Origin of the sequence: Candidatus Pelagibacter sp., from assembly GCF_052049835.1 — a bacterium.
Classification (GTDB): Bacteria; Pseudomonadota; Alphaproteobacteria; order Pelagibacterales; family Pelagibacteraceae; genus Pelagibacter.
In genome coordinates, this window is sequence record NZ_JBNGZF010000002.1 from 57,672 (window position 1) to 115,342 (window position 57,671).

At 30.3% G+C, this 57,671-nt stretch carries 56 protein-coding genes (2 of these 56 cut by a window edge); 19 read left to right on the forward strand and 37 right to left on the reverse strand.

Annotated elements, in window-relative coordinates:
- The 3 genes in view from ACTT9R_RS01830 to polA are tightly spaced (at most 50 nt apart) and all read right to left on the reverse strand, a layout consistent with a single transcriptional unit that may run on beyond the window.
- On the reverse strand, positions 1 to 422 hold the 5' end (the start) of the coding sequence (locus ACTT9R_RS01830; protein ID WP_440926370.1) for a sensor histidine kinase. It extends 1,120 nt beyond the left edge of the window; only the first 422 of its 1,542 coding nucleotides appear in the window; it begins with the start codon at positions 420 to 422; the stop codon falls past the left edge of the window.
- A complete protein-coding gene (locus tag ACTT9R_RS01835; RefSeq protein ID WP_440926371.1) occupies positions 422 to 1,129 on the reverse strand; it encodes a response regulator transcription factor in 708 nt (235 codons plus the stop codon). Before ACTT9R_RS01835 ends, ACTT9R_RS01830 begins: the two co-directional genes overlap by 1 nt.
- Positions 1,130 to 1,179: 50 nt before the next feature.
- Complete coding sequence (gene polA, locus ACTT9R_RS01840) at positions 1,180 to 3,954, reverse strand: DNA polymerase I (protein WP_440926372.1); 2,775 nt, start codon at positions 3,952 to 3,954, stop codon at positions 1,180 to 1,182.
- A gap of 114 nt (positions 3,955 to 4,068) precedes the next feature.
- On the opposite strand from polA, the gene ACTT9R_RS01845 reads away from it, so the two are divergent.
- On the forward strand, positions 4,069 to 4,620 hold the full coding sequence (locus ACTT9R_RS01845; RefSeq protein WP_440926373.1) for a biotin transporter BioY: 552 nt from the start codon (positions 4,069 to 4,071) through the stop codon (positions 4,618 to 4,620).
- On the opposite strand, the gene ACTT9R_RS01850 is transcribed toward ACTT9R_RS01845, so the two are convergent.
- Positions 4,613 to 5,176: an ActR/PrrA/RegA family redox response regulator transcription factor gene (locus ACTT9R_RS01850; RefSeq protein WP_075536579.1), complete on the reverse strand. Its 564-nt coding sequence runs from the start codon at positions 5,174 to 5,176 to the stop codon at positions 4,613 to 4,615. The two genes, ACTT9R_RS01845 and ACTT9R_RS01850, sit on opposite strands and share 8 nt — an antisense overlap.
- A gap of 167 nt (positions 5,177 to 5,343) precedes the next feature.
- Here ACTT9R_RS01850 and ACTT9R_RS01855 point away from each other — a divergent pair, with 167 nt between their 5' ends.
- Genes ACTT9R_RS01855 through speB form a run of 3 tightly spaced genes read left to right on the forward strand, consistent with a single transcriptional unit; the run spans position 5,344 to position 8,449 of the window.
- Positions 5,344 to 6,528: a type III PLP-dependent enzyme gene (locus ACTT9R_RS01855; RefSeq protein WP_440926374.1), complete on the forward strand. Its 1,185-nt coding sequence runs from the start codon at positions 5,344 to 5,346 to the stop codon at positions 6,526 to 6,528.
- A complete protein-coding gene (locus ACTT9R_RS01860) occupies positions 6,528 to 7,571 on the forward strand; it encodes a 1,9-bis(guanidino)-5-aza-nonane synthase (protein ID WP_440926375.1) in 1,044 nt (347 codons plus the stop codon). The genes ACTT9R_RS01855 and ACTT9R_RS01860 overlap by 1 nt, the downstream gene beginning before the upstream one ends.
- A 2-nt stretch (positions 7,572 to 7,573) precedes the next feature.
- Complete coding sequence (speB, locus tag ACTT9R_RS01865) at positions 7,574 to 8,449, forward strand: agmatinase (protein WP_440926376.1); 876 nt, start codon at positions 7,574 to 7,576, stop codon at positions 8,447 to 8,449.
- Here the strand turns inward: speB and ACTT9R_RS01870 are convergent.
- From ACTT9R_RS01870 to ACTT9R_RS01885, 4 genes are read right to left on the reverse strand one after another with little or no spacing between them, the layout of a single operon-like run.
- On the reverse strand, positions 8,446 to 9,000 hold the full coding sequence (locus ACTT9R_RS01870; RefSeq protein WP_440926377.1) for a queuosine precursor transporter: 555 nt from the start codon (positions 8,998 to 9,000) through the stop codon (positions 8,446 to 8,448). The two genes, speB and ACTT9R_RS01870, sit on opposite strands and share 4 nt — an antisense overlap.
- Positions 9,000 to 9,311, reverse strand: a complete 312-nt coding sequence (gene rpmB, locus ACTT9R_RS01875) for a 50S ribosomal protein L28 (RefSeq protein ID WP_440926378.1) — start codon at positions 9,309 to 9,311, stop codon at positions 9,000 to 9,002. The genes ACTT9R_RS01870 and rpmB overlap by 1 nt, the downstream gene beginning before the upstream one ends.
- 52 nt (positions 9,312 to 9,363) lie before the next feature.
- Positions 9,364 to 10,416, reverse strand: coding sequence for a quinone-dependent dihydroorotate dehydrogenase (locus ACTT9R_RS01880; RefSeq protein ID WP_440926379.1), 1,053 nt, complete (start codon positions 10,414 to 10,416; stop codon positions 9,364 to 9,366).
- Positions 10,416 to 11,978, reverse strand: a complete 1,563-nt coding sequence (locus tag ACTT9R_RS01885) for a lysine--tRNA ligase (RefSeq protein ID WP_440926380.1) — start codon at positions 11,976 to 11,978, stop codon at positions 10,416 to 10,418. The genes ACTT9R_RS01880 and ACTT9R_RS01885 overlap by 1 nt, the downstream gene beginning before the upstream one ends.
- 91 nt (positions 11,979 to 12,069) lie before the next feature.
- Here ACTT9R_RS01885 and ACTT9R_RS01890 point away from each other — a divergent pair, with 91 nt between their 5' ends.
- The 3 genes from ACTT9R_RS01890 to ACTT9R_RS01900 are packed head-to-tail and all read left to right on the forward strand — an operon-like array spanning position 12,070 to position 15,624.
- Positions 12,070 to 13,509, forward strand: coding sequence for a TrkH family potassium uptake protein (locus tag ACTT9R_RS01890; protein WP_440926381.1), 1,440 nt, complete (start codon positions 12,070 to 12,072; stop codon positions 13,507 to 13,509).
- Between the two features lie 2 nt (positions 13,510 to 13,511).
- The gene (locus tag ACTT9R_RS01895; protein ID WP_440926382.1) at positions 13,512 to 14,888 is read left to right on the forward strand and encodes an AmpG family muropeptide MFS transporter; all 1,377 of its coding nucleotides are present in this window, start codon (positions 13,512 to 13,514) and stop codon (positions 14,886 to 14,888) included.
- Positions 14,878 to 15,624, forward strand: a complete 747-nt coding sequence (locus ACTT9R_RS01900) for a C40 family peptidase (protein ID WP_440926383.1) — start codon at positions 14,878 to 14,880, stop codon at positions 15,622 to 15,624. The genes ACTT9R_RS01895 and ACTT9R_RS01900 overlap by 11 nt, the downstream gene beginning before the upstream one ends.
- Here ACTT9R_RS01900 and ACTT9R_RS01905 read toward each other — a convergent pair.
- Together ACTT9R_RS01905 and hisC are read right to left on the reverse strand one after the other, a co-directional pair.
- The gene (locus ACTT9R_RS01905) at positions 15,621 to 16,517 is read right to left on the reverse strand and encodes a prephenate dehydrogenase (protein ID WP_440926384.1); all 897 of its coding nucleotides are present in this window, start codon (positions 16,515 to 16,517) and stop codon (positions 15,621 to 15,623) included. The two genes, ACTT9R_RS01900 and ACTT9R_RS01905, sit on opposite strands and share 4 nt — an antisense overlap.
- Complete coding sequence (gene hisC / locus ACTT9R_RS01910; RefSeq protein ID WP_440926385.1) at positions 16,514 to 17,599, reverse strand: histidinol-phosphate transaminase; 1,086 nt, start codon at positions 17,597 to 17,599, stop codon at positions 16,514 to 16,516. The genes ACTT9R_RS01905 and hisC overlap by 4 nt, the downstream gene beginning before the upstream one ends.
- A gap of 191 nt (positions 17,600 to 17,790) precedes the next feature.
- Between hisC and metX the strand changes: the two genes are divergently transcribed.
- The 12 genes from metX (at position 17,791) to ACTT9R_RS01970 (ending at position 26,822) form a co-directional block, all read left to right on the forward strand.
- Positions 17,791 to 18,906 (forward strand): homoserine O-acetyltransferase MetX, encoded by a 1,116-nt coding sequence (gene metX, locus ACTT9R_RS01915; protein WP_440926386.1) that lies wholly within the window; start codon positions 17,791 to 17,793, stop codon positions 18,904 to 18,906.
- Positions 18,907 to 18,908: 2 nt separating this feature from the next.
- Positions 18,909 to 19,505, forward strand: coding sequence for a methionine biosynthesis protein MetW (gene metW / locus ACTT9R_RS01920; protein ID WP_440926387.1), 597 nt, complete (start codon positions 18,909 to 18,911; stop codon positions 19,503 to 19,505).
- A gap of 1 nt (position 19,506) precedes the next feature.
- Positions 19,507 to 20,226: a hydroxyacylglutathione hydrolase gene (gene gloB / locus ACTT9R_RS01925; protein ID WP_440926388.1), complete on the forward strand. Its 720-nt coding sequence runs from the start codon at positions 19,507 to 19,509 to the stop codon at positions 20,224 to 20,226.
- A gap of 64 nt (positions 20,227 to 20,290) precedes the next feature.
- A complete protein-coding gene (gene rplU / locus ACTT9R_RS01930) occupies positions 20,291 to 20,689 on the forward strand; it encodes a 50S ribosomal protein L21 (RefSeq protein ID WP_440926389.1) in 399 nt (132 codons plus the stop codon).
- 14 nt (positions 20,690 to 20,703) lie between these two features.
- The gene (gene rpmA / locus ACTT9R_RS01935) at positions 20,704 to 20,958 is read left to right on the forward strand and encodes a 50S ribosomal protein L27 (protein ID WP_023854670.1); all 255 of its coding nucleotides are present in this window, start codon (positions 20,704 to 20,706) and stop codon (positions 20,956 to 20,958) included.
- A 31-nt stretch (positions 20,959 to 20,989) separates the two neighbouring features.
- Entirely contained in the window at positions 20,990 to 21,973 is a 984-nt protein-coding gene (gene cgtA / locus ACTT9R_RS01940) for an Obg family GTPase CgtA (RefSeq protein WP_440926390.1), read from the forward strand.
- Positions 21,963 to 23,069, forward strand: a complete 1,107-nt coding sequence (gene proB / locus ACTT9R_RS01945; protein ID WP_440926391.1) for a glutamate 5-kinase — start codon at positions 21,963 to 21,965, stop codon at positions 23,067 to 23,069. Before cgtA ends, proB begins: the two co-directional genes overlap by 11 nt.
- Positions 23,070 to 24,320 carry a glutamate-5-semialdehyde dehydrogenase gene (locus ACTT9R_RS01950; protein WP_440926392.1) on the forward strand — a complete coding sequence of 417 codons (1,251 nt, stop codon included), beginning with the start codon at positions 23,070 to 23,072 and terminating at the stop codon, positions 24,318 to 24,320.
- Entirely contained in the window at positions 24,316 to 24,843 is a 528-nt protein-coding gene (nadD, locus tag ACTT9R_RS01955; RefSeq protein WP_440926610.1) for a nicotinate (nicotinamide) nucleotide adenylyltransferase, read from the forward strand. Before ACTT9R_RS01950 ends, nadD begins: the two co-directional genes overlap by 5 nt.
- Positions 24,844 to 24,860: 17 nt before the next feature.
- The gene (gene rsfS, locus ACTT9R_RS01960; protein ID WP_075484663.1) at positions 24,861 to 25,211 is read left to right on the forward strand and encodes a ribosome silencing factor; all 351 of its coding nucleotides are present in this window, start codon (positions 24,861 to 24,863) and stop codon (positions 25,209 to 25,211) included.
- Positions 25,208 to 26,347: a S41 family peptidase gene (locus ACTT9R_RS01965; RefSeq protein ID WP_440926393.1), complete on the forward strand. Its 1,140-nt coding sequence runs from the start codon at positions 25,208 to 25,210 to the stop codon at positions 26,345 to 26,347. The genes rsfS and ACTT9R_RS01965 overlap by 4 nt, the downstream gene beginning before the upstream one ends.
- Before the next feature lies 1 nt (position 26,348).
- Entirely contained in the window at positions 26,349 to 26,822 is a 474-nt protein-coding gene (locus ACTT9R_RS01970) for an RNA pyrophosphohydrolase (RefSeq protein ID WP_440926394.1), read from the forward strand.
- Here the strand turns inward: ACTT9R_RS01970 and atpC are convergent.
- The 27 genes from atpC to trmD form a co-directional block, all read right to left on the reverse strand.
- On the reverse strand, positions 26,814 to 27,206 hold the full coding sequence (gene atpC, locus ACTT9R_RS01975; RefSeq protein ID WP_440926395.1) for an ATP synthase F1 subunit epsilon: 393 nt from the start codon (positions 27,204 to 27,206) through the stop codon (positions 26,814 to 26,816). The genes ACTT9R_RS01970 and atpC overlap by 9 nt on opposite strands.
- Positions 27,206 to 28,624 carry a F0F1 ATP synthase subunit beta gene (gene atpD / locus ACTT9R_RS01980; RefSeq protein ID WP_440926396.1) on the reverse strand — a complete coding sequence of 473 codons (1,419 nt, stop codon included), beginning with the start codon at positions 28,622 to 28,624 and terminating at the stop codon, positions 27,206 to 27,208. The genes atpC and atpD overlap by 1 nt, the downstream gene beginning before the upstream one ends.
- Positions 28,625 to 28,626: 2 nt before the next feature.
- On the reverse strand, positions 28,627 to 29,499 hold the full coding sequence (locus ACTT9R_RS01985; protein WP_440926397.1) for a F0F1 ATP synthase subunit gamma: 873 nt from the start codon (positions 29,497 to 29,499) through the stop codon (positions 28,627 to 28,629).
- Positions 29,500 to 29,505: 6 nt separating this feature from the next.
- A complete protein-coding gene (atpA, locus tag ACTT9R_RS01990) occupies positions 29,506 to 31,041 on the reverse strand; it encodes a F0F1 ATP synthase subunit alpha (protein WP_440926398.1) in 1,536 nt (511 codons plus the stop codon).
- Positions 31,042 to 31,599 carry an ATP synthase F1 subunit delta gene (atpH, locus tag ACTT9R_RS01995; protein WP_075505232.1) on the reverse strand — a complete coding sequence of 186 codons (558 nt, stop codon included), beginning with the start codon at positions 31,597 to 31,599 and terminating at the stop codon, positions 31,042 to 31,044.
- A gap of 108 nt (positions 31,600 to 31,707) precedes the next feature.
- The gene (priA, locus tag ACTT9R_RS02000) at positions 31,708 to 33,663 is read right to left on the reverse strand and encodes a replication restart helicase PriA (protein WP_440926399.1); all 1,956 of its coding nucleotides are present in this window, start codon (positions 33,661 to 33,663) and stop codon (positions 31,708 to 31,710) included.
- A gap of 22 nt (positions 33,664 to 33,685) precedes the next feature.
- Positions 33,686 to 35,086 carry a dihydrolipoyl dehydrogenase gene (lpdA, locus tag ACTT9R_RS02005; RefSeq protein ID WP_440926400.1) on the reverse strand — a complete coding sequence of 467 codons (1,401 nt, stop codon included), beginning with the start codon at positions 35,084 to 35,086 and terminating at the stop codon, positions 33,686 to 33,688.
- Positions 35,087 to 36,385, reverse strand: coding sequence for a 2-oxoglutarate dehydrogenase complex dihydrolipoyllysine-residue succinyltransferase (gene odhB, locus ACTT9R_RS02010; protein WP_440926401.1), 1,299 nt, complete (start codon positions 36,383 to 36,385; stop codon positions 35,087 to 35,089).
- A 5-nt stretch (positions 36,386 to 36,390) separates the two neighbouring features.
- Complete coding sequence (locus tag ACTT9R_RS02015) at positions 36,391 to 39,309, reverse strand: 2-oxoglutarate dehydrogenase E1 component (protein WP_440926402.1); 2,919 nt, start codon at positions 39,307 to 39,309, stop codon at positions 36,391 to 36,393.
- Positions 39,310 to 39,344: 35 nt separating this feature from the next.
- Entirely contained in the window at positions 39,345 to 40,220 is an 876-nt protein-coding gene (sucD, locus tag ACTT9R_RS02020; protein WP_440926403.1) for a succinate--CoA ligase subunit alpha, read from the reverse strand.
- Position 40,221: 1 nt separating this feature from the next.
- Positions 40,222 to 41,382, reverse strand: a complete 1,161-nt coding sequence (sucC, locus tag ACTT9R_RS02025; protein ID WP_440926404.1) for an ADP-forming succinate--CoA ligase subunit beta — start codon at positions 41,380 to 41,382, stop codon at positions 40,222 to 40,224.
- Between the two features lie 2 nt (positions 41,383 to 41,384).
- Complete coding sequence (mdh, locus tag ACTT9R_RS02030; RefSeq protein ID WP_440926405.1) at positions 41,385 to 42,347, reverse strand: malate dehydrogenase; 963 nt, start codon at positions 42,345 to 42,347, stop codon at positions 41,385 to 41,387.
- 9 nt (positions 42,348 to 42,356) lie between these two features.
- A complete protein-coding gene (locus ACTT9R_RS02035; protein ID WP_440926406.1) occupies positions 42,357 to 43,850 on the reverse strand; it encodes a CoA-acylating methylmalonate-semialdehyde dehydrogenase in 1,494 nt (497 codons plus the stop codon).
- Between the two features lie 39 nt (positions 43,851 to 43,889).
- Positions 43,890 to 44,669: a succinate dehydrogenase iron-sulfur subunit gene (locus ACTT9R_RS02040; RefSeq protein WP_440926407.1), complete on the reverse strand. Its 780-nt coding sequence runs from the start codon at positions 44,667 to 44,669 to the stop codon at positions 43,890 to 43,892.
- Positions 44,669 to 46,444, reverse strand: a complete 1,776-nt coding sequence (sdhA, locus tag ACTT9R_RS02045; protein WP_440926408.1) for a succinate dehydrogenase flavoprotein subunit — start codon at positions 46,442 to 46,444, stop codon at positions 44,669 to 44,671. The genes ACTT9R_RS02040 and sdhA overlap by 1 nt, the downstream gene beginning before the upstream one ends.
- Positions 46,441 to 46,770, reverse strand: a complete 330-nt coding sequence (gene sdhD / locus ACTT9R_RS02050) for a succinate dehydrogenase, hydrophobic membrane anchor protein (RefSeq protein WP_440926409.1) — start codon at positions 46,768 to 46,770, stop codon at positions 46,441 to 46,443. Before sdhD ends, sdhA begins: the two co-directional genes overlap by 4 nt.
- Positions 46,770 to 47,150, reverse strand: coding sequence for a succinate dehydrogenase, cytochrome b556 subunit (sdhC, locus tag ACTT9R_RS02055; protein ID WP_440926410.1), 381 nt, complete (start codon positions 47,148 to 47,150; stop codon positions 46,770 to 46,772). The genes sdhD and sdhC overlap by 1 nt, the downstream gene beginning before the upstream one ends.
- Before the next feature lie 3 nt (positions 47,151 to 47,153).
- Positions 47,154 to 48,149 (reverse strand): aspartate-semialdehyde dehydrogenase, encoded by a 996-nt coding sequence (locus tag ACTT9R_RS02060; protein WP_440926411.1) that lies wholly within the window; start codon positions 48,147 to 48,149, stop codon positions 47,154 to 47,156.
- Between the two features lie 15 nt (positions 48,150 to 48,164).
- Complete coding sequence (locus tag ACTT9R_RS02065; protein ID WP_440926412.1) at positions 48,165 to 49,274, reverse strand: dimethylsulfoniopropionate demethylase; 1,110 nt, start codon at positions 49,272 to 49,274, stop codon at positions 48,165 to 48,167.
- Complete coding sequence (locus ACTT9R_RS02070; protein WP_440926413.1) at positions 49,271 to 50,047, reverse strand: alpha/beta fold hydrolase; 777 nt, start codon at positions 50,045 to 50,047, stop codon at positions 49,271 to 49,273. Before ACTT9R_RS02070 ends, ACTT9R_RS02065 begins: the two co-directional genes overlap by 4 nt.
- Positions 50,048 to 50,054: 7 nt before the next feature.
- Complete coding sequence (locus ACTT9R_RS02075; RefSeq protein ID WP_440926414.1) at positions 50,055 to 51,671, reverse strand: long-chain-fatty-acid--CoA ligase; 1,617 nt, start codon at positions 51,669 to 51,671, stop codon at positions 50,055 to 50,057.
- A gap of 2 nt (positions 51,672 to 51,673) precedes the next feature.
- Entirely contained in the window at positions 51,674 to 53,437 is a 1,764-nt protein-coding gene (locus ACTT9R_RS02080; RefSeq protein ID WP_440926415.1) for an acyl-CoA dehydrogenase family protein, read from the reverse strand.
- Positions 53,438 to 53,463: 26 nt separating this feature from the next.
- Positions 53,464 to 54,570, reverse strand: a complete 1,107-nt coding sequence (gene leuB / locus ACTT9R_RS02085; protein WP_440926416.1) for a 3-isopropylmalate dehydrogenase — start codon at positions 54,568 to 54,570, stop codon at positions 53,464 to 53,466.
- Positions 54,563 to 55,168: a 3-isopropylmalate dehydratase small subunit gene (gene leuD / locus ACTT9R_RS02090; protein WP_440926417.1), complete on the reverse strand. Its 606-nt coding sequence runs from the start codon at positions 55,166 to 55,168 to the stop codon at positions 54,563 to 54,565. The genes leuB and leuD overlap by 8 nt, the downstream gene beginning before the upstream one ends.
- Entirely contained in the window at positions 55,169 to 56,572 is a 1,404-nt protein-coding gene (leuC, locus tag ACTT9R_RS02095) for a 3-isopropylmalate dehydratase large subunit (RefSeq protein ID WP_440926418.1), read from the reverse strand.
- Between the two features lie 11 nt (positions 56,573 to 56,583).
- Positions 56,584 to 57,159, reverse strand: a complete 576-nt coding sequence (gene rplS, locus ACTT9R_RS02100) for a 50S ribosomal protein L19 (protein WP_440926419.1) — start codon at positions 57,157 to 57,159, stop codon at positions 56,584 to 56,586.
- A 16-nt stretch (positions 57,160 to 57,175) separates the two neighbouring features.
- On the reverse strand, positions 57,176 to 57,671 hold the 3' portion of the coding sequence (gene trmD, locus ACTT9R_RS02105; protein WP_440926420.1) for a tRNA (guanosine(37)-N1)-methyltransferase TrmD. It continues 191 nt past the right edge of the window; only the last 496 of its 687 coding nucleotides appear in the window; its start codon lies off the right edge, out of view; the stop codon is at positions 57,176 to 57,178.

Consider the following 57,671-nt stretch of genomic DNA (forward strand, 5'->3'; position numbering starts at 1 on the left):
TCAATTTTTATATTTTTTTCCTCAATAGTTTTTTCTATTTCCTCATTGTCTAAACTTTCAAATTCAATTTTATCAAGTCTTGTAGAAAATGATCTTGGATCAAGATCTAAGGTATCAGTGTCTCCAATGAGGTTAAGTTGATCATCAAAAAATATTACTCTATCTAAATTTTGAAAAATAAACCTTGTAGAAAATAAAAATCTTCTAATATCTTTAGATTGGAATTTTACATCTAACCTTAAAATATTATCAATAGTGTTGTTAATAATGTTTGTGTGATTTTGAGATTTTTTTTTTATTAAACTTGGCTGAATATTATTTAGATATATGAATGTAAATAGTCCAATAATTGTAAAAATTACAAAATTTATAAATAAAAATTTCTTTAATATAGAAAGAGTTTTTAAGTATTTACTAAACATTAGCTAACATTCCATCTATATCCACTACCATACCTAGTTTCAATAGCTGAAAAATCAGGATCTACTTTTTTAAATTTTTTTCTAATTCGTTTTACGTGACTATCAATAGTTCTATCCTCAATATCTGTATCTTCTCTATAAGCTATATCCATAAGCTGAGCTCTTTCTTTAATTATACCAGGCCTCTTTGCTAATTCTTTAACAATTAAAAACTCAGTTGTTGTCAATTTATCAGGTAGCTGTTTTCCATTCCATTCACATTCGAGTTGTGATGGATCTAATTTTAATCTTCCATGAGATATCAGGCTTTTATTTTCTTCTAGAATATTATTTGTGTCTTTTTTTCTTAACTGCACTCTAATTCTTTCAATCAAAACTTTTATAGAAAAACCTCCTGATTTTTTTACAAAATCATCTGCGCCCAGCTTTAGACCTAACAACTCATCAATTTCATCATCTTTAGATGTTAAAAAAATTACTGGTAGGGAAGTTTTTTTTCGAAGTTTTTTTAATAATTCTTCTCCATCCATCTTGGGCATCTTTATATCTATGATTGCTAAGTCAGGTGGCATTCTGGTTAAACCAATTAATGCACTTTCACCATCAATGTAAGTTTGAACTTTAAAACCCTCTTTTTCTAATGCGATACTCAAACTTGTTAAAATATTTCTATCGTCATCAATTAAAGCTATTGTCTGTTTTTGCATAAAGTATTTTAAAAATACTAAATTGTCATAATTTGGGCAATGTTATAAATTTAATGTAACATGCCCCAATTATCTCCAACATTAATATCAACTGTTAAAGGAGTTGAAAAAGAATGATAATCACTCTGAGCCACACTGGTCATTTCTTTCTCAATTAATTTAATCATTACTTTTTCATCTTTTTTAGGAATTTCAAAAATTAATTCATCATGAATTTGCAAGAGCATTTTTGAATTCGAATTTTTTTCCTCTGTTAATTTCTTGTCTAATCTTATCATAGCTAATCTCATTACCTCAGAAGCAGAACCTTGAATAGGAGCATTTATCGCAGCACGTTCTTGAAAATTTCTGACATTAAAGTTTTTGTCATTTATTCCATTAAAGTGAGATCTTCGTCCAAAAATATTGTTGACATATCCACTTTTCCTACAAAATTTTATTGTATTATCCATATAAACTTTGATTTCTGGAAACTTGGCAAAATATGAATTCAAAAATTCCTCTGCTTCATAGTTGGAAACATTTATTTGCTTAGCTAATCCATATTGCGAAATTCCATAAATAATTCCAAAATTAATAGCCTTTGCCTTTCGTCTGTGATCTTGATTAATTTTTTTGATATCAATATTAAATATTTGGCTAGCTGTTAAAGAGTGAATATCTTCTTTATTTTTAAAAGCTTTTTTCAGTTCTTTTACATCTGCCAGGTCTGCTAAAATTCTCATCTCAATTTGATTGTAATCCGCAGAAATTAATAGGTGCCCTTTTTTTGCAGTGAAAGCTTTTCTTATATCTTTTCCATCTTCTGATTTAATTGGTATGTTTTGTAAGTTGGGATCACTAGATGCTAGTCTTCCAGTCGTTGTAGCAGCCAACAAAAACGAAGTGTGAACTCTTTTTGTATTTGGGTTTAAATGTTCAGGTAAAGCATCTGAATAAGTATTTTTTAATTTTGAAACTTGTCTCCAATCTAAAATTAATTTTGGAAACTCGTGACCTTTAAAAGCTAAATCCTCTAAAACACTTGCACTTGTCGCAAAACTTCCCTTTTTAGTTTTTTTTAATCCCGCTATTTTCAAGTCATTATAAATTATTTCACCTAATTGCTTTGGAGATGCGATATTGAACTCTTTTTTAGAAATTTTAAATACTTCTTTTTCAAGTTTTTGGATTTTTTTTTCAAATTTAGATGAAAGAGATTTTAAAAACTTGCTATCAATTTCAACTCCCTCTATTTCCATAAATGCAAGAATTTTAATTAATGGCTTTTCAAAAATTTCATAGATATTTATCATTTTTTCTGATTTTAAATTTTTGATAAATTTCTTGTATAATCTAAAAGTAACATCAGCATCTTCAGCGGCGTAATCTTTTGCTTTATCTAATTCTACTTCGCTAAAATTAATTTCTTTCTTACCTGTTCCTACCATGTCTTTAAAAGAAATAGTTTTATGTCCTAAATGAATTTCTGATAGAGTATCCATATTATGTCTATTTTTTCCTGCATCTAATACATAAGACATCAGCATTGTATCTTCCATTGATGAAAGCGTTATTCCACACTTATAAAGTACGATAAAATCAAATTTTATATTTTGACCTATTTTTTTTATACTAGGATCTTCCAATATTTTTTTTAATTTTTTAATTACTGCATCTTTTTTAAGACACTTGGGAGATTTATGACCAACCGGTATGTAACATGCTTTTCCAATCTTAGAACAGAGAGAAATACCCACTAAATCTGCTTGGTGAGGATCTAATGATGTGGTTTCCGTATCTACAGCAACTTCACCAACTTCTTCTGCCTCTTCTATCCATTTATCAATTTCATCTAAACTATCAATTAAGTAATAATTTTTATTATTTATCTTTTGTTGTTTTTCCAGATTTTGAGTTTCAATCTTGTTACTTTCTAGTTCAGGTTCTCCATAAGCAGAAATTGCAGAACTTAACAACCTGTTAAATTCCATTTCTCTTAAAAATTTATATAATTTATCTTTATCTATATTTTGCAATTTAAATTCACTTAACTCTCTATTAACAGGAGAGTTATGATCTAGTGTTACAAGTTTTTTACTTATTAATGCTTTATCCTTGTTCTCTATTAATGTTTCCCTTCTTTTATTTTGCTTAATCTCATGAGCAGATTTTAGTAAATTTTCTAAAGTACCATATTTGTTAATTAGTTCTGCAGCTGTCTTAACACCTATCCCTGGGACACCAGGAACATTATCACTACTATCTCCTGCTAAAGATTGCACATCAATAACTTTTGAAGCATCTACTCCAAATTTTTTTAAGACATCATCGTCAGTTATAAATTTGTTTTTCATGGGGTCAAAAATTCGAACCCCTTTTTTGTAAAGCTGCATTAAATCTTTATCTGATGAGACAATTGTAACTTTTGCACCTTTTTTAAGGATTTGATCAACATATGTGGCTATTAAATCATCTGCTTCATAATTAGGAAGATCCACAGATGGTAAATTGAATGCTAGTACTGATTTTCTAATATAATCAAATTGAGGGGCCAAATCATCAGGCGCCTCTGACCGATTAGCTTTGTAATCACTATAAATTTCATTTCTGAAAGTTTTTCTTGCTGAGTCAAATATTACTGCAAAATGTGTTGGTTTTTGCAAGTTTTGATCAGATTTTGAGTCCTCTAATAGTTTAAATAACATACTGCAAAAACCACTTACAGCACCTGTTGGAAGTCCATCACTTTTTCTAGTCAATGGAGGCAAAGCATAATAAGCTCTAAAAATATAACCAGAGCCATCAATCAAATAAAAATGATCTGTTTTTTGAATTTTATTCATGAAGTTATATTAAATATTATAATTATAAAATATTCTGTATATAAAAAAATTTACTTTCAATTATTATAACAATTATAAGTAGATTATTTTTTATATTTTGAGTATTATTTAACAATGGAATTAACAAAGAATCTCACACAAGCCAAACTATTTAAATCTCTGGTTGTTATTGTTCTTGGTTCAATAGCACTAACAATATCAGCAAAGATCAAAATTCCTTTCTATCCAGTTCCTATGACTATGCAAACATTTGTTGTATTGTTTTTAGGAATAAGTTTAGGACATAAAATTGCACTAGCTACAATTGGTCTGTATTTAATTGAAGGAATTGCAGGTCTTCCTGTATTTTCAAATTCACCTGAAAAAGGTGTTGGGTTAGTTTACTTTACAGGACCAACTATGGGTTACTTAATTGGTTTTTTAATCGCTTGTTACTTGGCTTCTAAAATAAAGATTGATGATAATTTTTTCATTGTTTTATTTAAGTTAATTATAGCAACTTCAACAATCTATATTTTGGGTCTAATTTGGCTTGGAACATTGATTGGATGGGATAAACCAATTTTTGCCTTAGGTGCAAAACCATTTCTATTAGCTGAGATTTTTAAAATTATGCTTTTAGCTCTTTTGACCAAGCAAATAATTAAAATTAAAAAATTTATCTAGGTGATCTTTTAGAGAGAATTCTTTGAAGAGTTCTTCTGTGCATTTTAAGCCTTCTGGCTGTTTCTGAAACATTCCTATTACATAACTCGAAAACTCTATGTATATGTTCCCACTTAACTCTATCAGCTGACATAGGGTTTTCTGGTGGGGCTGCTTTTTTTGAAGGATCTGCCAATAATGCTTTCTCTACATCTTCTGCATCAGCAGGTTTAGCTAAATAATCTATGGCACCTTCTTTGATTGCAGCTACTGCCGTTGGAATATTTCCATAACCAGTTAACATTATGATTCTGCTATCACTATTTGAAGACTGAATTTCTTTTACAACCTCAAGTCCATTACCATCTGCAAGCCTTAAGTCTACAACAGCAAAACCAGGTTTTTTAGTTTTTACAGATTCAACTCCCTTTTGTACACTCTCAGCTTGAAAAACCTCAAACCCTTTTTTTTCCATCGCTCTTGCTAAACGCTCACGGAATGGATTATCGTCATCCACGATTAATAATGACTTATTTTCAAAATCATTGAGATTCTGTAGTTTTGCTTCTTCTTTCATAACTCTTATATGGGGTCTCTGCAAGATATTACAATATATGAATTTTACGCATTTCTGGCTTGAATTATTTGCTTTACTTTGGTGCTGTTTACTTTATATGCCAAAAAATATTAAAGTTTTTTTTAAAAAGACTTTTTTTTATTAAATTTTTTTTGGAGGCATTTAAGATGCAAAAATTTAAATCAGTTGAGGAATTAGTAAATCAGCTGAAACCTGAAAAACCAGTTTACTGTATTAGAAAGAATTCTATTAAATCTGCTGTTAAATTTTTCCTTAACAAATTTCCAGGTAAAATTTTATATGCAGTTAAAACTAACCCGCACCCTGAAGTAATCAAAACAATAATAGAAAGTGGAGTTGAGCAATTTGATGTTGCTTCAATTGAGGAAATTAAAAATATTAGAACTTTTAGTAATACAGCAAAATGCTCTTATATGCATACTGTTAAAAGCAGAGAAAGTATAAAAGAAGCATATTTTAATTATGGTATAAAAACTTTTTCATTAGATACTAAAGATGAACTGATTAAAATAATTGAAAGTACAAATAACGCTAAAGATTTAGAGTTATTTGTAAGAGTTGCTGTTTCAAATGAACATGCAGAAATTGATTTATCAAAAAAATTTGGTGCTTTAACATCAGAAGCAATAGGTTTATTAAGACTTGTAAAACAACATGCTAGAAAGATTGGTTTAAGTTTTCATGTTGGTTCACAATGCATGCATCCAATTTCTTATTCAAAAGGAATTAGTGAAATTGGAAATATAATTAAAAAGACAAAAATTATCCCAGATTACATTAATGTAGGCGGAGGTTTTCCTACAATCTATCCTGACTTAATTCCACAATCTTTAGGTAGTTATTTTAATGAAATAAATAAGAGTTTAGAAAACTTAAAGTTTGAAAAACTTCCTGAAATTATTTGTGAGCCTGGCAGAGCTATAGTTGCTGAAAGTGGCTCGACAATTGTAAGAGTTAATTTAAGGAAAAAACAAAAGCTTTATATTAATGATGGAACCTATGGTACTCTTTTTGATGCAGGTACACCAAACATTGTATTCCCATCTAGAATGATTAAGGAAAATTCTAATAAAATAATTTCAAAAAAATTAACTGCTTTTGATTTCTTTGGACCTACATGTGATAGCATGGATTATATGAAGGGTCCTTTTTTGCTTCCAAATAATATTAAAGAAAATGATTATATTGAACTCGGTCAACTTGGAGCATACGGATTGACATTTAGAACTCAGTTTAATGGTTATTACTCAAATGAAATTTACGAAGTTGAAGATAATCCAATAATGACAATGTATGACAAAGACATTAACAAAGCTAACATGGTAGCTTAATGTCAGTTCAAAAAAATCCAGGTCATAACAGTAAAAGAGATTTATTAAAAAATCCTGTTGAACACATAGATATAACTTCTTTTGATAGTAGAAAAATTATTTCTTCAATGGAAAAAATGTCATTTGTTTCTAGAGAAACAGCAAATGCTGCTAATATTTATAACGAGATGCTTAAAGATAAAGATTGTACAATTTTCCTTACTTTAGCAGGCTCTACTTCGGCAGCTGGATGTATGAATATTTATAAAGATTTAGTTAAATATAATATGGTAGATGCAATTGTTGCAACTGGCGCCTCAATAGTAGATATGGATTTTTTTGAAGCTCTTGGTTTTAAACATTATCAAGGTTCACAATTTCAAGATGATACTGAGTTGAGGGACAACTATATAGATAGAATTTACGATACCTATATAGATGAAGAAGAGCTTCAAATGTGTGATAAAATTATATGCGAAATAGCAAATGACTTAAAAGCAAGAAGCTATACTTCAAGAGAGTTCATTTATGAAATGGGAAAATATTTAAAAAATAACTCAAAGAAAAAAGACTCTTTAATTGAAACTGCTTTTGACAACAATGTTCCTATTTTCTGCCCTGCTTTTACTGACTCAAGTGCAGGATTCGGGTTAGTTATGCATCAAGAACAAAATCCAAAAAAACATATGACAATAGACTCTGTTAGAGAATTTAGAGAATTAACAGAAATTAAAATCAAATCTAAAGGTTCTGGATTATTTATGATTGGTGGTGGTGTACCTAAAAACTTTATTCAAGATACTGTTATTTGCGCTGAACTATTAGGAAAAGATGTAGACATGCATAAATATGCTGTTCAAATTACTGTTGCTGATAGTAGAGACGGTGCTTGTAGCAGCTCTACATTAAAAGAGGCAAGTTCGTGGGGAAAAGTAGATATTACGAAAGAACAGATGGTATTTGCAGAGGCAACTAGTGTTTTACCATTAATTGCTAGTGATGCTTATCATAAAGGTGAGTGGAAAAATAGAACAAGAAAAAACTTTACAAAAATTTTTGAATAAAATTGAAATATCTCTCAAATAAAAACGGATTTTTAGGAATTGATAATAAATTTAGTTTTAAAGAAAAAGCTGTAATTATTCCATTTGGTTTAGAAAAAACAGTCAGTTATGGAGGAGGAACAAGAAATGGACCCAAAGAAATTATAAAAGCATCTCATCAAGTTGAGTTATATGATGAAGAGCTTAACTGCGAACCTTATAAAAAAATAGGTATTAAAACTTTAAAACCGTTTAAAATTGATAAAAATATTAAAAAAGCACTTAATAAAATTTCAAATATTAATAAAGAGATTTTAGATAAAAAGCTTTTCCCAATGACTTTAGGTGGAGAGCATTCAATAACTCCTGGATGTATCGTTCCTTTTACTAAAAAATATAAAAAAATTTGTCTGTTACATTTTGATGCTCATGCGGATTTACGTCAAAGTTATAATGGAGAAAAATTTTCACATGCTTCAGCAATTAGAAGGTGTCTAGATTATAAAAACATTTCATTAATTTCATTTGGCATAAGAAATATCTCGGAAAGTGAAATCCCATTTTTAAAAAAGAATTCCTCAAGAATAAATATTTTTTGGGCGAAAGATAAAAAAAAATGGAATTTGTCTAAATTTAAAAAACTAATTAAAAATAAAACTGTTTATCTTACATTTGATGTTGACGGACTAGATTCAAGTATTATGCCTGCAACTGGTACACCTGAACCAGGAGGACTTTTGTGGGACGAAACATTAGATATAATAAGAATTGCAGCTAAAAACTCAAAAATTGTTGGTGCAGATATTAATGAACTATCTCCAATTAAAGGATTTAATTCTTATAATTTTCTTGTTGCAAAGTTAGCTTATAAAATTTTGTCTTATAAATTTTTATATTAAACTTTAATTGGTTTAATAATTTTTAGTAACATTCTGAATGGTATCAACATTATTATAGCAACTAAAATTTTCACCGCTAAATCTCCAAGAGATAAAGTAATCCAAGGTACCCCTGTTGCATAAAATGATATTGAGAAAAATAAAAATGTGTCGACTGTTGATCCAATCAAAGATGAAGAAAGTGGTGCAACAAACCACTCTTTTTTTCTTAATCGATCAAAAATTTGAATATCTAACAATTGAGCGGTAATAAAAGCCACTCCTGATCCAATTGCAATTCTAACTGAGATTAAATCTGCAAAATCAGTTGAGAATAACAATGTAAATATAATTCCTATTAAAAAGCCCAAATATACAATTTGTCTTGCTAATAATTTTCCATACGACCTATTTGCTAAATCGGTTATTAAAAAAGCTATTGGGTAACTAAAAGCTCCATAAGTTAAAATCTCATTTAATCCAAAATAGTTTATTGGGAACTGAACTAAATAATTAGAAGATAATACAACAACCCCCATCATTATAGATAGGGTAATAAATAATTTGTTCATTAGGCTGATTTAGCTATGGGTTTCTTTTTAAAAGGGGATTTAATTAAAATTACTTTTTTTAACTTTTTTAATCTAGGAGATAAATTTTTATTTTTTACAGTTTTTAAAAATTCATCAAAACTACCTTTTTTGTCAATTGACCTTACGCCTGAGTTGCTTACAGTAAGTTTTAAACTTCTTCCAGTAAGCTCACTTGTAAATTTTACTTTTTTAAGATTGGGTAAAAATCTTCTTTTAGTCTTGTTGTTAGCATGACTAACATTATGACCTTTCATAGGAATTTTACCAGTAAGTTCGCATTTTTTTGACATAATATCAGTGCCTATATAAGGGCAGATATTGAAGGCGTCAAGTTTAATACATTCAAGAAACAGTTTTATTTCCAACAATTTCTGAGAAATTTTTGACACCATCTCTTATTAGTAATTCTTTTAAGTCTTTTTTAATCATGCCAGCAATATTGGGTCCTTGAAAAACCATGCCGGTATAAAGTTGAACATAATCTGCTCCCAATAAAAACTTATCATAAGCTGCTTTACCAGAGTCAACGCCGCCCACTCCAATTATTTTAATTTTACCTTTAATTAAATTATAGAATTTACTTATTAAAAGATTTGATTTTTTTTCAATAGGTTTTCCAGATAAACCACCTTTTTGATGTCTCTGTATATTTTGAAGTGTTTCCCGAGAAGCTTCGGACGTATTTGAAATTATTATTGCACTTATTTCATTTTCTAAAAGTATTTCTGAAATTAACTCAATTTGATTTTCATTTATATCTGGTGAAATCTTTACAGCTACAGGAATTTCAGTTTTTAATTGTTTTTTTTTCTCCGAGATAGATTTTAATAACTCTTTTAATTTATTCTCATCATGAAAGTTTCTTAGATTTTCAGTATTTGGTGAAGAAATATTGATTGTAATATAATCTGCAACTTCAGAAAATTTTTCTAATCCAATTAAATAATCATTCAATCTATCGTTAGAATCTTTGTTTGGACCTACATTTACACCTAGCACACCTAGTTTTTTATTAGATTTTATTCTGTTTAATATTGTATCTGATCCATGATTATTGAAACCTAACCTATTAATTAATGCTTGATCTTCTACCAATCTAAACACTCTTGGTTTTTCATTCCCATATTGTTTTAATGGTGTAACCGTACCTACTTCAACAAATCCAAAACCCAACTTAAATAAAGGATTGTATACCTCGGCATTCTTATCGAAGCCTGCTGCAATACCTATGGGATTATCAAGATGTTGATTAAATAGTTTTGTTTTTAAAATAGGATCAGTCTTGTTTTCATCAAATATATTTGAAACTAAATTAAGTTTGAGTGATTGAATTGCTAAAAAATGTGCTCTTTCAGGATCTATTTTAAATATTAATGATCTTAAATTTGAATACATTATTTCAATTTACTAATTATCAACTCTCTTGTTTCGTTAACACCGAAAAAACTTATAAAAAAACCCATTCTTGGTCCATTTTCATCTCCAAATATCACTTCATAAATTAATTTAAACCAATCTCTTAAGTTTTCTTCATACCCATTCTCTTTACCTGTTGAATATATTAATGTTTGTATATCCTCAGGAGACATCTGATCATTACATTGTTCTAAAGTTTTAACTAAAGCTTGTAGAGCTAATTTTTCATTTTCAGATGGATTTTTATATTTTTTTTGAGCCTTAATAACATCATTAAAATACTTGATTGCATAACCAACTAGTCCATCAAAAATTGGAAAGTTTTTTTCATGAATGTTAGATTTATATTTTTTAACAAACTTCCATAATAAATCTTTGTTAACAGCATTGCTTGTCTCAACCAAATTCAACAACATAGAAAAAGACATAATCATTTCTTCTTTTGGAATATTGCCATTATGAACATGCCAAACAGGATTCATTACCAATTGTTGTTCTGTTTGTTTTTTTGATTTTTCAATATTATCAAGGTACTCATCTACAGCTTTTGGCACTATTTCATTATAAAGTTTTTTAGCTCTTTTTGGATTTTGATACATGTATAAAGATAAACTTTCAGGTGAGGCATATTTTAACCACTGGTCGATGGTAATACCATTTCCTTTAGATTTTGAAATTTTTTCACCCTTTTCATCAAGAAATAATTCATAAGCAAATCCAGATGGATGTTTTTTACCAATCAAATTTATAATTTTAGTTGATAAAATTGCACTCTCAATAAGGTCTTTTCCATACATTTCAAAATCTATATCTAGAGCATACCATCTCATTGCCCAATCAACTTTCCATTGTAATTTACAATTTCCATCCAAAATACTAGATTCTAATTTTTTACCCTCATTATCAAAAATTATTTTAGAATTTTTTTTATCAATTTCTATAACTGGAATTTCGAGAACATGACCTGTATCTGGACAAATAGGTAAAAAAGGACAGTAAGTTTGTTGACGTTCTTTGCCTAAAGTTGGAAGTATAATATTCATTATACCATCATAATTTTCTAAAATAATTTTTAAAGTTGGGTTGAAAAAACCACCTTTGTATAAAGATGTTGAGCTTTTAAAACTGTATTTAAAATTAAAACTATTTAAAAAATCTTTTAACATTTCATTATTATGTTCTCCAAAACTTGCAAATTTTTCAAATGGATCTGGAACTTGTGTTAATGGTTTATGAAGATTTTTATTTAGCAATTCCTGATTAGGAACATTATCAGGAACTTTTCTTAAACCATCCATATCATCAGAGAAAGTAATTATTTCTGCTGGTAAATCTGTAAGTTGCTTTAAAGCATTAACCATCATTGAAGTCCTTGCAACTTCACCAAATGTTCCGATATGCGGAAGGCCACTTGGACCATATCCTGTTTGAAGAGTAATTTTCCCTTTTTTATCAATAAACGATTTTCTCTCACGAAGCATTTTTTTGGCTTCCACGAAAGGCCAAGCACTTGTTTTGTCTAAAATTTCTTTTTTAATCACGAATATATCTTTTATAAAAATCTTAAATTGGCGATTTTATTAATTCTTATAGAGTTGAAATTTATTTACCATAAAATAATGTTCTTTCAAAATGTCTAATTATAAAACTGTTTTTTTTACACTAGGAATTTTACAAATTATTTTAGGGGTCTCAATGTTCATCCCTATAATTGCTCAATTTATTTATTCTGAAATAGATTCATCATTTTTTGGCGCATCTATTGTTACTATAATTTTTGGATCATTATTTTTTCTTTCAAATCTTGACCACGACAAAAAGTTAAATTTACAACAAGCATTTTTATTAACTGCTTTGTCGTGGTTAAGTATTGCTCTTTTTGGATCTTTGCCATTTATATTTTCTACTATGGAGCTTTCAATTACTGATGCTTTTTTTGAGAGCATGTCTGGTATTACAACAACTGGATCTACAATTATTTCAAACTTAGAGAATACACCAAAAGGCATTCTATTATGGAGAGCAATACTTCAGTGGTTGGGTGGTATTGGTATAATTGTAATGGCAATCACCCTCATGCCTATAATGAATGTTGGTGGCATGCAATTATTTAAAATTTCTAGCAACGACTCATCTGAAAAAATTCTTCCTAAATCAAAAGAAATAGCTTTAAGACTTATATATATTTATTCAGGCCTAACTGCTCTTTGTGCATTATCATATTGGGTATTTGGAATGGGAAAATTTGATAGTTTAACTCATTCTATGACTACCATAGCTACAGGTGGATTTTCTAATTATAATCAATCTATCGGATATTTTGACAGTGTTCTTATAGAAATATCATCGATGATTTTTATAATTTTAGGAAGTATTCCATTTATTGCATATATTAAATTTATTAGTGGTAATAAAAAAATATTTTTAAACGATATTCAAATCAGAACATTTATTAAAATAATAATTATAAGCATTATTTTATTATCAATTTATTTGTTATTTAATAATAACGGAAACTTTAGTTTAAGATCTATTTTTTTTAATACGATTTCAATATTGACTGGAACAGGTTATGTAAATGCTGAATTCGACGGTTGGGGAAGTTTTCCTATAACAATATTTCTTGCATTAATGTTTATTGGGGGCTGTGCTGGATCAACTACTTGTGGAGTCAAAATTTTTAGAATTCAAATTCTATATTTATTTATATTGAATCAATTAAAAAAAATTATATATCCCAAGGGAATATTTGTAATTAAATATGATCAAGGATCTGTTGATGATAAATTTATTGCATCAATAATTTCATTTATTTATTTTTACTTTGTTATTTTTTTTATTTTAGCTGCATTATTATCATTAACTGGTCTTGATTTTATAACTGCCATCTCTGGAGCAGCAACATCGATATCAAATGTTGGTCCTGGTTTAGGTCCTATTATTGGGCCTAACGGAGATTTTTCATCTTTGCCCGATATTTCTAAATGGGTCTTAACTGTAGGTATGATTTTAGGTAGACTTGAGTTGTTTGCAATATTAGTATTATTCTTACCATCTTTTTGGAGAAATTAATTATGTCTGAAACAAAGAAACAAACATGGCTTGATTCTCTTGCAGTTTATAAAGATATTCGAATGGTAAGAATTCTTTTATTAGGTGCAATAAGTGGATTTCCATGGGTATTAATTGCAAGTAGCTTAAGTCTTTGGCTTAAAGAAGAAGGTCTTAGTAGATCAACAATTGGATGGGCAGGTTTAATTTTTGGAGTATACGCTTTCAATTATTTATGGGCTCCAATTATAGATAGAATTCAAATTCCAATACTAACAAAAAAATTAGGTCATAGAAGAGGATGGATAGTTTTGATGCAATTAATTATTTTGTTAAGTCTTGTTGTTTGGAGTGTGATTAATCCAACTGAAAATTTGGCTTTATTAATCACTGTAGGTTTAATTATTGCTATAGCATCAGCAACCCAAGATATAACTGTAGATGCATTAAGAATTGAACAGATAAATGAAAATGAAGGAAAATCAATGGCTGCTGGTGCAGCTATGGCTGTTGTTGGTTGGTGGACTGGGTATAAATTAGGTGGAGTAGTTGCTTTATTTACAGCAGAATTTTTTGAAAACCTAGGTGTAGCTGACTACTGGCAAGCTACTTTTTTAATTTTAGGTATTTTAATAATTTTAATGAATATTGGATTAATGTTTGTTCATGAACCAATAGAGACCAACAGACAAGCAAAACAGAGAGAAACAGACAAATTAATTGAGAGAAAACTTGGATCTAACAATATTATTACAAACTTTATCGCATATATTACAGGTACTATAGGCGGACCTATTATTAGTTTTTTTAGAAAAAATGGTTTTGCTATTGCAGCTGGAATTTTAGGATTTGTTTTCTTGTTTAAGATAGGTGAGGCATTTATGGGAAGAATGTCTATTGTTTTTTATAAAGAAATTGGTTTCTCCAAAGGTCAAATTGCAATTTATTCAAAAGGACTTGGCTGGATTACAACAGTTGTATTTACTTTGTTGGGTGGAGTAATGGCCATGAGAGCTGGAACAATTAAAACCATGTTCTTTGCTGGTGGGTTAATGGCTATAACCAATCTTTTATTTGCAGTTTTAGCATGGACTGGAAAATCAGAAATTTTATTTGCAATTGCGGTTATAGCTGATGATATCACAGCAGCTTTTGCAACTGTAGCATTTGTTGCATTTATATCATTACTAGTTGATAGAACTTATACAGCGACACAATATGCATTGCTTGCTTCAATTGGTACTGCTGGTCGTACTACTTTAGCTTCATCCTCAGGAGCTCTAGTTGATTGGTTAAACGGAGATTGGGGAACATTTTTTGTTTTAACGACTATTATGGTGATACCATCGTTAATTTGTTTGTGGTTAATTAAAAACAAAATTAAAATTGGTGCAAAATAATTTTTATTTCATTGGTAATTTTTCGAATATTTACAAAAATCCTTCGAGAAGATCTGAAGTAACTTCACAAATTGTGTATGGTGAAAAATTCAAAATTTTAGCAAAAAATAAAGATTGGATAAAAATTAAAACTTTATTTGATAATTATAAGGGGTTTATAAAAAATTCAAAATATATAGAAAAATTTAGCCCCAATTATAAGGTGAGTTCACTAAAAGCAAAGATTTATAAAAAACCTGGAATTGGAACTAGCAGTTGGCTTCCGCTTGCATCCAAATTATCTGTAATTGAACAAAATAGGAATTACGTTAAAATTGAAAAAAATAAATGGATTAAAAAAGCAGATATAAAAAAATTAACTCATAAAGAAAATAATTTTACAAAAATATTTAAAAAATTTTTAAATGTAAAATATTTTTGGGGTGGTAAAACATTTCGAGGTATTGATTGCTCAGCCTTATTGCAAATATTTTATTTTTATAATAATTCGTTTTATCCAAGAGATACAAAAGATCAGATCAAATATACAAAAAAGAATTCAAAGAAAAGACTATTTAAAAAAGGAGATATTATTTTTTGGAAAGGTCATGTTGCTATGTGTTTAAATTCTAAACAACTAATTCATGCTTATGGTCCAGAAAGAAAAGTAATTATTATGCCAATTATACAAACAATTAATAGGATTGAAAAAACTGCCAAGCTAAAGGTAAAAAAAGTATCTAGAATAAAATATTAATTTCTTCCAAAGTCAGGTTTATCAATATCTTGTTTCAATTTGATGATTTTTGACCTTACTTTTTTAGTCTGAATAAGTTTCTTTACGATAGACTTATTATTTTTTGAATTAATATCTTTTTTAAATTGATTTAAATTTTTAATAAATAAATCAATCGCTTTTGAAATATTATTTTTATTATTAAAAAAAATATCTCTCCACATGATTTCATTTGATGCTGCTATCCTAGAAAAATCCCGTAATCCACCAGCGCTATATTTGATAAGCCCATAATTTTGTTTTTTCTCAAAATCTTGTGCAGATTTTACCAGATTATATGCAATTAAGTGTGGTAAATGACTAGTAATAGAAAAAATTTTGTCATGTTTTTCAGCGCTCATAACAACTACTTTTGCTCCAATTTTTTTCCAAAACTTAGTTAGAATATTTATATTATTTTTTTTAATATTTTTTTCTTTAATTATTATACACCATCTATCAGTAAACATATTTTCTTTACCATGCTCTGGCCCACTGACCTCTGATCCAGCTATTGGGTGACTTTGAATCCACTGAATACCTTTCTTTAAAAATTTATTTATAATTTTAGAAGTTTCAATTTTTGAAGAACCAATATCTGTAATCAATGTTTTTGATTGTATAAATTTATTAATTTTCAAAATAATATTTTTGTATTCACTCATTGGTGTACAAAAGATGATTAAATCGGAATTACTTGCACCTTCTTTTAATGATTTAACAATTGTTCCAGGTAATTTTAATCTTTTTATCTTAGCAATATTTGATTTTGATTTTTCATAAATAAATATTTTTTTTGCTATTTTTTTTTTGCTAATACGCCTTAATAAAGATGAACCTAATAATCCACAGCCAATAATTAAAATATTTTTCATTTTTTCAATACTTGCTTAATAACACTCATAAATTTTAAGTTTTCTTTTTTAGATCCAATAGTTAACCTTAATTTATTCTTTATATGATAACCATCTTCTGTTGATCTTAAAATAATTCCCTTGTTTTTAAGTTTTTCATAAAGAAATTTTGCTGAATATCTGCATTTTTCAAAATTAAGTAACAAAAAATTTGCTGAAACCGAATTTGAAAAAATATTATATGTCTCAAGAAATTTCTTAATTTTTTCAGAATATAATAAATTATGTCTAATCGATTTAGTTATGAAAGCTTTATCCTTCAGTGACTCGGTGGCAGCTAATTGAGCAATACCATTTACATTAAATGGTGGTTTTATAACATTTAGCGCATCAACTATTTTTTTTGATCCATATCCCCAACCTACTCTCAGAGAAGCTAATCCAAACATTTTTGAAAAAGTTCTAAGGATGAAAACATTGTCTTTATTTTTAAACAAATCTAACCCAGATGAATAATCTTTGTTTTTCATATATTCTGCATAGGCATCATCTATAACTAGTAAAATTTTTTTATTTAATCTTTTTCTTAATTCTAAAACTTCTTTTTTCGTTAAGTAAGTTCCTGTAGGATTGTTTGGGTTAGCTATAAACACAATTTTAGTTTTTTTTGTTATTTTTTTTAAAATTTCATTTACTGAAACTTTAAAATTAATTTCTTTTGCAAATACAACTTTTGCACCCACAATTTTTGAGTAAATTCTGTACATTAAAAAACTGTACTCTGGTACCACAACCTCATTTTTTGGGTTTAGAAACAACTGACAGAGCATTTGAATAACTTCATCTGAACCAGCTCCACAAATAATTTTCTCAGAATTACATTTATAAGCTTTAGATATTGCTTTTCTTAAATTTTGAGATTTTCCATCTGGATATTTATCTAAATTCAGATTTTTATTTGATATTATTTTCTTTACTTTTGGACTCATACCTAAAGCAGACTCATTTGCAGAAAGCTTAATTACGTTATTAAGTTTCTTAACTTTAGATTTACCAGGCTTATAAGCCTCAATTTTAAATTTTTTAAAATTTGGAGTTATCATTTTTTTTAATTTATGTGCTCTTTATAGATAAAATTACAAAATTTTATAGAGAATAAGAGGGTTTTTTAAAAAATTGACATAATAAATAAGTTCTAGTAAAAAAATTATGCGCTGATTTAACTGAATTGCGAGCGCTTAAAAAAAACCGCTAAAATAGTTTTTTTTCTCACAATTCGAAACAGTCAAAAACTATGAATACTGAGAAAAACATAAAAACTTTAATTGTAAAGAAACCACTAAAATTAGACTGTGGAAAGACCATAAAAGATTTTCCCATAGCCTATGAAACTTACGGTTCACTTAATTCAAAAAAAGATAATGCAATATTAGTTTTTCATGCTCTAACAGGAGATCAATTTGTAACCGGAATAAACCCTGTAACCAACAAAGAGGGTTGGTGGAGTTATGCAGTAGGTCCTGATAAGGCTATCGATACGAATAAATATTTTGTTATTTGTTCTAACGTAATTGGTGGATGTATGGGATCATACGGACCAAGTCATAAAGATCCTAATCAAAAAATTTTTGGAACAAATTTTCCCGTTATTACAATTAATGATATGGTGAATGCTCAATATAATTTACTTGATCATTTTGGTATTGATAAACTATTTTCTATAACTGGTGGTTCAATGGGAGGTATGCAAGTCCTTCAGTTTATTAGCAACTTTCCGAATAAATCCAAAACAGTGATACCGATAGCAACCACATCTAGTCATTCAGCTCAAAATATTGCTTTTAACGAGCTAGGTAGACAAGCTATTACAGCTGATAGTAACTGGAAAGATGGGAATTATACATCAAACGATACTAATCCTGGAAAAGGATTGGCAGTAGCTAGAATGGCAGCTCATATTACTTATTTATCTAAAAAAGGTTTGCAGGAAAAATTTGGAAGAAAGTTACAAGAAAGAGAAGATCTTAAATTTGGATTTGACGCTGATTTTCAAATAGAAAGTTATTTAAGATATCAAGGCTCGGTTTTCGTAGATAGATTTGATGCAAATAGTTATCTTTATATTACTAGAGCTATGGATTATTTTGATTTAGCTAAGCAATTCAAAGGTAGTCTTTCAGAAGCATTTATAAATACAAACGCGAAATTTTTTATAATTTCTTTTACTTCAGATTGGCTTTATCCAACCTTAGAAAACAAAGATATTGTGATTGCTTTAAACTCAATAGGAGCTGATGTTGGATTTGTAGAAATTGAGTCAGATAAAGGTCACGACTCCTTTTTACTAGACGTTCCAGATTTCTTAAGTGCACTTAAAAACTTTTTAGATAAATCTTACGAAGAAAATTAATTATGAAAAATGAATTTCAGGTAATAGCAGATTTAATTGAAAAAGATAAGAAAGTCTTAGATGTAGGTTGTGCTGATGGAACTTTGATGAAATTTTTAAAGGATAATAAAAACATAAATATAAGAGGATTAGAGATTTCAAAAGAAAAAGTGCAAGAATGTATTGCTAAAGGTTTAACTGTAATTGAAGGAAATGCTGAAAAAGATTTAAAGCAATTTCCAGATAAATCTTTTGATTATGTTGTTTTAAGTCAAACCCTTCAAGCTTTTCTTAATCCTGAATTAGTTTTAGATGAACTTTTAAGAGTTGGAAAAAAGGCAATAGTTACGATTCCTAATTTTGGATACTGGAAAGTAAGATTTCATTTATTATTTAAAGGTACAATGCCAATTACAAAAACATTACCAGATGAATGGTATAACACTCCAAATTTACACATGTGCACAATCAAAGATTTTTTTCATTTTGTAAAATCAAAAGATATAAAGATTTTTAAATCACTCGCTTTAAACAATCTTAATAAATCAACAATAAATCATAGTAATTTAGGCGTTAAAAATTTGTTTGCAGATCTAGGTATATTTTTGATAGAAAAATAAAATGCGTATTGAAATTATACCTTGTCTTCAAGACAACTACAGCTATTTAATAATAGACGAAAGTAACAATTCTGCGTGTATTGTAGATCCCAGTGAAGCTGAGCCAATAATAAATTTCCTAAAAAATAAAAATATAAAATTAAAATACATTCTTAATACTCATCATCACTATGATCATATTGGAGGAAATCAAGAATTAAAAAAAAAATATGGATCAGTTGTTGTAGGTTTTAAAGGAGACTCGAAAAGAATACCAGAGATAGACATATTGTTAGAAGATAATCAAATATGGAAAGCTGAAAACTTTGAAGCTAAAATTATGCATATACCTGGACATACTTCAGGCCATATTTGTTTTAATTTTTTTAAAGAAAAAATAGTTTTTACCGGAGATACACTTTTCTCACTTGGTTGTGGAAGAATATTCGAAGGTTCATATGAGGAAATGTTTGAATCTTTAAACAAAATTAAATTATTACCAGAAGATACAAAAATTTATTGCGGTCATGAATATACTCTTAACAATGCAAAATTTTGCAAAAAATATGATTCTGAAAACAAAGATTTACAAAAAAAAATCGAAAAAATAGAAAAATTAAGAGAAAATGGAATTCCTACCATACCCTCAACTTTAAAAGAGGAATTGGATTGTAATATATTTTTAAGAGCAAAAGATGTAAAAACCTTTTCAAAATTAAGAGATTTTAAGGATAATTTCTAATTAATTCGGCTTGACTAAAGGCTGGCTACAACTATATTGCGGTAACTTTAAATTAAATCATACTATGTCATACGCAGTAATAAAAACAGGTGGAAAACAGTATAAGGTAAAATCTGGAGAAATTCTAAAGATTGAAAAATTACCAGACTCTAAACCTGAGACTAAAATAGAGTTTAATGAAATCTTGGCATACGGTGATGATAAATCAATTGAAATTGGAACTCCAAATGTTGAGGGCGCAAAAGTAGAGGCTGATTTAATTAAAAATAGCAAAAATAGAACTATTTTAATTTTTAAAAAAAGAAGAAGACAAAATTCAAGAAGAAAAAATGGGCATAGACAACAATATTCTATGATAAGAATTAACAAAATTTTTTCAAAAGATGGTAAAGTATTATCAGAAGCTGAAAAAATTTCTAAAACTTCAAAAAAAGAAGAAGTTAAGGAAGCAGCAAGCAAATAGTTATTAGGTAAATTATGGCAACAAAAAAAGCAGGTGGATCATCACGAAACGGACGAGATAGTGCCGGTAGAAGACTCGGCGTAAAAAAATATGGTGGTGAAACAGTAATTCCTGGAAACATAATTGTTAGACAAAGAGGAACTAAGATTTTTCCAGGTGAAAATGTTGGTATGGGTAAAGATCATTCAATATTCTCAGTTGTTAAAGGGAAAGTTGTTTTTAAAAAATCTAAATCAGATAGAACTTTCGTTTCTGTAAAGCCCAATTAATAGTACAACCAATTAAAATAGATGTTGTATTATGAAATTTCTCGATCAAGTTAAAATTTATATTAAGGCTGGAAACGGCGGAGATGGATCTCCTAGTTTTAGAAGAGAGAAATATGTTGAGTTTGGTGGACCAGATGGTGGTGATGGTGGAAAAGGTGGATCAATTATTTTAAAGTCAGAGGAAAATTTAAATACCCTTATTGATTATCGATATCAACAACACCATAAAGCCGAACGTGGAGAAAACGGTTCAGGTCAAAATCGAACAGGAAAAGGTGGTGAAGATTTAATTTTAAAAGTTCCTCTAGGTACACAGGTATTTGAAGAAGATAACAAAACTCTCCTTTTTGATTTTAATAAAAAAGGTGAAGAATATGTTGCAGCTGATGGTGGAAAAGGAGGTTTAGGAAACACAAGATTTAAAAGTTCTACAAATAGAGCTCCAAGAAAATTTACTAAAGGCACAATCGGAGAAGAATTTACAATATGGCTTCAATTAAAAACAATTGCTGATATCGGTATTATTGGATTGCCAAATGCAGGAAAATCAAGTTTGTTAGCAGCTCTAACAAACGCAAATCCAAAAATTGCAAATTACAAATTTACAACGGTTAATCCAAACCTTGGTGTTGCTTCTTATGATGATAAAGAAATTACCATTGCAGATATTCCAGGATTAGTTGAAGGAGCTCATGAAGGTATAGGGTTAGGGATACAATTTTTAAAACATATAGAGAGATGTAAGTCTTTACTACACTTAATTGATGTCACCAACTTAGATCTGAATGAATCTTATAATCAGGTGAAAAATGAATTAAAAAGCTACAGTGCAAAGTTATTAGAAAAAAAAGAACTAATTGTGCTTAATAAAATCGATTTGATTGATGAAGAAACAGCAAATGAAGTTATAGATTATTTTTCAAAAGGTAAAAATTGTGAGATTATGACAATGACAACTCTTGAAAAAGAATCTGTATCAAAAATTAAAGCAAAACTTTTGTCTTATGTATCTTAAAAATTCTAAAATAATTATTGTCAAAATTGGATCATCTCTCCTGGTTGATCAAAATAAAAAAATTAGGAAACAATGGTTATCTAGTTTTGCAAAAGATATCAAAAAATTAAGAGATAAAAATCAAAAAGTAGTTGTTGTTAGCTCTGGTGCAATAGCTTTGGGTTGCAAGAAAATGAATTATAATAAAAAAAATATCAAATTAGATAAGAGTCAAGCTATTGCTTCTATTGGTCAAATAGAACTGATGAATTTATTTTCACAAACTTTCGCAAAATATAAATTAAATATTTCTCAGATTTTGCTTACATTAGAAGATACTGAGGAAAGAAGAAGATCTCTCAATGCAAAAAGAACATTTGATAATCTTTTTGAACTTGGTTTTATTCCCGTAGTCAATGAAAATGACACTATTGCAACGAGTGAAATAAAATATGGAGATAATGATAGATTGGCATCTAGGGTTGCGCAAATTACAAACGCGGATACCTTAATTTTATTATCTGATGTTGATGGTTTGTATACAAAAAATCCTAAAATTTTTAAGGATGCTAAACTAATAAAAAAGATTGATGATCTTAAAAAAGATCTAAATAATATTTATATTAAAGGTGTAAATGAATATGGAAGTGGTGGTATGCATACCAAAATTGAAGCAGCAAAAATATGTCAGCTTGCTGGTACTAGTATGGTTATTGCCAATGGACTATATTCAAATCCTATTTCAAAAATAATTGAAAAAAATAATTGTACCTGGTTTAGTCCAAAAATTTCAAAGTTAGATGCTAGAAAAAAATGGATAATAAGTTCTGTAGCACCTAAAGGAGCATTAATAATTGATGATGGTGCTAAAAAAGCATTAAAATCTGGAAAAAGTTTGTTAGCAGCAGGAATTAGAAAAGTTTCGGGGAAATTTAACAAAGGTGATCATATTAAAGTATTAGATAAAAAAAATAATGAATGTGCTAGAGGGTTAAGTTCCTTTACTTCTGATGAGGTGACTAAAATAATGGGTCATCACTCGAATGAAATTGAAAAATTATTAGGATATGTTGCAAAATCAGAAGTTATTCATAAAGATGATATGGTGGAAATTTAAATGATTAAATATATGAATTTAATTGGAATAAAAGCTCGAAAAGCTAGTGAGTATAAAGTTACAACTGAAGTAAAAAATAAAGTCTTAAATGATTACGCAAAATTAATTAAGAATGAAAAAAAATTTATTATTAATCAAAATTCAAAAGATATTAATTATGCAAGAAAAAAAGGATTAAAAGATAACTTAATCAAAAGACTTCATTTAAATGAAATTAAATTAGATGGAATTATAAATTCTATTTTAAAAATAGCTAAATTAAAGGACCCTATAGATAGCACTTTAGAAAAATGGAAAAGACCAAATGGTTTGAATATTAAAAAAGTATCAATACCAATTGGAGTTATTGGGGTTATTTATGAAAGTAGACCAAATGTAACTTCAGATGTTGCTAGTCTTTGTTTTAAATCTGGGAATGTAGTGATTTTGAAAGGAGGCTCTGAAGCCATAAATTCAAATAAAGCTTTAGCTAAGTTATTTAGAAAAGCACTTAAAAAAAATAAAGTTGATGAAAACTTTATACAATTTATCGATTCAAAACAAAGGAAGCTTGTGGATATTATGCTTTCTAAGATGAAAAAATATATCGATGTGATCATACCTCGTGGTGGAAAAAATTTAGTTAAAAAAGTTTTAGAATTATCCAAAGTACCTATAATTGGGCACTTAGAGGGACTTTGTCATACTTATATAGATAAAGATGCAGAATTAAAAATGGCTAAAGAAGTTGTCTATAACGCTAAATTAAGAAATACAAGTATTTGTGGTGCGACTGAAACTATTCTTATTCATAAAAATATAGTCAAAAAATTTAGTAATCCTATTTTGCAGGAACTTGAAAATAGTGGTTGTAAAATAATTGGCGATAAAATTTTGAAAAGTTATTACAATGGTCAAGTATATCCTGCAAAAGAAAAAGATTGGTCAACTGAATATTTGTCATCAATTGTATCGGTTAAAGTTGTTAAAAATTCTGAAGAGGCAATTCAGCATATTAACAAATACGGAACTATGCACACTGACTCCATCATTACAAAAAATAAAAAAACAGCAAAATATTTCCTAAAAAATGTTAAAAGCTCAATTGCAATGCACAATACCTCAACTCAATTTGCTGATGGTGGTGAATTTGGATTTGGTGGAGAAGTTGGAATTTCTACTAATACACTGCCACCAAGAGGTCCTGTAGGTTTAAATCAATTGATTTCATATAAATATGAAATCACTAGTAATGGTAAAATAAGAAATTAAATTGAATAGCGCAAAAATAAAAATTGGTGTATTAGGTGGATCGTTTGATCCTGCTCATAAAGGACATTTGGCAATTTCTAAGGAAGCAAAAAAAAGATTTAAACTCAAAAAAGTTATTTGGGCAATAACAAAAAAAAATCCATTTAAAATAGAGAGCAAGACATCTGTTGCTGACAGAATTAAATTTTGTAAAAAAATAATTAGTACAAATTCATTTATTAAGGTTAAATTTTATGAAAAAATTATTAAATCAAATAAAACTATAAATTTAATTAATCATTTAAAAAAAGATAAAAGCATTGAAATTTATTTTTTAATGGGTGCCGACAACCTTATTAATTTTCATAAATGGCATAAATCTAAATTAATTTCACAAAAATGTAATATTCTAGTTTTTGACCGACATGGGTATAAAAAAAATTCTTTAAAATCAAAGACATTTAAGCAACTTAGTAAGGCCAATCTAGAATTTATTGAGTTTAATAAAGTCAACATTTCATCTTCTCAATTAAGAAAAATTTGATAATCTAAAATCAATTAATGGACAAAATTTCAGACTTAAAAGAAATTGTAATTAACACACTAGATCTCAATAAAGCTCAAGACATTGTAACTATTGATCTTAAAGACAAAAGTTCTATGGCTGATTACATGATTATAGCAAGTGGAACTTCATCTAGACATATCCAATCCTTGTCAGAACAAGTTTTAGAAAAACTTAAAAATAATGGTGTAAAAGACTCTAAAATTGAAGGTAAAGAAAGTGGAGAATGGAAACTTGTTGATGGGATTGATTTGATTGTTCATATTTTTCATCCAGAAAAAAGAAAATTTTATGAATTAGAGAAAATTTGGTCAGAACTAATTCCAAAAGAAAAAGTGATGATATGAAAAAAATTAAATTTTTATTATTAATCTTTTTTTCCGTTTTTTGTTTAAATAAAACAGTTATTTCAGCTGAAATTGATATTTATAAAAAAATTGATCTCTTCGGTGAAGTTTTAGAAAAAATTAATAAAGAATATGTTGATGAGTTCAACCAATCTGAAAGTCTGGATTCTGCAATCAATGGACTTTTGCAATCTTTAGATCCTTATTCGTCCTACATGTCGCCTAAAATATTTGATGAAATGCAAACTGAGACTAGTGGTGAGTTTGGTGGATTAGGAATTGAGGTTAGCATGGAGGCAGGAGTAGTAAAAGTAATTTCACCAATAGATGATACACCTGCATCTAGGGCTGGATTAAAAGCTGGTGATTACATTGTCAAAATAAATGATGTTCAGGTTCAAGGAAAATCATTAAGTGAAGCTGTAGATTTAATGAGAGGACCTGTGGGTTCTGGAATAGAGTTAACAGTAAGACGAAGAGGCGAAAAAAAGGCGTTAACATTTAATATAATAAGAGAAGTTATTCAGGTTCAATCTGTTAAATCTGAAATTATAGATGAAAGTATAGGATACCTCAGGCTTACTTCATTTAATGATAACAGTAGTGATCAAATTGAAAAACAAATTAAAAAACTTAAAAAAAATAAAAACTTAAATTCATTTATTTTAGATTTAAGAAATAATCCTGGAGGTCTTTTATCTCAAGCAATAAAAATCTCAGATTTTTTTCTAGAAAATGGGGAAATAGTTTCAACAAAAAGCAGAAAAAAAACTGAAAATAGAAAATGGTTTGCAAAAAAAGGAGATATTACTGATGGAAAAACATTATTGGTTTTGATTAATTATGGTTCAGCATCTGCATCTGAAATTGTTGCTGGAGCTTTAAAAGATCACAAAAGAGCAATTATTATTGGTGAAAATAGCTTTGGTAAAGGTTCGGTCCAATCAATTATTCCTCTAAAAAATCGTGGGGCTATCAGATTAACTGTTGCAAAATACTATCTTCCCTCTGGAAAATCTATTTCTGAAGTAGGTGTTAGACCAGATATTGAAGTAAATGAAGAAGGTGATGATTTTAGAATAAAAACTGATACTGATAATCAATTAAACTACGCTATTAAGTTACTTAACGGATAATATGAATAAAAATTTTAAAGATTTACCACTGAGAAGTGGGGTCGGAATTGTGTTATTGAATAAACAAAATAAAGTATTCGTAGCAAAAAGAATAGATAATCCTAAAAATTTTTGGCAAATGCCTCAAGGTGGTGTTGATGAGGGAGAGGATAATTTAAAAGCTGCATTTAGAGAACTAGAAGAAGAAACAAGTATCAAAAGCGTAGAACTTATAAAAGAGCTCGATGGTACATTAACCTATGATTTACCTGATAGATTACTAGGTATCATTTGGAAAGGTAAATACAAAGGTCAAAAGCAAAAATGGTTTTTAATGAGATTTGTTGGAAATGATAATGAAGTAAACATAAATACATCTAATCCAGAGTTTTTGGATTGGAAGTGGATTGACTTAGATTTAATTACTGATGTGGTGGTTGATTTTAAACATCATGTTTACAAAGAGCTTAAAGAAAAAGTAAAAAAATTAATTTAGAGTTTTTAAAACTTCAACTTTTTGATCTGCTAAATACTTAGATTGATCGTTAATATCAGTTTTATTAGCCTCTTCTTCTGCCTGTTTAAGTAAATCTTGTTGCTTTGATTTATCCATATCAGCAAGATTAAAAATTGTACTTGTTAAAATAGATAGATTGTTATTTTTGAACTCAACAATACCATCTTCAACATAGTAATTTTCATCACCTGATTTTGATAAAATCTTAATTATCCCAGGTTTTAAAAAGGAAATAATAGAAATATGATCCTTCAATATTCCCATCTCTCCTTCAAAAGCAGGGACCACAACTTCTGAAACATCCTCTTTTACTAAAAAAGATTTTTCAGGATTTACTATTTCAACTTTAAACTCTTCGCTCATTAAGCAGCAGCTTCTTGTTCCATTTTCTTAGCTTTTTCTATAGCTTCCTCAATTGTTCCAACCATATAAAAAGCAGCTTCAGGTAAGTGATCATACTCACCTTTACAGATTGCATCAAAACCTTTGATAGTTGAGTCAAGATCAACAAGTTTTCCTGGAGAACCAGTAAATACTTCTGCAACAAAGAATGGTTGAGATAAAAATCTCTGGATTTTTCTAGCTCTTGCCACAACTAGTTTATCTTCTTCAGATAATTCATCCATACCAAGAATAGCTATAATATCTTGTAATGATTTATATGATTGTAGAATTCTTTGAACATCTCTTGCTACTCTATAATGCTCATCTCCAACGATTCTTGGATCCAAAATTCTTGATGTAGAGTCAAGTGGATCTACTGCAGGATAAATACCAATTTCAGCAATTTGTCTTGAAAGTACAGTCGTTGCATCTAAGTGAGCAAACGATGTCGCTGGAGCAGGATCTGTTAGATCATCAGCAGGCACATAAATTGCTTGTACAGATGTAATTGACCCTTTGTTTGTAGTCGTAATTCTTTCTTGTAGGTTACCCATGTCAGTAGCTAATGTCGGTTGATATCCAACAGCAGATGGAATTCTTCCTAACAAAGCTGAAACCTCTGATCCTGCCTGAGTAAATCTAAAGATGTTATCTACAAAGAAAAGTACGTCCTGACCTTCCTGATCTCTAAAGTATTCAGCTACAGTTAACCCTGTAAGTGCAACTCTTGCTCTTGCTCCAGGAGGTTCATTCATCTGCCCATAAACTAAAGCAGCTTTTGAACCAGCTCCTTCTTTTTTAATTACACCAGATTCAATCATTTCATGATAAAGGTCATTTCCTTCTCTAGTTCTCTCTCCAACTCCTGCGAACACTGAAAAACCACCATGAGCTTTTGCAACGTTATTAATTAATTCCATAATTAAAACTGTTTTTCCTACTCCTGCTCCACCAAATAATCCAATCTTTCCACCTTTTGCATAAGGTGCAAGCAAATCAATAACTTTAATACCTGTTACAAGTATTTCAGTTTCTGTTGATTGGTCATTAAATTCAGGTGCAGCTCTATGAATTGGCCAACTTTCTTTAGTTTTAACTTCACCTCTTTCATCAATTGGTTCCCCAATTACATTTATAATTCTTCCAAGTGTTTCAGGTCCAACTGGAACTTGAATAGGAGCATTAGTGTTAACAACTTCATCACCTCTTTTTAGTCCTTCAGTAGCATCCATAGCAATTGTTCGTACAGTCGTTTCACCTAAGTGTTGCGCTACCTCTAAAACTAGTCTGTTATCACCATTTTTACATTCCAATGCTGTTAAAATTTCTGGTAGTTCACCATCAAATTTCACGTCTACTACCGCTCCAATAACTTGTGTGATTATTCCTTTGCTCATAATTATAAACTTTCTGCTCCTGATATGATTTCTATTAGTTCTTTTGTAATTGCTGCCTGACGACTTCTATTATATTCGATAGTAAGTTTGTCAACCATTTCACCTGCGTTTCGGGTTGCATTATCCATTGCACTCATTCTAGACCCTTGCTCGCTAGCTGAATTCTCTAACATTGCTTTAAATATTTGCGTAGAAATATTCTTTGGCAATAAATTGCTTAAAATTTCATCTTCATCTGGTTCAAATTCGTAACTTTCTTCTGAGCTACTTTCTTCTCCCTCATTATTTAATGGGATAATTTGTTGTGCTTGAGGAATTTGAGTAATTACATTTTTAAATTGGTTATAAAAAATTGTACAAACATCAAATTCACCTGCTTCGAATTTTTCAATTACCATTTTACCAACTTTGTCAGCATCAAAATAATTTGCATTTTTAGACTCTTTGAAAGAAATATTTTCAATTATTTTGTCACCATAAAATCTTTTTAGTTGATCATTTCCCTTTGAGCCTACTGTAATAATTTTAAGTTCTTTACCTTCATCTAAAAGTTTTGCAAAATAACTTTTAGCTTTTTTAATAATATTAGAGTTAAATCCACCACATAAACCTCTATCAGAAGTCATCACCACACAAAGATGAGTTTTTTCTTGACCAGTACCTGACAATAACTTTGGTGCATTTTCTTTATCAGAAATACCATTTGATAAATTTAAAATAACATTATTCATTTTTTCAGAATAAGGCCTTCCCTTCTCAGCGCTTTCTTGAGCTCTTCTTAATTTAGCTGCTGCAACCATTTTCATAGCTTTAGTAATTTTCTGTGTAGACTTTACACTAGCTATTCTTTTTTTTAGGTCGTCTAAACTTGCCATAAATTATTAAGATTTAAAATTTCCTTTTAATTGAGTGATTACCTCAACAAGTAATTTTTCTTTATCTTCCTCAAGTTTTCCTGAACTTAAAATTGACTCGATAATTTCAGGCTTATCTGATTTACATTTTTCAATAATCTTGCTCTCAAATTTAGCAACATCTTTTAGATCAATATCGTCCAGATAACCTTTCACTCCACAAAATACTGAAATAACTTGTTCTGCAACAGTCATAGGTGAATATTGTTTTTGTTTTAAAAGTTCAGTTAGTTTAGAGCCTCTATTCAAAAGTTGCTGAGTAGATGCATCTAAATCAGATCCAAATTGAGCAAAAGCTGCCATTTCTCTGTATTGTGCTAGCTCTAATTTCATTGAACCAGAAACTTTTTTCATCGCTTTTGTTTGAGCTGATGAACCAACCCTAGATACTGATAAACCTACGTTAATTGCAGGTCTTATACCTTGGTTAAATAGTTCTGTTTCAAGGAAAATTTGTCCGTCTGTAATTGAAATAACGTTAGTTGGAATGAACGCAGATACGTCTCCACCTTGTGTTTCAATAATTGGCAGCGCAGTAAGTGATCCACCACCATGTTCGTCACTTAATTTAGCTGCTCTTTCAAGCAATCTACTATGGAGATAAAATACATCTCCAGGATAAGCCTCACGTCCTGGGGGTCTTCTTAATAACAATGACATTTGTCTATAAGCAACTGCTTGTTTAGACAAGTCATCGTAAATTATTAATGCATGCATTCCATTATCTCTAAAATACTCACCCATAGCACAACCTGTGTATGGTGCTAAGAATTGTAAAGGAGCAGAGTCCGATGCAGTAGCAGCAACGATTGTTGTGTACTCCATAGCTCCAGCTTCTTCTAATGTTTTTTGAATTTGTCTTACTGTTGATCTTTTTTGTCCAACTGCAACGTATATGCAATACAGTTTTTGTTTTTCATCACCAGATTCATTGATTTTTTTTTGATTAATAATTGCATCTACTGCAACTGCTGTTTTACCAGTTTGTCTATCACCAATAATTAATTCCCTTTGTCCTCTACCAATTGGAACCAGACTATCAATTGATTTAAGACCAGTTTGCATTGGTTCGCTTACTGATTGTCGTGGAATAATGCCAGGAGCTTTTACTTCAACCCTGCTTTTTTTAATTCCTTTATCTAATGGTCCTTTTCCATCAATAGGATTTCCTAAACCATCCACTACTCTTCCTAATAATTCTTTCCCAACTGGAGTATCAACAATATTACCAGTTCTTTTTACTACATCCCCTTCTTTAACATTTCTGTCATCACCAAAAATTACGACACCAACGTTTTCACTTTCTAAGTTTAGAGCCATACCTTTTGAACCATCTGCAAACTCTACCATTTCACCAGCTTGAACATTATCTAAACCATAAATCCTAGCAATACCGTCTCCAACTGATAAAACTTGACCAACTTCTGTGACTTCTGCTTTATCACCAAAATTTTTAATTTGTTCTTTTAATATTTTTGTAACTTCTGAAGGATTTATTTCCATTTATGCCTCTATCATTCTATTTTCGATTTGTTGTAATTTATTTTTAATTGAGGTATCGACCATAGTACTTCCTACCTGTACTACCAAACCTCCTATTAAACTTTCGTCATGTTTGTAGTTTAATTTTATTTTTGAGCTAAAATTTTTTGTTAACTCCTCTGTAATTTTTGCAATTTCTTCATTAGATAATTGTTTTGCTGATTTTAATTCTGCCTTAAGTTCACCTCTTTTTCTTGAACAAATCTCAATAAAGCTTTTAAGGATACGCTCAATAAAAAAGAAACGTCTTTTTTGAATTAAGAAACTTAAAAAATTTTTAAATAAAGATTCAAATTTATTATTTTCAGAGATTGTATTGATTACTTTTAATAAATCTTCTTGGCTTGTAGTTGGATCTTTAATCAAATTAGAAAAATCTTCACTTTGCTCGATTAAATTAAGAATAGATGAAGACTGATCTTCGATCTGACTTAAAAGATTGTTTTCCTCTGAAAGTTCAAAAAGCGCAAGAGAATACCTTTCAGCTGAAGTTATTGAAAATCCGGTGTCTTTACTCAACTTGGTTCCTCTATAATGTTGAAGATTATTTAAAAATCACGCCCTAAATAGCATATGACCCTTATGTCTTCAAGTAGCGGATTCGTAAAAAAGGCCTCTTTTTTGAGGTTAATTGAAGTTAATTGGATCAACATCAACTGAAAGTTTTATTCCAGAAGAAAATTTATATTTTGGAATAATTTTTGCAAGAGAGCTTTGTAGTTTCATAGATTTTAAGCCTCTTATTAAAAATCTTATTCTAAATTTTCTCTTTAATCTAAATAATGGAGCATTCACTGGCCCTAATATTTTTCCTTCTATTTTATTTTCAATAAAATTTTTAAAATTTAAAGCTTCTTTTTCTAATTTAATTTCATTATCTCCCGTTAAGATTAAAGAAATAAACCTTTGAAATGGAGGTAGTTTATTTTTTTTTCTTATCTGCAGTTCTCTTTCTAAAAAAATATCTGGATTTTTACTTGTAATTTCTGAAATCATATTAGTATTATTTTCATAGGTTTGAAAATATACAGTTGCTGGTTTTCCAGTTCTGCCTGCACGTCCTGAAAGTTGATGATAAAGCTGTAAATTTTTTTCTGCACCTCTTAAATCATGTCCTTGAGATGAAAGATCAATATCAACAACTACAATGCAATTTAAGCTTGGAAAATGAAAACCTTTTGAAATTAATTGGGTTCCAACTAAAATATGCGTTTCATTATTAATAATTTTATCTATTTTTTCTTTAGAATCTTTTTTATTCATTGTGTCACTTGAAAAAATCTCTATTGTTTTTCCAGGAAATTTTCTTTTTACCTCTTCTGAAATTCTCTCAACACCAGGACCACTAAAAATAAATTCACAATTGCCTTCTTTTGTACAATTCCTTTTAAGATCAGATTTGTATCCACAATAATGACACAATAAATTATTTTTATTTTTATGATAAACTAAATTGATACTACAATTTGGACATGTAAAACTTGTAAAACATTTATTGCATAAAGCATTTGGAGAAAAACCTCTTCTATTTAAAAAAAACAAAACCTGATCTTTTTTTTCCAAATGTAAATTTACTTTTTCAATAATTTTATTTGATAGCCATGATTGTTTTTCAAGTTTGGTATTATTTAAATTAATAATTTCATAATTAGGTAATGCTGCGTTCTGGTATCTTTCATTTAATCTAGAAACTTCGTATTTACCTTTTTTAATATTTTCAAAAGTTTCTATAGAAGGAACAGCAGTAATCAAATTGATAGGAATATTTTCAAAAGATGCTCTAGAAATTGCCATATCACGAGCATTATAAGTTATACCTTCGTCTTGTTTAAATGACTGATCATGTTCCTCGTCAACAATTATCATACCTAATTTTTTAAATGGTAAAAATAATGAAGATCTTGCACCAATAATTATTTTTATTTTACCGTTAGAAACACCGCTCCAAATTAATTCTTTCTTTTTTTTTGAAATAGCCGAATGCCAAACTGCAGGTTTAAAACCAAAATATTCTAAAAATTTTTGTTCAAACTGACTAGTTAGACCTATTTCTGGTAATAAAATTAATCCTTGAAAACCGTTCTCTATCAATGGTTTTAACGCTTCAAAATAAACTAAAGTTTTTCCTGATCCAGTTGTGCCTTGTAAAACATGAACTCTAAATTTTTTATTTGAAGCATTCATTTTTTTTAAAGATTTATCTTGATCACTAGATAGCTTGATTAAGGTTTGTTTAATTTTGCTATCAAATATTTGATAAAGTTGAGTTTCTTTGTTCTCTATCGCATTACTAGTTAAGAGTACTAGCTTTAATGCCATACCCTTTGGGATAAGATTATATTCTGCAAACCAATTTAAAAAATTTATTGTATTTTTTTTTAACGGAGTAACATCTAATTTCTTGATTATATTTTTAGTCTTAAAATTTTTATTATTATTTTTTTCAAATTCGTCCCAAACCACACCGGTAGTTTTTGATTTTCCAAAAGGTACCACTACATAATCACCAACTTTAAGTTTTAAACTACTTTCATAAGTGAATGGATGATTAAAAATATTTGGTACAAGAATCGGATATTTCATATTTTTATAATATGAAAAAAAATTAAGAGTGTATTGCTCTTTTATCTACTGATAAAGCAGCTTCTTTAACTGCTTCTGAAAAAGTTGGATGAGCATGACAAGTTCGGGCGATATCTTCTGCACTTGCACCGAATTCCATTGCAACACCGATCTCTGCAATTAATTCTCCTGCATGGGGACCAATTATATGTGCACCTAATACTTTATCTGTTTGCTCATCAGCTAAAATTTTAACAAAACCTTCTGCATCATCTATGGCCTTAGCTCTTGAATTAGCCATAAACGAAAATTTCCCTACTTTATATTTTTTATTTAATTCTTTTAATTGTTCCTCAGTTTTACCGATTGATGCTACTTCTGGTGTTGTATAAATTACTCCTGGGATTGTACCGTAATTTACATGTCCAGATTGACCAACTATGTTTTCTGCAACTGCTATACCTTCGTCCTCCGCTTTATGTGCAAGCATTGGACCAACAATTACATCGCCTATTGCATAGATATTTTCAACGTTAGTCTTAAAGATTTTATCAGTTTTAATTCTATTTCTTTCATCAAGATCTACTCCTACTGACTCTAAATTTAAACCATCTGTATTGGGTTTTCTGCCAACAGAGATTAAAACAACATCACAATCAAAATTATTTTTATTTCCGTCTTTATCTACTGTTGAAATCACTACACCTGCTGCATTTTTTTTAATTGTTTCAACTTTATTTTGCATATTAAATTTTATTCCCTGTTTTTTTAAAATTTTCATAAATTCTAAAGAGATTTCTTTATCCATTCCAGGTGTAATATGATCTAAAAATTCAACAACTTGTACCTCTGCTCCAAGTCTGGACCATACAGATCCCATCTCCAATCCTATATAGCCTCCTCCTACTACAACCATTTTCTTAGGTACCTTTTCTAACTTTAAAGCACCTGTTGATGAGACAATTGTTTTCTCATCTATTTTTATTCCTGGTAACGAAACTGGAACTGATCCTGTTGCAATAACTGTTTTTTCTGTTTGGATTATAGTTTCTTTATTTTTATCGTCCTTTATTATAATTTCATTTTTAGATTTAAAACTTCCGTGTCCTTTAAAGTAAGTAACTTTGTTTTTTTTCAAAAGAAATTCAACACCTTTTGTAAGAACTGTTACAGCTTTATCTTTGCTTTTCATCATTTTGTCTAAATTTAATTTTACTTCACCAACTTCAATACCTTTGTTTGCTAAACTTTTTACTTTATGAAATTCTTCAGACAGATTAAGTAAGCTTTTTGATGGGATGCAACCAACATTTAAACAAGTACCTCCCAAAGACCCTCTGGATTCTATACATGCAGTTTTTAATCCTAATTGAGCAAGTCTGATTGCGCACACATAACCACCCGGTCCACCTCCAATAACTACAGCTTGAAATTTTTCTGTCATTTAAATATCTAAAAACAATCTTCTTGGGTCTTCTAAGTTTTCTTTAATCATTTTAAGAAAAGATACAGATTCTTTTCCATCAATAATTCTGTGATCATATGATAATGCTAAATACATAATTGGTCTTATTTTAATTTCACCGTCTACAACAACAGGTCTTTCTACTATATTATGCATGCCCAACACTCCAGATTGAGGCAAATTTAGTATTGGGGTTGAAAGCATAGACCCATACACACCTCCATTACTTATTGTAAATGTTCCTCCCTGAAGATCTTCAATCGTTAGCTTTCCATCTCGCGCTTTTTCTGAAATTTCTTTAATATTTTTTTCAATATCAGCAAAGGATAATTCATCTGCATTTCTCAAAACTGGAACAACCAAACCCTTATCTGTTCCGACAGCAAAGCTAATATTGTAATAGTTTTTATAGATAATCTCATCTCCGTCTATTTCAGCATTCACCGTAGGGAAATTTTTTAAAGCAACTACACATGCTTTTACAAAGAAAGACATAAATCCTAATTTTATCCCATAACGAGATTGAAAATCCTCTTGATTTTCTTTCCTCATTTCCATCACACTGCTCATATCAACCTCGTTAAATGTTGTTAAAAGAGCAGCATTATCTTGAGCTTGTTTTAATCTTTTTGCAATAGTTTGTCTCAACCTAGTCATCTTAATTCGTTCTTCTTCACCATATTGAATTTTTCTTTCAGATGGTTTTGGATTTGCACCCATCAAACTTATTAAATCTCCTTTTAAAACTCTCCCATCTTTTCCTGAACCTTGAATTGAATTAATATCGATATTATTTTCAGTTACTATTTTTCTCACTGCTGGAGACAAGGTTGGATTAACATTTCTTTTTGGAGCAACATTTGGTTTAACTTCCTCAGTTAAAATCAATGGTTTCTCTTTGTGTTTTTCTATATCTCTTTCTTCAAATACTTTTGGTTCTTTTTTATTTGCATCTAATTTTATTACATTACTCTCTGCAGGAACTATTTCCTCCTGCTCGATTTCTGTTTGGATTTTTGGCGCAGATTTAACCGCTCCACCTTCTGCTGATACAGAACCTAATAATGCTCCTACTTCAACAACTGATCCATCTTGTGAATTTATCTCTGTTAACACACCAGAGATTGGAGATGGCACTTCTAAGTTTACTTTGTCTGTCTCAAGTTCTACAATTGGCTCATCTGCTTCGACTGTATCACCTGCGTTTTTTAACCATTTTGCAACAGTCGCTTCTGTTATACTTTCACCAAGAACTGGGACTACTATTTTTTCACTCATTAAAATTAATCAAATACCTTGTTAATTATTTCTTGTTGTTGAGAATTATGCCTTTTGGCATATCCTGTTGCAGGAGTTGCGTCTGGGCTTCTTCCTATATAAGAAATTTTATTATTATTAGCCTTTAAAGTGTCTAATGTCCATTGGATATAATCTCTTACTGAAAACCAAGCACCCATATTTTTTGGTTCTTCTTGACACCAAAAGAATTCAGCATTTTTAGAGTATGGTTTTAACTCCTTAACCAAAGCTTTTGCTGGAAAAGGATACAATTGTTCAATTCTATACATCACTACATCATCTCTTTTAAGCTTTTCTCTAGCGTCTAACAAATCAAAATATACTTTTCCAGAACAAAGAATTACTTTTCTTATTTTAGAACTTTCTTTTAGTTTAATAAATCCTTTAGACTTAGGATCTATAGCATGATCCCACAACACTCTATGGAAAGTATTTTTTTTGTTAAAATCTTGCAAATTTGAAACACAATACTTATTTCTTAATAATGATTTTGGTGTCATGATGATTAGTGGCTTTCTGAAACTCCTATGCATTTGTCTTCTTAAAGCATGAAAATAATTTGCTGGGGTTGTGCAGTTCATTACTTGCATATTATCGTTTGAGCATAGTTGTAAAAATCTTTCTAATCTTGCTGAAGAATGTTCTGGTCCTTGTCCTTCATATCCGTGAGGTAACAACATTACTATACCAGATGCTCTATTCCATTTTCTCTCACCAGATGCAATAAATTGATCAATTACTACTTGAGCTCCATTAGCAAAGTCACCGAATTGTGCTTCCCAAAGAGTAAGTGTGTTTGGCTCTACTAGACTATAACCATATTCAAAACCTAAAACCGCAAGTTCAGATAAAAAACTATCTACTATTTCAAATTGCTTTTGATTTTTAGAAATATTATTCAGTGGAATGTACCTAGAATTATCTATTTGATTTCTTAAAACAGAATGTCGTTGACTGAATGTTCCTCTTCCAGAGTCTTGTCCTACAAGCCTAACTGGATATCCCTCTTCTAGCAAAGATCCAAAAGCTAAAGATTCAGCTGAAGACCAATCAATTCCAGTACCTTTTTCGATACTTTCTTTTCTGGCATTAAATATTTTAGAGATAGTCTTGTGAATATTTTTTTCCTCAGGAATAGCATTTATTTTACCTGAGATTAATTTTAATTTATTTTCATCGAAACCTGTTATACCCCTCTTATCTTTACCTCTTTCAGGTTTGTATCTTGACCATGTTCCCTCAAACCATTCTATTTTAGGTTTATAATCTTTTGCACTTTTATATTGTTCATCAAGTAAATCTTTAAATGATTGAACATTTTGATTTAATAATTTTTCAGTTATAGATTTTTCGTTTACTAATTTATTTCCATAAATTTTGTAAACACTGGGATGAGATCTAATTTTTTTATACATTAAAGGTTGAGTAAATGAAGGCTCATCTCCCTCATTATGTCCAAATCTTCTATAACAAATTAAATCTACTACAACGTCTCTATTAAATTTTAATCGAAATTCTGTTGCTATTCTAGTTGCATAAACAACTGCTTCTGGATCATCACCATTAACATGAAGAATTGGAGCCTCTACCATTTTTGCAACATCAGATGGATAAGGTGAAGACCTAGCAAATCTTGGACTAGTAGTAAATCCTATCTGGTTATTAACAATAATATGAATTGTTCCTCCAGTGTTATGTCCTGGTAGTCCAGACATTGCAAAACATTCTGCTACAACTCCTTGACCAGCAAAGGCTGCATCCCCATGAATCAGAATAGGTATAACTTTATTTCTTTCACGGTCTTTATGAAAAAATTGTTTGGCTCTTGTTTGACCTAAAACAACTGGGTTAACAGCTTCTAAATGAGAAGGATTATCTGTTAAACTGACATGTACTGAATTTCCATCAAATTCTCTATCAGATGACGCTCCAAGATGATATTTTACATCTCCAGCACTATCTTCAGAATCAGTACTAAACTCACCAGCAAACTCATTAAAAATTTTTTTGTAAGATTTTTGTAAAACGTTTGCCAAAACGTTAAGCCTACCTCTATGAGACATGCCTATTTTGACTTCTTTTATATTATTTTGACCACCAATTTTTATTATTTGTTCAAGAGCTGGTATTAAACTTTCACCACCATCTAAACCAAATCTTTTTGTTCCCACATACTTTGTAGCTAAAAATTTTTCAAATCCTTCTGCCTGTACCAATTTATTTAAAATTGCCTCTTTACCATTTTTTGTAAATTGAAGTGCATTTTTATCTTGCTCTATCCTATCCCTAAACCACTTTCTTTCATCTGGGTTTGAAATATGCATGAACTCATAACCTATTTTTCCACAATAGGTCTTCTTCATAAACTTAAGTATTTCTCTTATATTTGCATATTTACGATTAATTACTCCGTTTAGAAAAATTTTCTTATCGTAATTTTCTTTTTTAAAACCATAAAAATCTGGATGGAGCTCATCTAAATATTCTGACTCTCTCATTTCTAAAGGATCAAGATCTGCTAATAAATGTCCTCTTAATCTATATGCTCTAATTAATGCTACAGCGCTAATAGAATCTTTATTTGAGTCAGCAAGTAATTGAAAATTAAATTTTTCTGAAGTATCTAATTTGACATTATCAAAATCATTTTTATCTTGATCCTCTATTTTTTTTTGTAATTCATCAATATTAATCTTTTTTTTTGTAGGTCCCCACGATGGACCATTAATTTCTTTTGCTATAATATTTAATTCTTCACCAATTCCCTCAAAATAGTTTGACCAACTTTCTGGAAGATCAGCATCTTTATTCAAAAACTTTAAATACATTTCTTCTATAAATGCACTATTAGATTTATTTAAAAATGAAGTTTTTTCGAAATCAAGATTTTTTGATGAAGACATCTTTTTTATTTAATATATCCCTCTAATATTTTTTTTCAATTAGACAGTTTATCAAATAAAGTTTTTCCAATAATTGATGGTGATTTGGCGACTGTAATACCACATTCTTCCATTTTTTTTATTTTATTTTCAGCCCCACCTTTGCCACCTGATATAATTGCACCAGCATGCCCCATTCTTCTTCCTGGAGGAGCGGTAATTCCAGCGATAAATCCAACAATTGGTTTTTTAATCTTATGATTTTTTACAAATTCAGCCGCTTCTTCCTCGGCTGTTCCTCCAATTTCACCTATCATTAAAATAGATTCCGTTTCATTATCATTTAAAAATAAATCTAAACAATCTATAAAATTTGTTCCATTGATAGGATCGCCACCAATACCAATACAAGTTGATTGACCAAGTCCATTTTCAGTTGTTTGGGCTACTGCTTCATATGTCAATGTACCTGACCTTGATACAATTCCAACACTTCCTCTTTTATGAATACTTCCCGGCATAATCCCAATTTTACATTCATCTGGTGTAATTATTCCTGGACAATTAGGTCCGATTAATCTGCTACTAGATCCACTTAATTTTTGTCTGACCTTTAGCATATCCTGAATTGGAATTCCTTCAGTTATACAAACAATAAGTTTAACTGATGCATCAATAGCTTCTATGATTGCTGCTGCTGCAAATTTAGCAGGCACATAAATCATAGTTGCATCTGCTCCTACTTCATTCTTTGCCTCTATAACGCTGTTAAAAACTGGTCTGTCTAAATGTTTTTGTCCACCTTTTTTTGGCGTAACTCCACCAACAAGATTGGTTCCATATTTTATAGCCTGCTCTGAATGAAATGTTCCGTGTGAGCCAGTAAATCCCTGACAAATTACTTTAGTATTTTTATTTACTAAAACCGACATTTTATTTTATCGCCTCAACAATTTTCTTAGCAGCGTCATCTAAATTTTCTGCAGAAATTAATTTTAATCCAGAGTTATCAAGAATTTCTTTTCCTTCTTTGAAATTTGTGCCTGCTAATCTTACAACTAAAGGTACGCTAATATTAATTTCTTTAGCTGCATCAACTACTCCTTGAGCAAGGACATCACATCTCATTATTCCCCCAAAAATATTAATTAAAATACCTTTAACATTTTTATCTGAAAGAATTATCTTTAATGCGGCAGATACTTTTTCTTTGGATGCGCCACCGCCTACATCTAAAAAATTTGCTGGCTCTTTACCATACAATTTAATTATATCCATTGTTGCCATCGCTAATCCCGCTCCATTCACCATACAGCCAATACTCCCGTCTAACTTTATATATGCAAGATCATGGTTGCTAGCTTCTATCTCCGTAGGATCTTCCTCATTTAAATCTCTTAATTCAATAATTTCTGGATGCCTGAATAAGGCGTTAGAATCGAAATTAACTTTTGCATCTAAACAAACAATTTTTTCCTCTTTTGTTAAAATTAATGGATTTACTTCAACCATATTTGCATCAGTACCCACAAACATTTTATATATTGATTTAATTAATGTTATTGCTTGTTTTTTTGCGTCTTCATTTAAATTAAAAATATTAATTATTTTTTCACAATCTGACTCAGAAATTTCATCTCCCATATCAACTTTTGTAGTTATAATTTTTTCAGGTGAACTGCTTGCAACTTCTTCGATGTCCATCCCTCCTTGGTCACTTGATATAAATGCAATTTTAGAACTTGCCCTATCAACCAGGCACGATAAGTAAAATTCTTTATCTATATTTGATGACTCCTCCACGTATAATCTTTTTACCTCTCTACCTTCAGGGCCAGTTTGATGAGTAATTAATGTTTTTCCTAGTAATTCTTTAGCAGCTACCGTTAGTTCCTCAATAGAGTTTAAAATTTTTACACCACCAGCTTTTCCTCTACCTCCAGCATGGATTTGTGCTTTAAGAACATATTTCTCAGTTTTGAGTGCTTTTGCTTTTTGAATAAGTTCATCAACGTTAAGCGCAAATACTCCTTCGGGAACTACAGCTCCATATTTTTTTAATATTTGTTTAGCTTGATGCTCGTGAATATTCATTATTATTTAGATAAATCAGGATCTATTTTAGATGCAGCTTCCCATAAAGCTTTTACAGCATCTATTGAATGCATAAATTCTTTTTTCTCTTTTTCATCTAAATCAATCTCTTCAATTTTTTCTACACCATCTTTTCCAATGACAACGGGAACACCTGCATAAACATTATTCACACCATATTCTCCATTTAATTGTACAGCGCAGGGTAATAATTTTTTCTGATCATTTAAATATGCTTCTGCCATTTGAACACCTGAAGCTGCTGGTGCATAAAAAGCTGATCCTTTTTCTAAATATTTAACTATTTCCGCACCGCCATCTCGTGTTCTTTGATTAATTTCCTCAACTCTTTCTGAAGAAATCTTTCCATCCTTTACAAGATCCAACAATGGTTTACCTGAAATTTTTGTAAATCTTGGCATGGGAACCATGGTGTCACCATGACCACCCATAACCATTGCCTCAATTTCTCTTACTGGCACATTTAGTTCTAATGATAAAAATAATTTAAATCTAGAGCTATCTAAAATACCTGCCATACCAACAACTTTATTTGATGGTAAACCTGAAAATTTTTGAAATGCCATAACCATAACATCTAAAGGATTGGTGATACAAATCACAAAAGCGTTAGGAGCATTTTTCTTAACCCCCTCAGCAACTTGTTTAATAATTTTTAAATTAATTCCAAGAAGATCGTCTCGGCTCATTCCGGGTTTTCTTGGAACACCTGCTGTAATTATAATTACATCTGAATCCTTTATATCTTCATAGTTATCAGTTCCTGAAAACCTAACATCAAATCCATCTACTGAAGAAGATTGAGCAATATCTAGTGCCTTACCTTTTGCAATACCACTAGCTACATCAAATAAAACTACTTCATTAACTAGTTCTTTTATTCCTATTAAATGTGCAAGAGTTCCACCTATTTGGCCTGCACCAATTAAAGATATTTTTGTCATTTATTTCCCTTATTTCATTGTTGGCATAACAAATTCCGCATTTGATCGGACACCTGAAGGCCATCTAGACGTTACTGTTTTAAGCTTAGTATAAAATTTTATTCCTTCCATACCATGCATTCCACTATCTCCAAATAATGATCTTTTCCAACCGCCAAAACTATGAAATGCCATTGGAACTGGGATCGGTACGTTAATACCAACCATACCTACTTGAATTTTACTTGCAAAAGTTCTGCCTGCATCACCGTCTCTTGTATAAATACTAACTCCATTTCCGTACTCATGGTCGTTGATTAATTTTGCAGCTTCTTCAAAAGTTTTTACTCGAACAACTGATAAGACTGGACCGAATATTTCTTCTTTATAAATTCTCATATCTTTATTTACATGATCAAATAAACATCCACCTATATAGAAACCATTTTCATAACCTTGAAGTTTTAAACCTCTTCCATCAACCACTAGCTTTGCGCCTTCCTTGACACCTAAATCAACGTAACTTGTAACTTTTTCTAAATGTTCTTTTGTAACTAAAGGTCCCATTTCTGATGCTTTATCCATTCCAGGACCAACTTTTAAAGCTTCAGCTTTTTTTGATAATCTTGATACAAGTTCATTACCGATATCTCCAACTGCAACCGCAACTGATTGAGCCATACATCTTTCTCCAGCTGAACCATAAGCAGCACCCATTAAACCATTTACTGCACCATCTAAATCACAATCTGGCATAACAACTAAATGATTTTTTGCTCCACCCAAAGCTTGAACTCTTTTTTCATTTTTAGCTGAATTTTCATAAATATATTTTGCAATAGGAGTAGATCCCACAAAACTAACAGCTTTGATATCTTTGTTTTCTAAAATTGCATCAACAGCTTCTTTATCTCCATTTATTACGTTAAATACTCCTTCTGGAAGACCCGCATCAGAAAGTAGCTCTGCCAATCTTATTGTACAAGAAGGGTCTTTTTCTGATGGTTTAAGAATAAAAGTATTTCCACAAGCTATTGCTATTGGAAACATCCACATTGGTACCATAGCAGGAAAATTAAAAGGTGTAATACCTGCAACAACCCCTAATGGTTGTCTGATTGACCAACTATCAACATTGGTTCCAACATTTTCTGAAAACTCACCTTTTAATAAATGTGGTATTCCACAAGCAAATTCTACCACCTCAAGCCCTCTAGTTAAAGAGCCTCTTGCATCTTCATAAACTTTTCCATGTTCTGAAACTATTAACTTCGTTAATTCATCAGAATTTTTTTCAATTAATTCTTTAAATTTAAATATTATTCTAGCTCTTTGTAGAGCAGGTTTTAAAGACCAACTTTCAAATGCTTTTTTTGCTACCTCAACAGCACTGTCTAGATCAGATTTTGAAGCAAGTCTTACCTCTGACTCTTGTTCACCAGTTGCTGGATTAAAAACTTTTCCTTTTTTATCTGAAGATCCCGGAATTATTTTACCGTTTACGAAGTGTTCTATTAATTTCATGAATACGGTGTTTTAGATCAAAAATATCGAATAGTCTATTTAAACATTAGCTGTTGCTAACATTTTTTTTATTTCAGCTATAGCTTTTGCTGGATTCAAGCCCTTAGGACATGCATTTGTACAATTTAATATTGTATGGCATCTATATAATTTTAATTCATCAGAAACTTTTTTTAATCTAGCTTTTCTCTCTTCATCTCTACTATCAATAATCCATCTATAAGCCTGTAGGAGAACTGCTGGACCTAAATATTTATCTCCATTCCACCAATAACTTGGGCACGATGTAGAACAGCAAGCACACATAATGCATTCGTAAGCACCATCAAGTTTTGCTCTATCTTCTTTAGACTGATAAATTTCTGTTGTCTGTTTTGTTGAGTTATTTTTTAACCAAGGTTCAATTGATTGATACTGCTTGTACAATCCATCCAAATCACCAATTAAATCTTTTTTTACTTTTAAATGAGGTAATGGATAAATATCAATATCTCCTTCAATTTCAGCATGTGGAGTGGTGCAAGCAAGGCCATTTTTACCCCCCATATTCATTGCACATGAACCACATACACCATGAGCACAAGATCTTCTGTATGTTATAGTTGAGTCGATTTCATTTTTGATTTTATTTAAAATATCTAAGACCTTTGAAGGACAATTATCCATGTCAACTTCATAAGTGTCTATCCTAGGACCTTCATCTGTGGATGGATCCCATCTATAAATATTTACTTTTCTTAAATTTTTTGATCCTGTTTTATCTTTAAAGTATTTACCTTTTTTAATTTCAGAATTCTTAGGTAAACTCAATTGAACCATTAATATACTCGCTCTTGTGGTGGAAAATATTGAACTTCATTTGTTAAAGTTGATTTATGTACTGCTCTGTAACTAATCTTTGTATTTTTTCCATCACACCAAGCTAGAGTATGTTGCATAAACTTTTCGTCATCTCTATTTGGATAGTCATCTCTCGCGTGGGCACCTCTACTTTCTTTTCTATGATATGCAGACTCTACAGTAGTCACTGCTTGTCTTATCAAATTATCAAATTCCAATGTTTCAACTAAATCAGTATTAAATACTAAAGACCTATCTTTAACTGAAATTGTGTCCATACCATCATAGGTTTTTTTAATCTCATCAACACCTTCTTTAAGATTTTTTTCTGTTCTAAAAACTGCACATTTCGACTGCATGGTTTTTTGCATTGAAAGTCTAAGTTCTGCAGTACTGTTATTTCCTTGTGCATTTCTAAGTTTATCAAATCTATCTAAACATTTTTGTGTTTCTGACTCAGAAATTTCCTCATGAGGTGTTCCTGGCTTAACTAACTCAGCTGCTCTTTTTGCTGCTGCTCTTCCAAATACTACTAAATCAATTAAAGAATTAGAACCAAGTCTATTTGCTCCGTGAACAGAGACACATGCCGCTTCTCCTATAGCCATTAAACCTGGAACAGTTTTTTCTGAGCCATTTACAGTTAATACTTCTGCTTTATAGTTTGTTGGAATACCACCCATATTATAATGAACTGTTGGCACAACAGGAATTGGTTCTTTAGTTACATCTACATTTGCAAATAATCTTGCTGCATCAGTAATTCCAGGAAGCCTGCTTTCAATAACCTCTTTATCCAAGTGACTTAGATTTAAGTGAACATGATCTTGATCTTTTCCAACACCTCTTCCCTCATTAATCTCTATAGACATAGATCTGCTAACAACATCTCTTGATGCCAGATCTTTTGCATTTGGAGCATACCTTTCCATAAACCTTTCACCTTTAGAATTTGTAAGATAACCCCCTTCTCCTCGCGCACCTTCTGTTATTAAGGTACCATGGCCATAAATTCCTGTTGGATGAAATTGAACAAATTCCATATCCTGAAGCGGTAATCCAGCTCTTAAAACCATTGCATTACCATCACCTGTGCAAGTATGTGCTGATGTTGCTGAATAATAAACTTTTCCATAACCACCTGTAGCAATAATTACTGTATGTGCTCTAAATCTATGAATTGTTCCATCATTCAAATTCCAAGCAATGAGACCTTTGCACTCTCCATTCTTCATCAACAAATCTAATGCGAAATATTCTATAAAAAATTCTGTATTATGCTTTAACGCTTGTCCATACAATGTGTGTAAAATAGCATGTCCTGTTCTATCGGCTGCTGCACAAGTTCTTTGAACTATTCCGTTCCCATAATTTTTTGTCATTCCACCAAATGGTCTTTGGTAAATTTTTCCCTCTTCAGTTCTACTAAATGGAACTCCATATTTCTCTAATTCTAAAACTGCTTTAGGTGCTTCTTTACATAGATACTCAATACTATCTTGATCACCTAACCAATCTGCACCTTTTACAGTGTCATACATGTGCCATCTCCAATCATCTTCTCCCATGTTTCCAAGTGCTGCTGATATTCCACCTTGCGCAGCTGATGTATGGCTTCTGGTTGGAAATACTTTTGAAATACAAGCTGTTTTTAAGCCAGCTTCGCTAAGCCCAACTGCCGCTCTTAAACCTGATCCACCTGCTCCAAGTACAACAACATCATACTTATGGTCTATAATATTATATGCTTTCATGTATTTAAGTTTAAAATTACAATTATTGTAATTACTGGAATTGTTATAGCAAAAAAATTTAGGACTTTGTTTGCGGCATTTTTGGTTTTTTTGTCATTAATATAGTCTTCAAAAACCTCACTTATTGTCAAAGCTGAAAAAAAATAAGCAATAACTAAAAATAACCCAATTAAGAATTTAGAAGGTTGTGTAGTTAAAAAATTCACTATTTCTAAATAACTTTTATCATAAATATTCACTAAATTTATAATAAACCAAAACATTAAAGGTAGTAAAATTGCAGAACTAATTTTTAAAAATAACCATTTTTTTGTTACTGGCAGCATTATATTAATCCTCTGCCAATTATATAAATTAGGATAGTTAAAATAATAGAGCCAAAAATAACTAGCAAACCTGTAATTCTTGTTGTTTGTAATTCAAATCCATAGCCCAAATCCATAATCAAGTGTCTTACTTCACTTAACATTTGAAAACTAAATGACCAGGTTATTCCAATTAAAATAAATTTACCTAAAAAGGTTTCTAAAAAAATTTTTATAATTTGATAATTACTTTCTCCTAGAAGCATTAATGCAAACCAAATACATATTAATGTGATTGCAAAAAAATTAATTATTCCTGTTATTCTATGTGAAATAGATACTAATGAAGAAATATGCCATTTATAAATCTGTATGTGTGGTGATAAAGGTCTGTTTTCCATATTTTATTTTGAATTAATAATTGTTTCAGCAATTTCAACTGAATTAAGTGCAGCACCTCTCAATAGGTTGTCTGATACAATCCACAAATTTAATGAATTTTTTTTTGTTTTGTCTTCCCTAATTCTAGATATAAATGTCTCATCACTTCCTGCTGCTTCAAATGGTGTGCTATAACCTCCATTTTCTCTTCTATCGATAACCTCACAACCATCTGCTTTAATTAAAACATCTCTCACTTTTTCTAAAGTATATGGTTTTTCAAATTCTATATTTACAGACTCCGAATGAGATACTAAAACAGGAATTCTTACACATGTAGCTGTAAGTTCAATTGACTCATCTAAGATTTTTTTTGTTTCATTTGTCATTTTTAATTCTTCTTTTGTATATCCATCATCAGCAAAAACATCGATATGTGGAATAACATTAAAAGCAATTTGTTTAGTAAAATTTTTTGACTCTATTTTTTTTCCGTCTAAATATTGTTTAGTTTGATCAATTAATTCGTCCATTGGACTTTTGCCGCCACCTGAAACAGATTGGTAAGTTGAAACTACAACTCTTTTAATTTTGAATAAATTATGTAGTGGTTTAAGCACTATAACAAGTTGTGCTGTAGAACAATTTGGATTGGCAATAATATTTTTTTTCATATTTTTAATTTCCGCTGCATTCACTTGTGGAACGATCAATGGAACATCAGGATCCATCCTAAAAAAACTTGAATTATCTATTACAATTGTGTGCTTGGCAGCCTTTTCTGCAAATTTTTCAGCAATTTTTCCTCCTGCTGCAAAAAAAGTTAGATCTGCTTTTGAAAAATCATATGTCTCTAAATTTTCAATAACATACTCTTTATCTCTAAAAGAGATTTTTTTTCCTGCACTTTTTTCTGAGGCAACTAAATATAGATTATCAAACTTGAAGTTTTTTTTATCAAATACTTCAAGAGTTTTCCTCCCAACATTTCCTGTTGCACCTACTATCGCTATGTTCATTTTAAAGTTGTTATACTAAATAAAAGGTAAATCGCAAACTTTACCACTGCAAATATTACCATTTATGCTTGCTTTTACGTTCTGGTCTATATTCCAATGCGATTTTTTCATCATGGCAATACCAATTACTTTTTTAAAATGTGGTGAATAGCAAGCTGATCTCAATTCTCCAATTATATTATTGTCTTGATCACTTAAGTCTAATGATCCTGTAATACTTATTTTATCTATATCAAGTATTACTCCCATTAATTTTTTTTTAATTCCTTCAGATTTAATTTTTTTTAGTTTCTCTTTGCCTAAAAAATTAACTTCGCTGTCTATGTTAATATATTTATCAAATCCACATTCATATGGATTATCTCCATTATCGATATCATTTCCATACGATAATAATCCACTTTCAATACGTTCTATTAAATTTGGACAACCTGGTTTGATATTAAATTCTTTTCCAATTTCAAAAAGATGATCATATAATTTTAATCCAGAAACATTATGCTCAACATAAATTTCGTAACCACCTTGTTTAGACCAACCAGATCTTGCAATTAAATGTTTATCACCACCAAATTCAAAATAATCAAAACCAAAGAATTTTAAATTAACTATCTTATCTCCAAAAACTTTTTCCATTAATTCAAATGACTTTGGACCTTGTATAGCCATTATATCAACATCAGGTTCAAAAATCTTTACGTCAAATTTATTTCCAATAGCTAATCCTTTTGCAAATAATATTACATCTGAGTCAGCAAGAGAAACCCACCATTTATTTTCATTCAATCTAAGTACAACTGGATCATTAATCAGACCTGCGTTATCATCAATTATTGGACAATAATAACATCTTCCATCTTTCGATTTAGATAAATCTCTACAAGTCATCAACTGAACTAATTTCGCTGAGTCTTTACCAGAAATTTCCACCTGTCTTTCAGCAGCTACATCCCAAATTTGAACATACTGTTTTAAGTGATGGTATGAGTCCTCAATTGAACCAAACGCTGCGGGAAGCAACATATGATTATATATTGTATAAGCCGTAACCCCTTGTTTTTCTATTCTAGAGGTATAAGGAGTGCTTCTCAGCCTTCTTGATTTTGCAATTGAAAAACTTTTCATTTTTTTAAAAATTCTAAGACCTTGTCTCTCATTTCGAATGCTTTTTCAATCATAATCATATGACCGCAACCCTCGATTATGTGTGTAGATGAGTTGTTAATAAGACTAGAAAATTTTTTTCCAGCTTCTAGATTTACCATCTTGTCTAGAGAACCAAAAATAAACATTGATGGAAATTCTATTAATTTAGCAGCATCAGAACCATTTTTGTAATTGTTACATGCAACAAGGTCTACCGCCAGTATGTCTCTTATGTCTCGAGGTGATTGTATTATTTTTTCTACTGGGTTACCTCCAATAAATCTTTTTGAACCTTCATAACCCCACTTCATCATTAATTTAACTGCATCGGAGTCCCCATTTTTTGCTAGGTCAATTAAATCTGGATGAACTGGCATCTTATTTGATCCTCCGATAAAAACTAATTTTTTTAATCTATTTTTATATTTATGAGCATATTCAAGTATCTCCAAGCAACCTTGGGAATGACCAATTAAAATTAAATTATTTAAATTAAGTTTATTAAAAACCTGTTCCAACCAATCAGCTATTTTTTCAATACTATCTAAGCAAGGGCCATCTGAATTACCGTGCCCAGGTAGATCTATAGATAACACGTTAAAATTATTATTTGAGAAAAACTGTTCAGTTAGAGACCAAACAATATGCGAAAGACCACTTCCATGAAGAAATACTATTGTTTCTTTATTTTGATCAATACCCTGTCCTGCATCAGAAGCATAAACATTTTTATTTTCCAATTGAAAATTCAAGAATTACCTAAACTTGTTTTCTTAATTCAAACTTTTGTATTTTTCCTGTCGAAGTTTTTGGCAACTCACAGAAGACAACTTTCTTGGGAACTTTAAATCCCGCTAAAGTTTCTTTACAAAAATCAATTAATTCATTTTCTGATACCGGCTTGTCTTTAACCATTTCAATAAATGCACAAGGAACTTCTCCCCATTTTTCATCTGGTTTTGCAACAACTGCAGCAATAGAAACTGATGGATGTTTAGAAAGTGTATTTTCTATTTCAATTGAAGAAATATTTTCTCCTCCAGAAATAATTATATCTTTTGATCTATCTTGTATTTTTACATACCCATCAGGATGCATTACAGCTAAATCACCACTATGAAACCATCCATCTTTCATGGCTTTATCAGTAGCATCTTTGTCTTTAAAGTAACCTTTCATTACAACATTCCCTCTAATCATAATTTCACCAATTGTTTTTCCATCTTTAGGAACTTCTTTCATTGTTTCTGGATCCAAAACAACGACACCTTCAGTATTTGGGTATCTCACACCTTGCCTAGCCTTAATTTCATTTTGTTTTTCCTCATCGAAATTGTTCCATTCATCATTCCACGCACACTGAGTAACATGTCCATAAGTTTCCGTTAAACCATATACATGCATAACTTCAAAACCTAATGCTCTCATTTTTTTGAAAATTATACTTGGTGGTGGTGCTCCAGCAGTCAAAACATAAACTTTTTGTTTTAATTTTTTTTTGTCACTTTCAGGAGCTCCTGTGATCATATTTAATACTATTGGGGCACCACCAAAATGAGTTACTTCATATTTATCAATTAATTCAAAAATTTTTTTTATATCAATATTTCTTAAACAAATTGTCCTTCCGTTTAACATTGGAACTGTCCATGGATAACACCAACCATTACAATGAAACATTGGAACCACTGTTAAAAAATTTAATCTATTTGGCATGTTCCAAGCTACCGAACTTCCTGTAGACATTAAATATGCACCTCTATGATGATAAACTACTCCTTTGGGATTTCCTGTAGTACCTGATGTATAGCTTAATGATATTGCTTGCCATTCATCCTCTGGCATTTGCCAATCGAAATTTTCATCACCTGTATTTAAAAAACTTTCATATTCTAAATCGCCAATTTTTTCTAATTTCGATTGATCTGCATTTTTATCATCTATATCAATTATTATAATTTTTTTTTTTAAAGTTTTTAATGCCTTCTTAACTTCTCCATGTAATTGTCTATCAACTACTAGTACCTTTGCATCACTGTGATCTAAAATATATGAAATTGTATTTGCATCTAATCTTATATTAATAGTATTTAATACTGCACCTGCCATGGGTACTGAGTAATGTCCTTCGAAAATCTCTGGTGTATTAAAGGCTAAGAATGAGACAGTGTCTCCTTTTTTAATTCCAATTTTTGACAGTGCGCTAGCAAATTTTACAGCTCTTTTGTAAACTTCATTCCAAGTATATTTCCTATCTTCATAAATTATAGCTTCATAATTTGGATAAATTTCCCTTGCTCTTTTAAGAAACGTTAATGGGGTAAGTGGTACGTAGTTAGCTTTATTTTTATCTAAATTTGTCTCGTAATGATTCATTATTAATTAAACTTAAAATTCATTATATTAGAACTTCCAGAAATAGCAGATTTGTAATGGTACTCAGCTCTAGGCAATACCTTATCAAAATAAAATTTTGCTGTATTTATTTTATCACTATAAAATTCTTTATTTTTTTCAAAATCACTAAAACTTACATCTAAAATTTTGATCCAAGCATAAGCAATTGAAACATATCCCAGACTTCTCAAATAATCATTTGCTGCAGCACTAACATCGTCCTTTTCGATTTTATGTTTATCCTTAATCCAGTCGGTAAACTTAGATAAAATATCTAAATAATAATTTAATTCTTTTGAAAATGTTTTTACTTTTTCATTTTTACTATCACATTCAGATTTAATCATATCTAAAAACTTATTAATAACATCGCCATTTTTGTTTGATAATTTTCTAAATACTAAATCTGCTGCCTGAACAGAATTTGTTCCTTCATAGATTGGGGTAATACGATTATCTCTATATAATTGCTCTATTCCTTGGTCTTTAGTGTATCCATATCCACCATGTATTTGCATCGCGTCGTTCGTAATTTCCATAGCTAAATCTGTAAATAATGACTTAACAACTGGTGTCATCAATGAAACATAATCCAAAGCCTCTTGTTTAATCTTTTCATCAGGATGATAAAGACTCACCTCAGTTTGTTGTGATAACCAAAAACATAAAGCTCTTTCTCCTTCAATAATTGACTTCATATTAAGTAAAGATCTTCTAATATCCGCATGATCAATTATAAAGTCTGCACCATTTGTGGATTTTGAATTGTTTGTTTTTCCTTGCTTTCTCTCTTTTGCATAAGCAAGTGAGTTCTGATACGCAATTTCAGAAATTCCTAAACCTTGAATGCCTACGACTATTCTCTCAAGGTTCATCATAGTAAACATAGCACTAAGACCTTTATCTTTGTTACCAATCATATAACCGGTTGCTTCATCAAAATTTAACACACATGTTGCTGAACCCTTTATTCCCATTTTACTCTCTATAGATCCTGTTGAAATTCCATTTCTTTGACCAACACTACCATCTTCATTTACAATAAATTTTGGTACTAAAAATAAACTAATTCCTTTAGTACCCGCAGGAGAGTCCGTTGATCTTGCTAAAACTAAATGAATAATATTTTCAGTTAAGTCATGATCACCAGAAGTTATGAAAATCTTTTGACCACTAATTTTATAGGTGTCGTCAGATTGTTTGACGGCTTTGGTTTTTAACAAACCTAAGTCTGTACCACAGACTGGTTCTGTTAAACACATAGTGCCACTCCATTTACCTTCGACGATCTTTGGTAAATATTTATCTTTAATTTCATCTGTAGCATGATGATTAATACAATTATAGGCACCAATACTAAGCTCACTATATAATTTAAATGACAAACTGGCTGAAGAAAGCATTTCATCAAAGAACGCGCTTACTGTTTTTGGCATTCCTTGGCCTCCATATTTGGGGTCACAAGACAATGACGTCCAACCATCTTCAATGTATTTTTGATATGCTTCTTTATAACCCGGTGGTGTTCTGACAACACCATTTTCTAAAATTGCTGGATTTTCGTCACCTGTTTTAGCAAGAGGTAAAATTAAATTTTGATTTATTTTAGCTGCTTCTTCTAAAATATCTTTAACAAGATCTGTACTCACCTCATTATATTTTTCAAGCTCATTATAATTCTTATTATCTCTTAATTTTTCAAAGAGAAATATCATGTCTTTTACTGGTGCGGTGTAACTTGGCATATTTAAAGCTTAGAATAATTCTGATTTTATTGCAATTTTGAAATTATCGCATTACCCATTGCTGACGTGGAAGTCTCTTTCATACCCTCTGACATTATATCTGCAGTTCTTAACCCATCATTTAAAACATCTTGAACTGCTTTTTCTAAAATATCTGCTTCTTTATCAAGATCTAAAGAATATCTTAGTGCCATAGCAAAGCTCAAAATAGAAGCAATTGGATTTGCTATCCCTTTACCAGCTATATCTGGAGCTGACCCGTGTATAGGCTCGTACATCGCTCTCATCTCACCATCTTTATTTTTTGCGCCTAAAGATGCTGATGGTAAAAGACCTAAAGATCCCGTTAACATTGAAGCTTGGTCTGACAACATATCTCCAAACAAATTATCTGTTACAATTACATCAAATTGTTTTGGGTTTCTTAAAAGCTGCATAGCACAATTGTCTGCTAACATATGACTTAATTCTACATCTTTATATTCTTTTTCATGAAGTTCTTGGACTTCTTCTTTCCACAATTGTCCTGCTTCCATTACATTTGATTTTTCACACGAGGTAACCTTGTTTGATCTTTTTCTAGCTAAATCAAAAGCGATCCTAGCTACTCTAGTAATTTCACTAGTCGTGTAAGTGTGTGTATTAATTCCTTTTCTTTCTCCATTTTCAATTGGCTTAATTCCTCTAGGTTCACCAAAATATATACCACCCGTTAACTCTCTTACTATCATTATATCTAGTCCTGAAACTACTTCTGGCTTTAGGGTTGAAGCATCGACTAATTGTTTAAAACAGATTGCAGGCCTTAAGTTAGCAAAAAGCTTTAATTCTTTTCTGAGTTTTAATAATGCTCTTTCTGGTTTTTTGGAAAATTCTAGGTTATCCCATGTAGGACCACCAACTGCTCCAAGCATAATTACTTCACTTTCTAGTGCTTTGTAAAAAACCTCATCAGTGATTGGGGTACCGTGTTTATCATAAGAACAACCACCAACTAGCTCCTGATCAATTTCAAAATCTAAAGATTTTTTATCATTAAACCAGTTAATAATTTTTTTTACCTCAGCTATTACCTCTGGACCAATACCATCACCAGGAAGTAAAAGTATTTTTCTTTTTTTTACTTTAATCATTAAATACCCAAGGCTTTTCGTTTTTTAAATTTGTTTCAAACTTTTCTATTTTTTCTGATTTTTTTAGTGATAAAGCGATATCATCGAGCCCTTCTAACAAACATTTTTTCTTAAATGGATCAACTTTAAATTTTAGCTCATTATTTCCATAAACTATTTTTTCCTCTTGCAAATCAATAGAAATTTCTTCTTGTCTATTTGCGTATTCAGATAGCTCTTTGATTTTTTCTTCTTCTAGGATTATAGGTAAAATTCCATTTTTAAAACAATTACTAAAAAAAATATCTGCATAACTTGAACTTATTACACAAGTAATTCCAAAATCTAATAAAGCCCAAGGAGCATGTTCTCTTGATGAACCACATCCAAAGTTTTTTCCAGCAATTAAAATTTTAGATTGATTAAATGGATCTTTGTTTAACACAAAATCATTTATTTCTTTGCCTTGATCATCATATCTCATTTCAAAAAACAAATTTTTTCCAAGACCGGTTCTTTTAATAGTTTTTAAAAACTGTTTTGGAATTATCATATCTGTATCAATATTTACAATTGGTAAATAAGCAGGAATACTTTTTAATTTGTTAAATTTTTGCATTTAATTTTGATACTTTCTGACATCATCTAAATTACCTGAAATTGCAGCTGCTGCAGCCATTCCTGGACTAACCAGATGGGTTCTACCACCTCTGCCTTGTCTTCCCTCAAAATTTCTATTTGATGTTGAGGCGCATCTTTCTTCTGGCTTTAATTTATCGGCATTCATCGCTAAACACATAGAACAACCTGGTTCTCTCCATTCAAACCCTGAGCTAACAAAAATTTTATCTAGTCCTTCTTGCTCTGCTTGTTCTTTTACTAAGCCTGAGCCTGGAACGACTATAGCATTAACATGCGATGATACTTTTTTATCTTTTACGATTTTTGCTGCTTCTCTCAAATCCTCTATTCTGCCATTAGTACAACTACCAATAAATACTTTATCTATTTTTATATCTGTGGCTGCCATGTCAGGTTTTAAACCCATATACTTTAAAGCTCTTTCAATTGAATTTTTTTTATCTTCATCAGTCTCATTATTTGGATTTGGAACTTTTCCATCGATTGTTATTACATCTTGTGGTGACGTACCCCATGTAATCATAGGTAAAATTTCATTTGCGATAAGGCTAATTTCTTTATCAAAACTAGCATCAGAGTCTGTTTTTAAAGTTTCCCAATAGTTTAAAGCTTTATCCCAATTTTCACTTTTTGGTGACATTGGTTTTCCTTTTAAATATTCAAAAATTTTTTCATCTGGGGCAATTAATCCTGCTCTTGCACCACCTTCGATTGTCATATTGCAAATAGTCATTCTTTGCTCAACACTTAAAGATCTTATTAAATCTCCAGCATATTCCACAACAGATCCTGTACCACCTGCTGTACCTATTTTTCCAATTATTTGAAGTATTACATCTTTAGAAGTAACTCCTAAAGGAAGTTCACCATTAACATTAATTCTAAAATTTTTAGCTTTCTTCTGAACTAGTGTTTGGGTTGCTAAAACGTGTTCAACTTCTGAAGTTCCTATTCCAAATGCTAAAGCACCAAATGCTCCATGCGTTGCGGTATGACTGTCTCCACAAACAATAACTGTACCTGGTTGAGTAAAACCTTGTTCAGGTCCTATGATATGAACAATACCTTGTCTCTTATCATCCATACCAAATAACTGAACACCGAATTCTTTACAATTTGCCTCTAAGGTATCTACTTGAATTTTTGACTCTTCATCTGAAATACCTTTTGATCTGTCAGTTGTTGGAACATTATGATCTGCAACTGCTAAAGTTAAATTTGGGTGTCTAACTTTTCTATTAGAATTTCTTAATCCTTCAAAAGCTTGGGGGCTTGTCACCTCATGAATTAAATGTCTATCTACAAAAAGTAAAGATGTGCCATCATCTTGTTGATCAACTAGATGATCGTTCCAAATTTTATCGTATAATGTTGTAGACATTGAAAAAAAAATTATTTTTTTTCTGTAGAGCTTTCTGATTTTTGTTCTTCTTTAGAAGCCTCTGCTGCTGGAGCTGCCTCTTCTTTAGGTACTGCTTCTGCTTTAGGAGCCTCTTCTTTAAGTGCTGTTTCTGCTTTAGGAGCCTCTTCTTTTGGTGCTTCTACTGCAGGAGCTACATTTTCCTCTGTAACTGTCTCTGGTTTTGCCTCGATATCAATGCCAATTTTTTTTCTAATTTTTTCTGCAATCCTTGCTGATTTACCAGTTCTGTCTCTTAGATAATAAAGTTTTGCTCTTCTTACTTTACCTGATCTAATAACCTTAATTGAGTCAATTAAAGTTCCAAATAGCGGGAAAGTTCTCTCGACACCCTCTCCAAATGAAATTTTTCTAACCGTAAAAGATGAGTTTAGATCTCTGCTTTTTTTAGCAATACACACTCCCTCGAAATATTGAATTCTTTCTTTTTTACCCTCGGTAATTCTCACACCAACTTTAACAACATCTCCAGGATAAAATTCTGGAATTTTTTTCTCTGAAAGAATTTTGTTAACGTTATGCTGATTTATTTCTTCAATTGTTTTCATGTTAATGTTTATCAAATTAATCTTTCTTATATTTTTCCCATAAATCTGGTCTTCGGTCGCGTGTTATAGCCTCAGATTGAGATAAACGCCAGTGTTTAATTTTATTATGATCACCTGATAATAGTACGTCTGGCACAGCTTTTTCCTCCCAAATTTGAGGTTTTGTATACTGAGGGTACTCTAGAAGACCATTTTCAAAGGTTTCATCTAATTTAGAGTTTTCATTTCCTAATACACCTGGCAGCAATCTTAAAATACTATCTATTACTACATATGCTGCTGACTCCCCGCCTGACAAAACATAATCTCCAATACTAATTTCCTCAATATTTCTTGTTGAAAGTATTCTTTCGTCCACACCTTCAAAATGACCACATATTAAAGACAGAGATTTTTCATTAGCTAGCTCTTTTGCTAAATTTTGATCAAATTTTTTTCCTTTTGGCGATAAGTATAAAATTCTCTCACTCTCATTTTTGTTTTCATCTAAAGATTTTGCAAGAACATCTGCT

Coding starts and splice junctions, on each gene's coding strand:
- ACTT9R_RS01835 (WP_440926371.1), bottom strand. CDS start 1,129: ATGCAAAAACAGACAATAGCTTTAATTGATGACGATAGAAATATTTTA.
- polA (WP_440926372.1), bottom strand. CDS start 3,954: ATGAATAAAATTCAAAAAACAGATCATTTTTATTTGATTGATGGCTCT.
- ACTT9R_RS01845 (WP_440926373.1), top strand. CDS start 4,069: ATGGAATTAACAAAGAATCTCACACAAGCCAAACTATTTAAATCTCTG.
- ACTT9R_RS01850 (WP_075536579.1), bottom strand. CDS start 5,176: ATGAAAGAAGAAGCAAAACTACAGAATCTCAATGATTTTGAAAATAAG.
- ACTT9R_RS01855 (WP_440926374.1), top strand. CDS start 5,344: ATGCAAAAATTTAAATCAGTTGAGGAATTAGTAAATCAGCTGAAACCT.
- ACTT9R_RS01860 (WP_440926375.1), top strand. CDS start 6,528: ATGTCAGTTCAAAAAAATCCAGGTCATAACAGTAAAAGAGATTTATTA.
- ACTT9R_RS01870 (WP_440926377.1), bottom strand. CDS start 9,000: ATGAACAAATTATTTATTACCCTATCTATAATGATGGGGGTTGTTGTA.
- rpmB (WP_440926378.1), bottom strand. CDS start 9,311: ATGTCAAAAAAATGCGAACTTACTGGTAAAATTCCTATGAAAGGTCAT.
- ACTT9R_RS01880 (WP_440926379.1), bottom strand. CDS start 10,416: ATGTATTCAAATTTAAGATCATTAATATTTAAAATAGATCCTGAAAGA.
- ACTT9R_RS01890 (WP_440926381.1), top strand. CDS start 12,070: ATGTCTAATTATAAAACTGTTTTTTTTACACTAGGAATTTTACAAATT.
- ACTT9R_RS01895 (WP_440926382.1), top strand. CDS start 13,512: ATGTCTGAAACAAAGAAACAAACATGGCTTGATTCTCTTGCAGTTTAT.
- ACTT9R_RS01905 (WP_440926384.1), bottom strand. CDS start 16,517: ATGAAAAATATTTTAATTATTGGCTGTGGATTATTAGGTTCATCTTTA.
- hisC (WP_440926385.1), bottom strand. CDS start 17,599: ATGATAACTCCAAATTTTAAAAAATTTAAAATTGAGGCTTATAAGCCT.
- metX (WP_440926386.1), top strand. CDS start 17,791: ATGAATACTGAGAAAAACATAAAAACTTTAATTGTAAAGAAACCACTA.
- metW (WP_440926387.1), top strand. CDS start 18,909: ATGAAAAATGAATTTCAGGTAATAGCAGATTTAATTGAAAAAGATAAG.
- gloB (WP_440926388.1), top strand. CDS start 19,507: ATGCGTATTGAAATTATACCTTGTCTTCAAGACAACTACAGCTATTTA.
- rplU (WP_440926389.1), top strand. CDS start 20,291: ATGTCATACGCAGTAATAAAAACAGGTGGAAAACAGTATAAGGTAAAA.
- rpmA (WP_023854670.1), top strand. CDS start 20,704: ATGGCAACAAAAAAAGCAGGTGGATCATCACGAAACGGACGAGATAGT.
- cgtA (WP_440926390.1), top strand. CDS start 20,990: ATGAAATTTCTCGATCAAGTTAAAATTTATATTAAGGCTGGAAACGGC.
- proB (WP_440926391.1), top strand. CDS start 21,963: ATGTATCTTAAAAATTCTAAAATAATTATTGTCAAAATTGGATCATCT.
- ACTT9R_RS01950 (WP_440926392.1), top strand. CDS start 23,070: ATGATTAAATATATGAATTTAATTGGAATAAAAGCTCGAAAAGCTAGT.
- rsfS (WP_075484663.1), top strand. CDS start 24,861: ATGGACAAAATTTCAGACTTAAAAGAAATTGTAATTAACACACTAGAT.
- ACTT9R_RS01965 (WP_440926393.1), top strand. CDS start 25,208: ATGAAAAAAATTAAATTTTTATTATTAATCTTTTTTTCCGTTTTTTGT.
- ACTT9R_RS01970 (WP_440926394.1), top strand. CDS start 26,349: ATGAATAAAAATTTTAAAGATTTACCACTGAGAAGTGGGGTCGGAATT.
- atpC (WP_440926395.1), bottom strand. CDS start 27,206: ATGAGCGAAGAGTTTAAAGTTGAAATAGTAAATCCTGAAAAATCTTTT.
- atpD (WP_440926396.1), bottom strand. CDS start 28,624: ATGAGCAAAGGAATAATCACACAAGTTATTGGAGCGGTAGTAGACGTG.
- ACTT9R_RS01985 (WP_440926397.1), bottom strand. CDS start 29,499: ATGGCAAGTTTAGACGACCTAAAAAAAAGAATAGCTAGTGTAAAGTCT.
- atpA (WP_440926398.1), bottom strand. CDS start 31,041: ATGGAAATAAATCCTTCAGAAGTTACAAAAATATTAAAAGAACAAATT.
- priA (WP_440926399.1), bottom strand. CDS start 33,663: ATGAAATATCCGATTCTTGTACCAAATATTTTTAATCATCCATTCACT.
- lpdA (WP_440926400.1), bottom strand. CDS start 35,086: ATGACAGAAAAATTTCAAGCTGTAGTTATTGGAGGTGGACCGGGTGGT.
- odhB (WP_440926401.1), bottom strand. CDS start 36,385: ATGAGTGAAAAAATAGTAGTCCCAGTTCTTGGTGAAAGTATAACAGAA.
- ACTT9R_RS02015 (WP_440926402.1), bottom strand. CDS start 39,309: ATGTCTTCATCAAAAAATCTTGATTTCGAAAAAACTTCATTTTTAAAT.
- sucD (WP_440926403.1), bottom strand. CDS start 40,220: ATGTCGGTTTTAGTAAATAAAAATACTAAAGTAATTTGTCAGGGATTT.
- sucC (WP_440926404.1), bottom strand. CDS start 41,382: ATGAATATTCACGAGCATCAAGCTAAACAAATATTAAAAAAATATGGA.
- mdh (WP_440926405.1), bottom strand. CDS start 42,347: ATGACAAAAATATCTTTAATTGGTGCAGGCCAAATAGGTGGAACTCTT.
- ACTT9R_RS02035 (WP_440926406.1), bottom strand. CDS start 43,850: ATGAAATTAATAGAACACTTCGTAAACGGTAAAATAATTCCGGGATCT.
- ACTT9R_RS02040 (WP_440926407.1), bottom strand. CDS start 44,669: ATGGTTCAATTGAGTTTACCTAAGAATTCTGAAATTAAAAAAGGTAAA.
- sdhA (WP_440926408.1), bottom strand. CDS start 46,444: ATGAAAGCATATAATATTATAGACCATAAGTATGATGTTGTTGTACTT.
- sdhD (WP_440926409.1), bottom strand. CDS start 46,770: ATGCTGCCAGTAACAAAAAAATGGTTATTTTTAAAAATTAGTTCTGCA.
- sdhC (WP_440926410.1), bottom strand. CDS start 47,150: ATGGAAAACAGACCTTTATCACCACACATACAGATTTATAAATGGCAT.
- ACTT9R_RS02060 (WP_440926411.1), bottom strand. CDS start 48,149: ATGAACATAGCGATAGTAGGTGCAACAGGAAATGTTGGGAGGAAAACT.
- ACTT9R_RS02065 (WP_440926412.1), bottom strand. CDS start 49,274: ATGAAAAGTTTTTCAATTGCAAAATCAAGAAGGCTGAGAAGCACTCCT.
- ACTT9R_RS02075 (WP_440926414.1), bottom strand. CDS start 51,671: ATGAATCATTACGAGACAAATTTAGATAAAAATAAAGCTAACTACGTA.
- ACTT9R_RS02080 (WP_440926415.1), bottom strand. CDS start 53,437: ATGCCAAGTTACACCGCACCAGTAAAAGACATGATATTTCTCTTTGAA.
- leuB (WP_440926416.1), bottom strand. CDS start 54,570: ATGATTAAAGTAAAAAAAAGAAAAATACTTTTACTTCCTGGTGATGGT.
- leuD (WP_440926417.1), bottom strand. CDS start 55,168: ATGCAAAAATTTAACAAATTAAAAAGTATTCCTGCTTATTTACCAATT.
- leuC (WP_440926418.1), bottom strand. CDS start 56,572: ATGTCTACAACATTATACGATAAAATTTGGAACGATCATCTAGTTGAT.
- rplS (WP_440926419.1), bottom strand. CDS start 57,159: ATGAAAACAATTGAAGAAATAAATCAGCATAACGTTAACAAAATTCTT.